The 57,671-nt window shown below is 40.0% G+C and carries 54 protein-coding genes (1 of these 54 cut by a window edge); 22 read left to right on the forward strand and 32 right to left on the reverse strand.

The window, feature by feature from the left end:
• The first annotated feature begins 69 nt into the window (after positions 1 to 69).
• The 3 genes from ACM0OW_RS00785 to ACM0OW_RS00795 all read left to right on the forward strand — a co-directional run bounded on the left by ACM0OW_RS00785 (position 70) and on the right by ACM0OW_RS00795 (position 2,932).
• The gene (locus ACM0OW_RS00785; protein WP_414548132.1) at positions 70 to 852 is read left to right on the forward strand and encodes a PspA/IM30 family protein; all 783 of its coding nucleotides are present in this window, start codon (positions 70 to 72) and stop codon (positions 850 to 852) included.
• A 428-nt stretch (positions 853 to 1,280) separates the two neighbouring features.
• Positions 1,281 to 1,616, forward strand: a complete 336-nt coding sequence (locus ACM0OW_RS00790) for a thioredoxin family protein (protein WP_414548133.1) — start codon at positions 1,281 to 1,283, stop codon at positions 1,614 to 1,616.
• Between the two features lie 143 nt (positions 1,617 to 1,759).
• Complete coding sequence (locus ACM0OW_RS00795) at positions 1,760 to 2,932, forward strand: LL-diaminopimelate aminotransferase (RefSeq protein ID WP_414548134.1); 1,173 nt, start codon at positions 1,760 to 1,762, stop codon at positions 2,930 to 2,932.
• A 10-nt stretch (positions 2,933 to 2,942) separates the two neighbouring features.
• Here the strand turns inward: ACM0OW_RS00795 and ACM0OW_RS00800 are convergent, their stop codons facing one another.
• The 3 genes from ACM0OW_RS00800 to ACM0OW_RS00810 all read right to left on the reverse strand — a co-directional run bounded on the left by ACM0OW_RS00800 (position 2,943) and on the right by ACM0OW_RS00810 (position 5,013).
• On the reverse strand, positions 2,943 to 3,632 hold the full coding sequence (locus ACM0OW_RS00800; protein ID WP_414548135.1) for an HpsJ family protein: 690 nt from the start codon (positions 3,630 to 3,632) through the stop codon (positions 2,943 to 2,945).
• A gap of 301 nt (positions 3,633 to 3,933) precedes the next feature.
• Positions 3,934 to 4,077: a hypothetical protein gene (locus tag ACM0OW_RS00805; RefSeq protein ID WP_414548136.1), complete on the reverse strand. Its 144-nt coding sequence runs from the start codon at positions 4,075 to 4,077 to the stop codon at positions 3,934 to 3,936.
• Positions 4,078 to 4,152: 75 nt separating this feature from the next.
• Positions 4,153 to 5,013, reverse strand: coding sequence for a PEP-CTERM sorting domain-containing protein (locus tag ACM0OW_RS00810; protein ID WP_414548137.1), 861 nt, complete (start codon positions 5,011 to 5,013; stop codon positions 4,153 to 4,155).
• A gap of 359 nt (positions 5,014 to 5,372) precedes the next feature.
• Between ACM0OW_RS00810 and ACM0OW_RS00815 the strand changes: the two genes are divergently transcribed.
• Both ACM0OW_RS00815 and uvrC read left to right on the forward strand, forming a co-directional pair.
• The gene (locus ACM0OW_RS00815) at positions 5,373 to 5,963 is read left to right on the forward strand and encodes a PEP-CTERM sorting domain-containing protein (RefSeq protein ID WP_414548138.1); all 591 of its coding nucleotides are present in this window, start codon (positions 5,373 to 5,375) and stop codon (positions 5,961 to 5,963) included.
• A 174-nt stretch (positions 5,964 to 6,137) separates the two neighbouring features.
• Complete coding sequence (uvrC, locus tag ACM0OW_RS00820) at positions 6,138 to 8,015, forward strand: excinuclease ABC subunit UvrC (RefSeq protein WP_414548139.1); 1,878 nt, start codon at positions 6,138 to 6,140, stop codon at positions 8,013 to 8,015.
• A gap of 12 nt (positions 8,016 to 8,027) precedes the next feature.
• Here uvrC and ACM0OW_RS00825 read toward each other — a convergent pair whose 3' ends face one another.
• Positions 8,028 to 10,211 carry a DNA cytosine methyltransferase gene (locus ACM0OW_RS00825; RefSeq protein ID WP_414548140.1) on the reverse strand — a complete coding sequence of 728 codons (2,184 nt, stop codon included), beginning with the start codon at positions 10,209 to 10,211 and terminating at the stop codon, positions 8,028 to 8,030.
• 594 nt (positions 10,212 to 10,805) lie between these two features.
• On the opposite strand from ACM0OW_RS00825, the gene ACM0OW_RS00830 reads away from it, so the two are divergent.
• The gene (locus ACM0OW_RS00830; RefSeq protein WP_414548141.1) at positions 10,806 to 11,003 is read left to right on the forward strand and encodes a replication restart DNA helicase PriA; all 198 of its coding nucleotides are present in this window, start codon (positions 10,806 to 10,808) and stop codon (positions 11,001 to 11,003) included.
• Positions 11,004 to 11,058: 55 nt separating this feature from the next.
• Here the strand turns inward: ACM0OW_RS00830 and rlmN are convergent, their stop codons facing one another.
• On the reverse strand, positions 11,059 to 12,117 hold the full coding sequence (gene rlmN, locus ACM0OW_RS00835; RefSeq protein WP_414548142.1) for a 23S rRNA (adenine(2503)-C(2))-methyltransferase RlmN: 1,059 nt from the start codon (positions 12,115 to 12,117) through the stop codon (positions 11,059 to 11,061).
• Positions 12,118 to 12,367: 250 nt separating this feature from the next.
• Positions 12,368 to 12,676 carry a TIGR03792 family protein gene (locus ACM0OW_RS00840; RefSeq protein WP_414548143.1) on the reverse strand — a complete coding sequence of 103 codons (309 nt, stop codon included), beginning with the start codon at positions 12,674 to 12,676 and terminating at the stop codon, positions 12,368 to 12,370.
• A 140-nt stretch (positions 12,677 to 12,816) separates the two neighbouring features.
• Here ACM0OW_RS00840 and ACM0OW_RS00845 point away from each other — a divergent pair, with 140 nt between their 5' ends.
• Together ACM0OW_RS00845 and ACM0OW_RS00850 are read left to right on the forward strand one after the other, a co-directional pair.
• Positions 12,817 to 13,140, forward strand: coding sequence for a phasin family protein (locus ACM0OW_RS00845; protein WP_414548144.1), 324 nt, complete (start codon positions 12,817 to 12,819; stop codon positions 13,138 to 13,140).
• Positions 13,141 to 13,223: 83 nt separating this feature from the next.
• The gene (locus ACM0OW_RS00850; RefSeq protein ID WP_414548145.1) at positions 13,224 to 13,745 is read left to right on the forward strand and encodes an FKBP-type peptidyl-prolyl cis-trans isomerase; all 522 of its coding nucleotides are present in this window, start codon (positions 13,224 to 13,226) and stop codon (positions 13,743 to 13,745) included.
• 289 nt (positions 13,746 to 14,034) lie between these two features.
• Here the strand turns inward: ACM0OW_RS00850 and dnaB are convergent, their stop codons facing one another.
• Complete coding sequence (gene dnaB / locus ACM0OW_RS00855) at positions 14,035 to 15,390, reverse strand: replicative DNA helicase (protein ID WP_414548146.1); 1,356 nt, start codon at positions 15,388 to 15,390, stop codon at positions 14,035 to 14,037.
• An 86-nt stretch (positions 15,391 to 15,476) separates the two neighbouring features.
• Complete coding sequence (gene rplI / locus ACM0OW_RS00860; RefSeq protein WP_414548423.1) at positions 15,477 to 15,935, reverse strand: 50S ribosomal protein L9; 459 nt, start codon at positions 15,933 to 15,935, stop codon at positions 15,477 to 15,479.
• A 386-nt stretch (positions 15,936 to 16,321) separates the two neighbouring features.
• Between rplI and ACM0OW_RS00865 the strand changes: the two genes are divergently transcribed.
• Positions 16,322 to 16,897, forward strand: a complete 576-nt coding sequence (locus tag ACM0OW_RS00865) for a dihydrofolate reductase family protein (RefSeq protein WP_414548147.1) — start codon at positions 16,322 to 16,324, stop codon at positions 16,895 to 16,897.
• Positions 16,898 to 17,174: 277 nt separating this feature from the next.
• Here the strand turns inward: ACM0OW_RS00865 and ACM0OW_RS00870 are convergent, their stop codons facing one another.
• The 8 genes from ACM0OW_RS00870 to ACM0OW_RS00905 all read right to left on the reverse strand — a co-directional run bounded on the left by ACM0OW_RS00870 (position 17,175) and on the right by ACM0OW_RS00905 (position 27,084).
• Positions 17,175 to 18,116, reverse strand: coding sequence for an Npun_R2821/Npun_R2822 family protein (locus tag ACM0OW_RS00870; RefSeq protein ID WP_414548148.1), 942 nt, complete (start codon positions 18,114 to 18,116; stop codon positions 17,175 to 17,177).
• A 1-nt stretch (position 18,117) separates the two neighbouring features.
• On the reverse strand, positions 18,118 to 19,131 hold the full coding sequence (locus tag ACM0OW_RS00875) for an Npun_R2821/Npun_R2822 family protein (protein ID WP_414548149.1): 1,014 nt from the start codon (positions 19,129 to 19,131) through the stop codon (positions 18,118 to 18,120).
• A gap of 4 nt (positions 19,132 to 19,135) precedes the next feature.
• The gene (locus ACM0OW_RS00880; RefSeq protein ID WP_414548150.1) at positions 19,136 to 20,095 is read right to left on the reverse strand and encodes a glycosyltransferase family 10 domain-containing protein; all 960 of its coding nucleotides are present in this window, start codon (positions 20,093 to 20,095) and stop codon (positions 19,136 to 19,138) included.
• A 14-nt stretch (positions 20,096 to 20,109) separates the two neighbouring features.
• Positions 20,110 to 21,327 (reverse strand): glycosyltransferase family 4 protein, encoded by a 1,218-nt coding sequence (locus ACM0OW_RS00885; RefSeq protein ID WP_414548151.1) that lies wholly within the window; start codon positions 21,325 to 21,327, stop codon positions 20,110 to 20,112.
• Between the two features lie 5 nt (positions 21,328 to 21,332).
• A complete protein-coding gene (locus ACM0OW_RS00890) occupies positions 21,333 to 22,217 on the reverse strand; it encodes a hypothetical protein (RefSeq protein WP_414548152.1) in 885 nt (294 codons plus the stop codon).
• Between the two features lie 71 nt (positions 22,218 to 22,288).
• On the reverse strand, positions 22,289 to 23,422 hold the full coding sequence (locus ACM0OW_RS00895; RefSeq protein ID WP_414548153.1) for a glycosyltransferase: 1,134 nt from the start codon (positions 23,420 to 23,422) through the stop codon (positions 22,289 to 22,291).
• A 114-nt stretch (positions 23,423 to 23,536) separates the two neighbouring features.
• Positions 23,537 to 25,780, reverse strand: coding sequence for an ATP-binding cassette domain-containing protein (locus ACM0OW_RS00900; protein ID WP_414548154.1), 2,244 nt, complete (start codon positions 25,778 to 25,780; stop codon positions 23,537 to 23,539).
• A 95-nt stretch (positions 25,781 to 25,875) separates the two neighbouring features.
• Complete coding sequence (locus ACM0OW_RS00905; RefSeq protein WP_414548155.1) at positions 25,876 to 27,084, reverse strand: glycosyltransferase family 4 protein; 1,209 nt, start codon at positions 27,082 to 27,084, stop codon at positions 25,876 to 25,878.
• A gap of 357 nt (positions 27,085 to 27,441) precedes the next feature.
• On the opposite strand from ACM0OW_RS00905, the gene gloB reads away from it, so the two are divergent.
• Positions 27,442 to 28,215 carry a hydroxyacylglutathione hydrolase gene (gloB, locus tag ACM0OW_RS00910; RefSeq protein ID WP_414548156.1) on the forward strand — a complete coding sequence of 258 codons (774 nt, stop codon included), beginning with the start codon at positions 27,442 to 27,444 and terminating at the stop codon, positions 28,213 to 28,215.
• Here the strand turns inward: gloB and ACM0OW_RS00915 are convergent, their stop codons facing one another.
• The gene (locus ACM0OW_RS00915) at positions 28,216 to 28,704 is read right to left on the reverse strand and encodes a hypothetical protein (protein WP_414548157.1); all 489 of its coding nucleotides are present in this window, start codon (positions 28,702 to 28,704) and stop codon (positions 28,216 to 28,218) included.
• 445 nt (positions 28,705 to 29,149) lie between these two features.
• Between ACM0OW_RS00915 and ACM0OW_RS00920 the strand changes: the two genes are divergently transcribed.
• From ACM0OW_RS00920 to ACM0OW_RS00930, 3 genes are all read left to right on the forward strand, one after another.
• Positions 29,150 to 30,697 carry an efflux RND transporter periplasmic adaptor subunit gene (locus tag ACM0OW_RS00920; RefSeq protein ID WP_414548158.1) on the forward strand — a complete coding sequence of 516 codons (1,548 nt, stop codon included), beginning with the start codon at positions 29,150 to 29,152 and terminating at the stop codon, positions 30,695 to 30,697.
• A gap of 222 nt (positions 30,698 to 30,919) precedes the next feature.
• Positions 30,920 to 34,090 (forward strand): efflux RND transporter permease subunit, encoded by a 3,171-nt coding sequence (locus tag ACM0OW_RS00925; protein ID WP_414548159.1) that lies wholly within the window; start codon positions 30,920 to 30,922, stop codon positions 34,088 to 34,090.
• 139 nt (positions 34,091 to 34,229) lie between these two features.
• Positions 34,230 to 34,505: a hypothetical protein gene (locus ACM0OW_RS00930; RefSeq protein WP_414548160.1), complete on the forward strand. Its 276-nt coding sequence runs from the start codon at positions 34,230 to 34,232 to the stop codon at positions 34,503 to 34,505.
• Between the two features lie 108 nt (positions 34,506 to 34,613).
• On the opposite strand, the gene ACM0OW_RS00935 is transcribed toward ACM0OW_RS00930, so the two are convergent.
• Together ACM0OW_RS00935 and ACM0OW_RS00940 are read right to left on the reverse strand one after the other, a co-directional pair.
• Positions 34,614 to 35,339 carry a class I SAM-dependent methyltransferase gene (locus ACM0OW_RS00935; protein ID WP_414548161.1) on the reverse strand — a complete coding sequence of 242 codons (726 nt, stop codon included), beginning with the start codon at positions 35,337 to 35,339 and terminating at the stop codon, positions 34,614 to 34,616.
• A 50-nt stretch (positions 35,340 to 35,389) separates the two neighbouring features.
• Positions 35,390 to 36,961: a metallophosphoesterase family protein gene (locus ACM0OW_RS00940; RefSeq protein ID WP_414548162.1), complete on the reverse strand. Its 1,572-nt coding sequence runs from the start codon at positions 36,959 to 36,961 to the stop codon at positions 35,390 to 35,392.
• A 122-nt stretch (positions 36,962 to 37,083) separates the two neighbouring features.
• Between ACM0OW_RS00940 and ACM0OW_RS00945 the strand changes: the two genes are divergently transcribed.
• From ACM0OW_RS00945 to ACM0OW_RS00960, 4 genes are all read left to right on the forward strand, one after another.
• Complete coding sequence (locus ACM0OW_RS00945) at positions 37,084 to 38,343, forward strand: FAD-dependent hydroxylase (protein WP_414548163.1); 1,260 nt, start codon at positions 37,084 to 37,086, stop codon at positions 38,341 to 38,343.
• Between the two features lie 500 nt (positions 38,344 to 38,843).
• Positions 38,844 to 41,039: a transglycosylase SLT domain-containing protein gene (locus ACM0OW_RS00950; RefSeq protein ID WP_414548164.1), complete on the forward strand. Its 2,196-nt coding sequence runs from the start codon at positions 38,844 to 38,846 to the stop codon at positions 41,037 to 41,039.
• Between the two features lie 114 nt (positions 41,040 to 41,153).
• A complete protein-coding gene (gene tatC, locus ACM0OW_RS00955; protein ID WP_414548165.1) occupies positions 41,154 to 41,939 on the forward strand; it encodes a twin-arginine translocase subunit TatC in 786 nt (261 codons plus the stop codon).
• Complete coding sequence (locus ACM0OW_RS00960; protein WP_414548166.1) at positions 41,936 to 42,271, forward strand: tRNA-binding protein; 336 nt, start codon at positions 41,936 to 41,938, stop codon at positions 42,269 to 42,271. The genes tatC and ACM0OW_RS00960 overlap by 4 nt, the downstream gene beginning before the upstream one ends.
• 229 nt (positions 42,272 to 42,500) lie before the next feature.
• On the opposite strand, the gene plsY is transcribed toward ACM0OW_RS00960, so the two are convergent.
• From plsY to ACM0OW_RS00980, 4 genes are all read right to left on the reverse strand, one after another.
• Positions 42,501 to 43,181 (reverse strand): glycerol-3-phosphate 1-O-acyltransferase PlsY, encoded by a 681-nt coding sequence (plsY, locus tag ACM0OW_RS00965; RefSeq protein WP_414548167.1) that lies wholly within the window; start codon positions 43,179 to 43,181, stop codon positions 42,501 to 42,503.
• A gap of 39 nt (positions 43,182 to 43,220) precedes the next feature.
• Positions 43,221 to 44,516: a DUF3086 domain-containing protein gene (locus ACM0OW_RS00970; RefSeq protein ID WP_414548168.1), complete on the reverse strand. Its 1,296-nt coding sequence runs from the start codon at positions 44,514 to 44,516 to the stop codon at positions 43,221 to 43,223.
• Between the two features lie 105 nt (positions 44,517 to 44,621).
• A complete protein-coding gene (locus ACM0OW_RS00975; RefSeq protein WP_414548169.1) occupies positions 44,622 to 45,035 on the reverse strand; it encodes a DUF3119 family protein in 414 nt (137 codons plus the stop codon).
• 132 nt (positions 45,036 to 45,167) lie between these two features.
• Positions 45,168 to 45,965 carry an MlaE family lipid ABC transporter permease subunit gene (locus ACM0OW_RS00980; RefSeq protein WP_414548170.1) on the reverse strand — a complete coding sequence of 266 codons (798 nt, stop codon included), beginning with the start codon at positions 45,963 to 45,965 and terminating at the stop codon, positions 45,168 to 45,170.
• Between the two features lie 427 nt (positions 45,966 to 46,392).
• Between ACM0OW_RS00980 and ACM0OW_RS00985 the strand changes: the two genes are divergently transcribed.
• The 4 genes from ACM0OW_RS00985 to ACM0OW_RS01000 all read left to right on the forward strand — a co-directional run bounded on the left by ACM0OW_RS00985 (position 46,393) and on the right by ACM0OW_RS01000 (position 48,674).
• Positions 46,393 to 46,689 carry a hypothetical protein gene (locus ACM0OW_RS00985; protein WP_414548171.1) on the forward strand — a complete coding sequence of 99 codons (297 nt, stop codon included), beginning with the start codon at positions 46,393 to 46,395 and terminating at the stop codon, positions 46,687 to 46,689.
• A 347-nt stretch (positions 46,690 to 47,036) separates the two neighbouring features.
• Entirely contained in the window at positions 47,037 to 47,858 is an 822-nt protein-coding gene (gene sppA / locus ACM0OW_RS00990; RefSeq protein WP_414548172.1) for a signal peptide peptidase SppA, read from the forward strand.
• 80 nt (positions 47,859 to 47,938) lie between these two features.
• Positions 47,939 to 48,352 carry a chorismate mutase gene (gene aroH, locus ACM0OW_RS00995; RefSeq protein ID WP_414548173.1) on the forward strand — a complete coding sequence of 138 codons (414 nt, stop codon included), beginning with the start codon at positions 47,939 to 47,941 and terminating at the stop codon, positions 48,350 to 48,352.
• A 37-nt stretch (positions 48,353 to 48,389) separates the two neighbouring features.
• Positions 48,390 to 48,674 carry a hypothetical protein gene (locus tag ACM0OW_RS01000; protein ID WP_414548174.1) on the forward strand — a complete coding sequence of 95 codons (285 nt, stop codon included), beginning with the start codon at positions 48,390 to 48,392 and terminating at the stop codon, positions 48,672 to 48,674.
• Positions 48,675 to 48,788: 114 nt separating this feature from the next.
• Here ACM0OW_RS01000 and ACM0OW_RS01005 read toward each other — a convergent pair whose 3' ends face one another.
• The 3 genes from ACM0OW_RS01005 to crtR form a co-directional block, all read right to left on the reverse strand.
• Entirely contained in the window at positions 48,789 to 49,154 is a 366-nt protein-coding gene (locus tag ACM0OW_RS01005) for a hypothetical protein (protein ID WP_414548175.1), read from the reverse strand.
• A 13-nt stretch (positions 49,155 to 49,167) separates the two neighbouring features.
• Positions 49,168 to 49,311: a papain fold toxin domain-containing protein gene (locus ACM0OW_RS01010; RefSeq protein WP_414548176.1), complete on the reverse strand. Its 144-nt coding sequence runs from the start codon at positions 49,309 to 49,311 to the stop codon at positions 49,168 to 49,170.
• A gap of 336 nt (positions 49,312 to 49,647) precedes the next feature.
• Positions 49,648 to 50,538, reverse strand: coding sequence for a beta-carotene hydroxylase (crtR, locus tag ACM0OW_RS01015; protein WP_414548177.1), 891 nt, complete (start codon positions 50,536 to 50,538; stop codon positions 49,648 to 49,650).
• Between the two features lie 431 nt (positions 50,539 to 50,969).
• Between crtR and pyk the strand changes: the two genes are divergently transcribed.
• Positions 50,970 to 52,739 carry a pyruvate kinase gene (pyk, locus tag ACM0OW_RS01020; protein WP_414548178.1) on the forward strand — a complete coding sequence of 590 codons (1,770 nt, stop codon included), beginning with the start codon at positions 50,970 to 50,972 and terminating at the stop codon, positions 52,737 to 52,739.
• Positions 52,740 to 52,976: 237 nt separating this feature from the next.
• Here pyk and ACM0OW_RS01025 read toward each other — a convergent pair whose 3' ends face one another.
• From ACM0OW_RS01025 to ACM0OW_RS01050, 6 genes are all read right to left on the reverse strand, one after another.
• The gene (locus tag ACM0OW_RS01025) at positions 52,977 to 54,080 is read right to left on the reverse strand and encodes a glycosyltransferase family 4 protein (RefSeq protein ID WP_414548179.1); all 1,104 of its coding nucleotides are present in this window, start codon (positions 54,078 to 54,080) and stop codon (positions 52,977 to 52,979) included.
• Complete coding sequence (locus tag ACM0OW_RS01030; RefSeq protein WP_414548180.1) at positions 54,080 to 55,258, reverse strand: glycosyltransferase family 4 protein; 1,179 nt, start codon at positions 55,256 to 55,258, stop codon at positions 54,080 to 54,082. Before ACM0OW_RS01030 ends, ACM0OW_RS01025 begins: the two co-directional genes overlap by 1 nt.
• Positions 55,259 to 55,266: 8 nt before the next feature.
• Entirely contained in the window at positions 55,267 to 56,241 is a 975-nt protein-coding gene (locus tag ACM0OW_RS01035) for a GDP-mannose 4,6-dehydratase (RefSeq protein ID WP_414548181.1), read from the reverse strand.
• Between the two features lie 77 nt (positions 56,242 to 56,318).
• Positions 56,319 to 56,492: an AbrB/MazE/SpoVT family DNA-binding domain-containing protein gene (locus tag ACM0OW_RS01040; RefSeq protein ID WP_414548182.1), complete on the reverse strand. Its 174-nt coding sequence runs from the start codon at positions 56,490 to 56,492 to the stop codon at positions 56,319 to 56,321.
• Between the two features lie 153 nt (positions 56,493 to 56,645).
• Entirely contained in the window at positions 56,646 to 57,014 is a 369-nt protein-coding gene (locus ACM0OW_RS01045) for an EamA family transporter (protein WP_414548183.1), read from the reverse strand.
• A 13-nt stretch (positions 57,015 to 57,027) separates the two neighbouring features.
• A protein-coding gene (locus ACM0OW_RS01050; protein WP_414548184.1) for a protein O-mannosyl-transferase family crosses the window boundary here: on the reverse strand, positions 57,028 to 57,671 show its 3' end. It continues 1,168 nt past the right edge of the window; the window shows 644 of its 1,812 coding nt (coding positions 1,169-1,812); its start codon lies beyond the right edge, outside the window; its stop codon occupies positions 57,028 to 57,030.

A 57,671-nucleotide genomic window follows, 5' to 3' on the forward strand; every position in this document is an offset into this window, starting at 1 on the left:
AAGCTATTAAATAGTAAAAAAGCGAACTGGACAACAAAGCGCGTAAACTCTACAAGGAAATACACAATTATGGGATTATTTGATCGCATTAGACGAGTAGTCAGTTCTAACCTCAACGATTTGGTTAATAAAGCTGAAGATCCAGAAAAAATGCTAGAGCAAGCCATCCTGGAAATGCAGGAAGACTTGGTACAGTTGCGTCAGGGTGTAGCTCAGGCGATCGCCGCTCAAAAACGGACTGAGAAACAGTACAATGATGCCCAAAATGAAATCAACAAGTGGCAACGCAACGCTCAGTTAGCACTACAGAAGGGCGATGAGAACTTAGCACGACAAGCCCTAGAACGCAAAAAAACTTTTACTGATACCGGACTGGCGCTGAAAACTAGCCTCGATCAGCAAACCACTCAATGTGAAACCCTCAAGCGCAACTTAATCCAGTTAGAAAGCAAGATTTCTGAAGCTAAGACCAAAAAAGAAATGCTCAAAGCTCGGATTACCTCTGCTAAAGCCCAAGAGCAACTGGAAGGTATGGTGCGGGGGATGAATAGCAGCAGCGCCATGTCCGCATTTGAGCGCATGGAAGAAAAAGTCATGATGCAAGAAGCTCGCGCTCAAGCAGGTGCAGAATTGACAGGTAATGATTTAGAAAGCCAATTTGCTCAGTTGGAAGGTAGCGATGTTGATGATGAATTGGCAGCGATGAAGGCAGGAATGCTACCACCTGCGGCTGCACCTAATCAAGCCCAACTACCACCAGAACAACAAAGCACCGCTCCTAAATCGAATCAAGGCAGTGAAGTTGTTGATTCCGACTTAGAAGCCCTAAAAAGGCAATTAGATCAATTGTAATTTTCTCTAACTACGCCATAGGCGCAAAATCCTATTTTTTTTACTCAGCCAGTCCCACAACCAACAGGTGTGGGATTTTACATTAGAGGGTGTTTTAAAAGTGTCCGGCTGTGATTTTAGGCACTTAATGATCCCCCCTAGCCCCCCGTTTAAAAGGGGGGAATTAGAATCAAAGTCCCCCTTTTTAACGGGGATTTAGGGGGATATAGAATGTTTTGCTACCGACAATAAGACTTTTAAAACATCCTCTTAGACATGGACGAATTTAAATCTACTGTTTCTCAAATCTTTGTAAGACTTTGTAAGAAACGTTTCTACATTCTTTGTGGGAGATTTAAATGCCCCTCTACATTAACAGCATCTAGCAGTTTTAAGATAAAGTATTGTATATGCGAACTTTGACCGATGCCACCTAATGGAGATATCTAATGAGTAAGGGTGTAATCACCATAACTGATAGTGACTTTGAAACCGAAGTATTGAAAGCCGAGCAGCCTGTATTGCTTTACTTTTGGGCTTCCTGGTGTGGCCCTTGTCAATTGATGTCGCCAATAATTAACCTAGCGGCTACCAAATACAGCGATCGCCTGAAAATTGTTAAAATTGAAGTCGATCCCAACCCGATGACTGTGAAACAGTACCAAGTAGAAGGCGTACCAGCCTTGAGACTAGTTCAGGGAGACAAAGTATTAGCATCCACAGAAGGAGCTATTGGCAAAGAAAAATTACTCAACTTCCTGGATACACACTTAAGTAGTAATTAGTCAATAGTATAGCTGATTGCTGAGTATAAAGCCATTTGCTTTAAGGCTTTGAGCCTCTGATGAAAACCGCTATAGCTGACTAAAAACTAATGACTAACGATTTACCCTGAGCGTAGCCGAAGGGCTAATGACTAACGACTAATATGCAGTTTGCTCAACGTTTACAACCCCTGCAATCCAATGTATTTGCTGATATGGACAAAGCGAAAGCTATGGCTTTATCAGCCCGAAGGCAGTTAATTGATTTATCTCTGGGGTCTTCTGATTTACCAGCCCAGCCCCACGTCATTGAGGCGATTTCTAAATCTCTCTATGATCCTAGTACCCACGGATACTTGTTGTTTCATGGTACACAAGCATTTCGCCAAGCCGCAGCTCACTGGTATGAACAAAAATTTGGCATCACAGTTGACCCAGAAACGGAAGTACTGCCCCTGATTGGTTCCCAGGAAGGTACAGCCCATTTACCCTTAGCACTGCTGAATCCAGGCGATTTTGCTCTGTTGCAAGATCCTGGCTACCCGTCCCACGCTGGGGGAGTTTATTTAGCTAGTGGTCAAATATACCCAATGCCGCTACTGGCAGAAAACAATTTTTTACCAGTATTTGCTGATATTCCGGCAGAGGTTTTGGTGCAATCGCGGATGATGGTATTGAGCTATCCTCATAATCCGACTGCGGCGATCGCCCCTTTATCTTTTTTCCAAGAAGCGGTGGCTTTTTGTCAACAGCATGATATCGCCTTAATTCATGATTTTCCCTATGTAGATTTGGTATTTGGCGAAACTGGGGATGTCGTTCCTTCTGTGCTGCAAGCTGACCCAGATAAAAGCGTCTCTATTGAATTTTTTACCCTTTCCAAATCCTACAATATGGGCGGTTTCCGCATCGGTTACGCCATTGGTAACGCCGAGTTAATTAAGGCTTTACGCCAAGTGAAAGCAGCCGTTGACTTTAATCAGTATAGGGGAATTTTGAATGGTGCGAGCGCTGCTTTAACAGGCCCTCAAGCCGGAGTCACAGAGGCGGTTACTACCTTCCGTAAACGTCGAGATGCTTTCATTAGCGCATTACACCGGATTGGTTGGCAAGTTCCCACTCCCAAAGGCACAATGTACATTTGGGCGAAATTACCCTCACCTTGGCATCAAAATTCAGTGGAATTCTGTACTCAATTAGTCAAACAAACTGGTGTCGCCGTTTCCCCCGGTGCTGGCTTTGGCAAATCTGGGGAAGGATATGTCCGCTTTGCTTTGGTGCATGAACCACCTTTGTTAGAAACTGCTGTAGAGAGAATTGCCGAATTTATGCGTTAACTGCTGATGCTCATAAATTTAGACGCACCCAATCTGTAGAAGACCAAATCCAAATAAAGGCGACTGCACAAACTAAAGCGCCCAAATTCCATTTAACAGAATTTCTAATCAGCTTTTGGCGATTATTTTTCTGCACAGCTTGAGTTTGATTTTTCACATTGTTTTCTAACTGTTGAATTTGAAATAATAGTTGACTTCTTACTTCTTGAGGATTTTCCAATTCTGGAATATTAGCATTAGGATTTAAAGATTGAAAAATCTGATTGATGTCCTGGTTAGTTTTAGAGTTAGTTAATAATTTCTTAACTTGTTGCACTTGAGCAAGTTGTTGAGATGACTGCTGATTGGTCTGTAAATTATTCTGATTATGAATACGCCAAGTGTTAGTAATACCCAAGGGTACGAGTAAGATTAATAAAATTCCCGCCAATAAACAACCCCATGATAAAAATTGTAAAACATAACCCTCTGCTTGATGACGATAATTTCTTCCTCCTATAAATATAAATACTAATCCGATTAAGGGTAGCGGTGAGTGTTGGACTAATGCCCCTATGGTCTGAAATTCCCAAGCAGGATTGAACAATTGAAGTGGGATCAAAATATCAATAAAGTCAATGAGGGATATGATTAATAGTAGGTATCCTACAAAGCGTAATTTATAGCTAGAGAGTTCATAAATTCTTTTTGCTTCGGTCATAAAAAATATTTGCTAGGCTTTTCATTGACTGGGAATGGTTGGTTTATTTGCGCCATCCTGTACTAGCGTCCTACCCTACAAAGTGCTGAGTGCAGAGTGCTGAGTGGGTAGGGTTGGGTTTAAGCAGTCAGTCTGTGGTTCGTCGAAATTCTTAGTAAAACCTCCCGTACAGAAGTGAGTGGTGAGTAGAAACAAAGTAGTGGACTGACAAGCCTAAAATAGTGCATTAAACGTAGGTTGGGTTAAGCGCAGCGCAACCCAACGCTGCCAATGATGTTGGGTTTCCTTACGTCAACCCAACCTACAATTTTTTGCAACATTTTAAACTTTCCACACCAGTAGGGGCGGTTATGCCTACGCCATGCGAGCTATGACAGATATGTTTAATTACCAATAATAATTTTAATAAACCCGCCGCTACATCAAGGCTTTCGGCAATCAACAATGTCTTACCCTCCCTGGTGGTTGCTATATTTAAATTATCCACTGATGAAGGTTTTAATTTTTAACTATTAATTTTTCATTTTTTTAACTTGTTCTTTCTCCGCCAATAGTTTAAGCCACCAGCCACAGCTAATACACCAATACTAATCGTTTCGGAAGTTTCAAAAGGTACTTCAGCAGTGTTGGTAGTTAGGGATACGTTAGCGAGGTCAATACTAGCTCTTGCAGAAGTAGTATTATCTCCCAGAAAAATGAAGTTAGAAGTTCCATAAACATCACTTCCAAATCCAGAAGCGCCTTGATAGTTACGTAGCAACCCGGTTAAAAGTATCTGCTCACCGCTCTTTAATGTATAAGAGTCACCAGCAACATTCAAATTATAAGTAGTCAAGTTTGACAGTAAGCTTCCCACATCATTTACTTGCTCACCAATTGTTTGAAAGGAGGAATTATTCTGAGAAAAAATATCAGTATTCCTAAAACCTATTTCTATCCCTTGTTTATCACTACTCAAAGCAAGAACACTAAACCCTGCACGAAAAGCACCATTAGTTCCGTCATTGGTTTGCGAGTTAATTTTCACTGTAAAAGTGAGTCGGTAGCCAGCATTTCGATCCAACGTGGGAAATAATGGGTTAACTAGAGTAGTGGGAGTAATAACGCTTAACGGATTAGTGGGAGGATTAGCAACATTATAGTTGCTGTAGCCAGCATATATACTGTTATTTAAATTTGTATCTAAAGTTGTTACACCTCCACTGGCACTCTGCGTACCACCATTCGGACTACCAAAAATGAACCAAGGTGATGGTGAATTAAATTGGTTGGGTGTAACACCTGATGAGCCATCATACAGAGTCAGTGGTGCAGCCATACCCTTGTTAGCTGTCAGCAGTAAAGTTAAACCAATTGCGATCGCAGCTATTTGAGTTTTCATTGTATTTTTTATAACATTGAGTTTTTTAGGTGACTTGAGGATTTGGACAAATCTATAATAAATTATACTTTAAACGGCAAAAATCTTGAGTGTTATCTGGTAATTTATGCAATATTGATTTTTGTAGCCTGAAACTTTCATGGGAAAGTTGCATTATGTTGCATTATATTTATACACTGATGGGTAAAGCCCCGCCTTTGGCGATCGCATAATATATATCTCTAAATAAATACCGAAGGTTGCGATCGCGTATTCGTCCCTATTTTCGGTACATTTATCTAATTAAATCTTGAAGTCTTGTATGATGTTCTTGGTGACTTAGCTACTAAACATACCTACTCAGCTTAGGTGAAACAACAATGAGAAATACTCTGGAAAAATTAGTGGTTACGAGTGCGGTGTTCTTTGCCGTTGCGCTGGGAGGAGTGTCCAAGTCTCTTGCTGTTATCTATAATGGCACTACAGCCGGAGGAAATACGTGGGATCGTGTTAATGATGGAAACCCACCTATTTCCTTAAGTGGTATTGGACAAAATGTTCCGTATTCTGCTCAAGAGTTTTTTGTAGATACAGATGGTGCTTACAATTTCCTTTCAACAACCATCGACTGGGATAACTTCACCGCCCTATACGAATCCTCTTTTGACCCTAATGCACCATTGACCAATGTTTTAATAGCTAACGATGACTTTGACGGGAGTATAAGGAAGTCGGGTTTTAATAATGTCAATCTAGCAGCCAACCTATCTTACTTTTTTGTTACCACAGGGGTAGAAGCCTTAGACGATTTTGGAGATTTTACCAATGAGATCACAGGACCAGGAAGCGTAACTCTAGGTAGTCCCACCTCTATACCAACATCAGTACCAGAACCTTCAGTAATTTTGGGTATACTGGGTGTTGCTGGTATGTTAGCCACACAACGCAAGTTAAAAAAAGTATCTGGTTAAAGCTATTGTTTATTTAAATTAATAACCAAGTAAAGGAGCTAAATGCTTCTTTTTTTTTGACAAATTTTCTATTCTGTTAGCTCGTAGGACTTTGAAAACCAATAAATTGGGTAATCAACACAAAAGATTTATTTTTCTTAAAATAAGAATAGATGAAATTACTTAAATTAGGTTGTGGCCATATCTGCTCAAATAGTACCACTGATTAAAGATCCAGAAAGACTGGAGAACCGTCTAGCTGAAATTCCCCCGGAACCGGGAGTTTATTTCATGCGGGATGGTGAAGATCGCATTATATATATAGGTAAATCCCGAAAATTGCGATCGCGTGTTCGTTCCTATTTTCGGGACGGATATAACAAAAGCGATCGTATAGCCACAATGGTTAAGCAGGTGACAGAGATTGAGTTTATTGTCACCGATACAGAAGCTGAAGCTTTGGCGCTGGAAGCTAACTTAATTAAGCAACATCAGCCCTATTTTAATGTTTTACTCAAAGATGATAAAAAGTATCCTTACGTCTGTATAACCTGGTCAGAAGACTATCCGCGAATTTTTATCACCCGTAAACGCCAACTAGGTAAAGTCAAGGATAAGTTTTACGGCCCTTATACAGACACAAGTTTATTACGCGAAATACTACGCATATCTAAACGCATTTTTGCATTACGACAACGACCTCAACCACTGTTCAAAGACCGTCCTTGCTTAAATTATGACTTAGGGCGCTGTCCGGGTGTTTGTCAGCAGTTAATTTCACCGGAAGAATATCGCAAAACAGTGTTGAAAGTGGCGATGGTGTTTCAAGGAAGAACTCAAGAATTAATTGATATTCTTACCGCACAAATGCAAACCGCAGCCGAAGCGTTAAACTTTGAATCGGCGGCGCGGATTCGTGATCAAATCACTGATTTAAAATCGCTGAATGCTGACCAAAAAGTTTCTCTACCAGATGATACCGTTTCACGGGATGCTTTAGCGCTGGCAACCGACAAAGAACGCGCCTGTATTCAATTATTTCAGATTCGCGCCGGACAATTGGTCGGACGTTTAGCATTTATTGCAGATAGTCATGCTGAACCTGGAGCTATTTTACAACGAGTTTTAGAATCACATTATCAAACTGCGGATGCGGTAGAGATTCCCATAGAGATTTTAGTCCAGCATGAGTTACCAGATGCAGAAATCTTGGCAGATGTTTTGACTCAACGTAAGGGAAGAAAAGTCACAATTTTAGCTCCCCAGCGTCAAACTAAGGCAGAATTAATAGAGATGGTAGAGCGAAATGCTGAGTATGAATTGCAAAGAATGCAAAAACTAAGCGATCGCAACCATGAAGCAATGCAAGATTTAACCAATATTCTCGATTTACCGGATTTACCCCACCGCATCGAAGGTTATGATATTTCTCACATTCAGGGTTCCAACGCTGTAGCTTCCCAAGTTGTGTTTATTGATGGCTTACCGGGTAAACAGCACTATCGCCACTATAAAATTAAAAATCCCACAGTCACAGCCGGACATTCAGATGATTTTGCTAGTTTAGCCGAAGTTATCCAGAGACGGTTTCGCAAGTATAGCGAAGATCCCAAATTAGCCAGAGTGGGAAATCCTGACTGGCCTGATTTAATTATGATTGATGGCGGTAAAGGTCAATTATCCTCGGTTGTGGCTGTTTTGCAAGAGATGAATTTATTAGAAGACTTGCGCGTTGTCAGTTTAGCGAAGCAGCGAGAAGAGATTTTTTTACCGGGAGAATCGCAACCTTTAGAAACAGACGCAGAACAGCCAGGGGTGCAGTTATTGCGGCGGTTAAGAGATGAAGCACACCGATTTGCTGTAAGTTTCCATCGTCAGCAACGTAGTGATAAATTAAAGCGATCGCGTTTAGATGAAATTCCTGGTTTAGGACACCATCGCCAAAAGCAGCTTTTAGGGCATTTTCGTTCAGTTGATTATATTAGACAAGCGACACCAGCGCAACTAGCTGAGGTTCCGGGAATTGGGACAAGGTTAGCCCAAGAAATTTACGATTATTTTCATCCGGCTTGAGGAATCTGAATTTTATTCCTCAATCATTAATCTACCTAGAATTTCATTCCATTTCTCTTTGTGAATTTTTTGTATTTCATTATCTGACTCTATTAATCCTGAATATAAATCAATAAAATCTGTAATAGACATGATTAATCTTAAATAATATTTAATTGTCGGCATAATTCCATTGAGAATTAATTGACATCCATGTTCTGATGCAATTTCTTTAATAACTTCATCAATCTTATCAGCTTCTAGTTGATTAACATCTTTTGAGGCGAAAATGTAGTATCTTTGGGGATTATGTTTGATAATTTTATTTTTTGCCCGATAAACCATTTGCAGAGTAATTTCTTGCCCATATTTTATTTCTATCGCTTCAATAAGATGATTATTTTGATCAAAAATTTCAATATCTCCAGCCGTGTTAGAAGTTCTGTCAGAAGCTGTATGACTTCCTAACTGTTTGAGGGTGCAGGAATTATATCTAGATATTTCTTTAACTAAAATTTCATAAATGGCATAAAAAGCAATAACCGGCAATTTTGAGCCACGATCAGTTTTATAGTTATAATTAAAATGCTCATCTAAAGCATTGACTAAACTTTTTAAGTCTAATTTTTCTGGATTACTTAATTTAATAATTTCCACCAAATTATTATCTTTGGCTGAATTTACCAATTTCAGAAGCAACTTTAAAACATTTTCTGCTTTGTCAGGATGTTTCTGCACGAAATCAATAATATTCAGAAAGGCCAATTTTAAAGATTTAGGACTGATATTTCCCTCATAATTTAAAGTATAAGGATAAGGTTGTTCTAAAGAACGCGTTAACCAACCACTTTCAGCCATTGCGGGTAAACCTAACTCTGTTAATGTAGGAGTAATATATTTCGTATCTATAGTTCTTCCTGAAAACCCGCCTGGTAAATCAACTTGATGGTATCTAATATCCTGAGATGGATATAACACCTTATGTACTAAAAGAGTCACAAGTACCGTATAAACTGCCTTCCTAGCAAAGCATTTTTTACTAATTTCCAAAACATAATCTTGATATTTTTGTGGTAATTCAATTTGATCAATGTTAAATTCAGATATATTTTCATGAATATGTATAAGTTTTTCTCGATGATTCATAATCGAATGTGATTCTAGTTGAATGGGTTTATTGCAATGACAATTTTTATTCAGACTGACTATTTCGATTTCCCTATCTTGATGTGAAAAAATTTGTTTTTGAATTTGATTCGCTAGTTCATACATTACTGGTACACACACAGAGTTACCTATTTGTTTATAGCACTCTGCTAAATTGCGATGAGTTTTAAAATCTTCAGGAAAACCCATAATTTTATAACACTCTCGTAGTGTTAATTTACGAACTGCATTTTCTTCTGGTATGTAAATAAAAAATCTTCCTGAAGTCTCTTGAGAAGGTATTGTTGGATGCACTCCTTCTATAGAATAAATTCTATTTGGTTGATGATGAACTCGTGATAAATGTTCTGTGTTTGGTCTAACACCCGTTTTCCAAATACTTTTATTGCGATATCCTACAAAAATTAAACCTGATACTTGCTGTTTAGGAGAATCTATCATGGTGTATTCTTCAGGGTTTAGGTATTCAAACTTTCCTGAAGTACACAAAAATTCTCTTAACGTGGGAACTGGATGAGATTTTTGAAGAGTTTCAAAATTAAATTTCTTATCTTTTGTCGCCACAAATACTACTCGTTCTCTATTCTGTGGTAGTCCGAAATCTATAGAATTAACTATTTCGTAGTTAACTCTATAACCCATATCTTCTAAAGAATACAGTATTACTTCTAATGTTCTACCTTGATCGTGATGTAATATATGCTTAACATTTTCCAAAACAACTACAGGAGGATGAATATGCTCAATAATTTCACAAATATGAAAAAATAAAGTTCCTCTAGTGTCATAAAAACCCTTTCTATGTCCACAAATACTGAAAGGTTGACAAGGAAAACCAGCTGTTAAAACATCAAAATAAGGTAGAGATTGTAAATCAATTTTTCTGATATCAGATTCTGGCTTGTCTCCAAAATTATTCAAGTAAACCTGTTGACACGCTTCATCAATTTCGCAAGAAAATACACACTCATACTCAGCTTTTTGAAAAGCTAATCTAAAACCTCCAATACCAGCAAATAAATCAGCAAACTTTAATTTGACTTCCCTCATAAAAATTAAGGAAACATTATTTGAACAGCCGACTATATATCATATCAAACTTTAAACATTTTTAAGATTCTTTATTTACAGATTTAGCTGTTTTTAAATTAAGTCAAAATACTCTTCTACAATATAAATTCTTTGAATCATTAAGACGCAAAGCTTGTGTAAAATATTATACAATTTATAGTATTTTGGTTTTACTTCACCAAACAAATATTAACTAAATCTTAAAAGAAAAATTTTGTTACCAAGGATACAGTATTTTCTAGCTGTTAATTTTTCAATACAAGAACGGCTTTTAACAATTGTTTGCCATAACCATCGAATGAAGCTATCTCAAAGCATTAGTGATGGGGATCACTAAAATTCTAAGAAGATGTGTAATTATAAAATTAATTTATATATCTAAGGTGGGATGGTAAATTCAGCCAAGAATGAAGATAATGTATAAAACTTAAACAAATGCAAATCTAAAATTTTCTTTAAAAAATTCAGCCAGATCAGGGCTATTTGTTCACTTGAAATAAACGCAAAGTATCTATCTACTGATTTAAGTTGCAGTTTTGTCAAATAAGAAATATTACAACCAGGGGTTTTAAAATGAATACAGTCCAAAAAGTTCACTGCCCAAACTGTGGCAGTGATGCGGAGCGTCACTATATTTCTGATAGTCAATTAACTCGGACACAATGCCCAAGTTGCGATTACTTGATGATTACTTGTACTGTTACTGGCAAGGTAATTGAAGCTTACGCTCCAGGGATTAGTGTGAAAAAGCAATTGAGTTCTCAGGTTTAATTAAGAGAATAAAGACGAAGAAGACGCGATTTATCGCGTCTCTACAAGGAGAATTTTATTTACTGGCGCGCAGTTGTCCACAAGCTGCATCGGCTTCTAGACCACGAGAATAACGGACACTCACAGCAGTATTTTGTTGTTTGAGAATGTTAACAAATGCTTGAATGCGATCGCTACTAGGGCGTTTATAGTCAACTTCGCTGATGGGATTGTAAGGAATCAAATTGACGTGGCTTTGGAATCCCCGCAGACATTTTGCCAGTTGCATGGCGTGTTCTGGTAAGTCGTTGAACCCAGCCAAAAGCACATATTCAAAAGATATGCGTCTTCTGGTGATTTCCACATATTCCCGACATTCATGTAGCAAATCTTCTAGAGGATAGGGGCGGGCGCTGGGAATGAGTTCTTCTCTGAGTGCTTGGTTAGGTGCGTGCAGACTCACAGCCAGAGTAACTTGTAGATTGTGTTTGGCAAACTCACGAATGCGACCCCGAATACCCACTGTAGAAACGGTAAGCGATCGCTGTCCAATACCGACATCTTGATTCAAAGATTTCAAGGATGCTAACACATTCTCAGTATTCAATAACGGTTCACCCATGCCCATATACACTACATGGCTAACACGTTGCTGAAAATCTTCTTGCACAGTCAAAACTTGATCGACAATTTCATGTCTTTCTAAATTGCGTGTAAACCCACCCTTACCAGTAGCGCAGAAATCACACGCCATTGGACAACCTACCTGGGTAGAAACACAAACTGTCAGGCGTTTTGCAGTGGGAATGCCAACAGTTTCAATGATTTGACCGTCTGCCAGTCTTAAGAGATATTTTATTGTGCCATCGGGTGCAACCGCACGATGATGTATAGTTGAACGTCCAATGGGGACTTCTGCAACTTCTGCACGCCATTGTTTAGAAAAGACAGAAATATCAGCTAGCGATCGCACACCCTTATGATAAATCCAATCGTGCAGTTGCTTACCTCTATAGGCGGGTTGTCCCTGTTGCTGTACCCAAAGGCTTAACTCGGCCACTGAAGCACCTAGTAGGGGCGGAATTATTTCTGATTTTACTGAATCAACCTGAGAAACAAGCGGTGTAGCAGACATAAAATAAATATTTAAAATTTAATGCTAGATTTCTATGCTACAACTTTGGCTTGAACCTCGCATGACTAATTAACCCGACTTACATCCGTTTTTATGTATTTGAACCACATCTGTCGTTAGGGCGCAAGGCTTTGCGCCTCTACCACATGGTTTTATGAGAACGTTCGCGTAGCGTGCGCGTAGCGCATACCGCAAAGTATGCTAAGTACAGAAAGAAAGAAAGAAAGAAAGAAAGAACGAGTATTATTACTTACGAATGAGGGAACTTTCGGACTTGATATTCGGCTGATTCGATAATTGGATAGGATTTTCCCATTGTTTGGGTGATTTTGTCTTCAATTATCTGTAAATCTTCTAAGGGTATAGCTTTCCACTCCTCTCTTGTTGCCCAACGAATGATTAAAATCAGTTCTGTGGGGTCATTGGGGTTAATCCAAACTTCTTTTCCCAAAAATCCTGGATACTTGGCCAGCCCTGTTGTCCAAATTTCTGCATCCTTCTGGATATAATTTTCTCGCTCTTCTGGAGCAACCCGAAACTTCAGTAGTTCTATAACCACACCGTTGAATTCCTTCTGTTGTGTTTACGAATTTGCCAAAATAGAGATGTAGGCTAAAAAACCACTTTTCCAGCATAGCTTGATTGCATACACTCAATCACAAGAGTCAGCTAGTGGGAAATCATGAAGAGGAAGGGAGTATGGATAATAATAACTGGTTACAACAGTTAATGATGCTCGGTATTGGTACAACGTCTTTGGTAGCCGAAAAAATGCGGCAAGTTAGCGACGATTTGGTTAAGGACGGTAAACTCGATCCTGAGCAAGCTAAGGCGGTAATGGATGACGTTGTGGAGCAATTAAAGTCTGAGCAGGGAAACTGGGAAGACCAAATGCAACGACAAATGCGGAATATGATGCAGGATTTAGGCGTTGCTCGTCAGTCTGAGGTAGATGAATTACGGGGGAGAATTGACCGTTTAGAACGTCAAGTGCGTGATTTAGAAAATAAGCTTTGGCGATAAAATGCCCTTTCTGTTTTACACTTGATCGTGTCCTGTTGGTAATCTTAGAAATGTCCAGATTACCTAATTAAGGAGGACTTATTTTGAAATCAATTTTACTCAGCGTGGGTTTCATGCTGGTCTGTGTTGTAGTTTTGGTATTTGCACAAGTTGGGAATAAAGTCAACTCTGCTACTGCTGCTAATTTAACCACAACTACACCAGCACCCACTAGTGTCACACAAAACCAAACCTTGATTGCGAGCAATACTATGTCTGATGCCAATGTCGTAACCACCCCATCTGGATTGAAATATATTGAATTAGAAGAGGGAACTGGGGCGACTCCTGAACCTGGACAAACGGTTGTAGTTCACTACACCGGTACTTTAGAAAATGGGACTAAGTTTGATAGTTCACGCGATCGCAATAGTCCTTTCGAGTTTAAAATCGGTATCGGACAGGTAATAAAAGGTTGGGACGAAGGACTTAGCACTATGAAAGTAGGCGGTCGTCGTCAGCTAATCATTCCTTCCGAATTAGGTTATGGCTCCCGTGGTGCCGGTGGCGTAATTCCACCCAATGCCACTTTGCTATTTGACGTTGAATTGCTAGGCGTTAAGTAGAGTGCTGAGTGCTGAGTGCTAAGTATAAACTCAGTTGCTTTAAGGGACTCACATTATCAATACGTCTGATATCAAGTCCGGTTAATTAGTTGCCATTGAACCCCACCCCCAACCCCTCCCCGCAAGCGAGGGGGGAGATAAAGTACAGGTTTGGCGGGTTTTCTTCCGGGTTTAGTAAGTATTCAACCGGACTTGATTTAATCATCTTGGCGATCGCTATTTCTTCTTCCCCAATTACGAACTACGAATTACGTTAGCGAAGCTCCTCCGAAGGAGGCACTATGAATTATTAATAATTACCTTGTTTGGCTAAATTTTTAAACTTTGTAAACTGCGGATCAAATAAAAGTTTAACCGTACCTGTGGGACCGTTGCGGTGTTTAGCTATGTTGACTTCTGCAATCCCCCGATCAGGACTGTCAGGATTATAATAATCATCGCGGTATAACATCATAACTAAATCCGCGTCTTGCTCAATACTGCCACTTTCCCTCAAATCTGATAACATGGGGCGCTTATTAGTACGTGCTTCCACTCCACGACTCAACTGTGAGAGGGCAATCACTGGTACAGATAATTCACGGGCTAAACCTTTGAGTGAACGGGTAATTTTTGATAATTCTTGGACGCGGTTATCACCACCACCTTCCATTAATTGCAAATAATCTATAACAACTAATCCTAATTCAGTTCCTTGTTCTGCTTGCAGTCGCCTGGCCTGACTACGCATTTGGGTGATGGTAATATTGGATGTGTCATCAATAAAAATGGGCATCTCTGAAAGCATACCAATAGCACGGCTTAAAGGTTCCCATTGTGTTTGACTAATGCGCCCACTCCGCAAATAACCAGTTTCAATTCCCGCTTCACTAGCTAATAGTCTCTGTACTAGCTGTTCTTTAGACATTTCTAAGCTGAAAAAGGCTATCGGTAATTTATAACCAGCTGCGATATTGTGAGCAAGATTCAAACAAAATGCTGTTTTCCCCATTGATGGTCTACCGGCGATAATAATTAAATCAGAACGCTGGAAACCACTGGTTAGGGAGTCTAAATCATAAAAGCCGCAAGGAATACCGGGGAGAGCAATACCTTGATGGCGAGTTTCAATATCTTGAAAGGTATTAATCAGGGTATCAGAAATGTGAGTTAGACCTGATTGGGGACGTTCTTGAGTAACACCAAAAACTTTCTGTTCTGCTTCATCTAAAACTATCGGTAATTCTTTCTCTGTCTCATAACCAAGATGAACAATTTCGTTACCAGATTTAATTAACTGCCGCCGCAGGTATTTTTCCATTACTAACCCGGCTAAGGCATCAATGTTAACAGCTGATACTGTACGGTCTACGAGAGTGGCTAATTTATTTCTTCCCCCAATACGGGCGAGGATATCGTTATCGGCTAGCCAACTGGTAACTGAAAGTAAATCTGTGGGTTTACCTTGAGCGTGAAGGCGCAGCGCTGCTTGATAGATATCTTTGTGCGCGCTGATGTAAAATGCTATTGGTAAGAGGCGATCGCTCACTCTCCCAATGGCTTCTGGATCAAGTAAAATTCCGCCCAAAATCGCTTCTTCTGCTTCAATATTTTGGGGTGGTAGGCGATCGCTACCATCGCCTTGAAAACTAAGTTCTTCAGACATAAGCGATTTCAAATTGGATGGGATTCACTCAGCACTTATCTTGTAGAGACGCGATTAATCGCGTCTCTACTCAGCACTACTAAAAGTTAGCTGGCTACAACTTCAATATTAACTTGAGCCGTTACGTCAGAATGTAGCTTGACTTCGGCTTGGTAAGTCCCCAGATGGTTAATATCAGGAATGGTAATACCACGGCGATCAATTTCTTGACTGGTAGCGGCTTGAATTGCTTCTGCGACATCTTGAGTTGTGACTGTACCGAAAATTGCTTCGTTTTCACCAAGGGGTTTAGCAATTTGCAAGCTGCCAATTTTTTCTAAAGCTGCTTTTTGCTCTAAAGCTTGTTGACGAAGTTCTAATTGGCGTTGACGCTCTTTCTCGCGACGGCGTTCTACTTGTTTGAGAATTCCGGGAGTAGCATGGGTTGCTAAATTCTGGGGAATTAGATAATTACGAGCATAGCCGGGAGCTACGTCTACTAAATCGCCTAATTTTCCCAGCTTGCTAATATCTTGATTTAAAACTAACTGTACACGTTTCGCCATCGGTTTCGTTTTTTCCTGTAAAATCTGATTAACTTGGGTTTTAGCAGCATAGCTCACAATCACCAGCAGCTTTGCTCATAACCTAAAGCTTACAGATCCTAGCGAATCGTAGGGTGCGATCGCAACTATTTAGTATTAAATAATTGGGCTTTCCACCAAACCAAGTATGAATTTAGGTGTAGAGACGTTTTCTGGAACCCCATCCAGGCGAGACTAAGCTGTGTAGTCACCTGCTAACAACAGATGACCCTAAAACATTACACTTTAACTTGCTCCAGGGTATTGTATTTCATTCCACCATCTGATTGCTTAGTGTCTTAGACATATATACTTCTTATTACTTGGTTTAGTATTATTGCTAGCAATTTTTCAACAAGGATGTCAATATGCGAGAACTGACGTATTATGCTGCTTGCAGCGTTGATGGATATATTGCTAATATCGACGGTTCACATGATGGCTTTTCCCAAGATGGTAAATATTTAGCACATTTATTTGCCTCCTTTCCTGAGACCCTTCCATCTCACCTTCGTGATGCAATGGGTATCCATGCTGATAATAAGTGGTTTGATGCCGTTCTCATGGGGCGAAAGACCTACGAGGTAGGATTGAAGGATGGTGTAACAAATCCTTACTCACACATGAAACAGTATGTCTTTTCACGCACTATGACAAAAAACCCAGATGAGAATGTTGAGCTTGTTTCAGAAAATGCTGTTGAGTTAGTCACAGATATGAAGAACGAAACAGGTAAGGGTATTTGGCTCTGTGGTGGGGCGGATTTAGCTACAACGCTTTTTGCTCACAAATTAATTGATCGGCTAATCCTGAAGATCAACCCATTTTTGATGGGTTCAGGCATTCCACTGTTTTCGGGAGTGATTCAGCAAACTGCTTTAGAACTTACCAACAGCAATATCTATGAAAACGGAGTCTTGCTACTTCACTACAGGGTGAGGTGATTAAGGTATTCGTCCGAGATGCGCGACGTGAAAGTTGGGCGTTCAAAGAGCAACAAAGAGGCTAAAGTGTTTGCTATATAAGCACCATAGCCTATAAAATTTCCGCTTCACCAAATTAGCGTAAACCAGTATATTTAGCCTGCAATACCAAAAATTCCGATGCGACCGCTTCTATCGCCGTTCGCGGAGCGTTCCGTAGGAAAGGCAGGGTGTTGGCGTTCGTGTAGCGTGTCGCAGACAAGCCTCTTGCAGAGAAGCCCATCGCAGTTGGCTGAAATTAATCGGTGAAAACACCTTTTTTCAGTTTACGAAGCTGATTTTTCACTTGATCGAGGGTTCCTTGCAACTGACTTTTTTCTACAGGTGCGGGTATATTTGCCGCAGGTAACGCTGGATTTAGGTTGCGGTAATGTTCCCAAGTCTCCCAGTAAGGACAGCCAGGTTGAATCCGAATCCCCGCCCAGTGCAGATATTGTAGCGGTTGATTGACTGTAGGATCAAAGAGAATATTGCCTTCAGACTGAAAGTGTGGAGTTCCTGCCCAATTTCCCGGTGCTTTACCCTCTCTCCGAACTACATTAAAGCGACGTGGAATCCGCTTCAGCAACATATAGTTAATAATTGGTTGATCCGAAGTTTTTTCGGAAAAGTCAAAGTATTCTGGATGGGCTGCACACTCAGCAAAAGTTTCATATAAATCATTTTCCGAGACTAAGTTTTTCTTAGAACCCCAAAATCCACCGTTAAAAATCTCTTTAACTTCTGCTTCCGTAAAAATTTTATCTTCTAATACCTGGGAACTAAAAACATTTTTAATTCCACCTAAATGTTGATAATCACAACAAATAAAATCTGATTCAGCCAAGTAATTCAGATTATCAATAATCTTTTCAAAAACGACAATATCGGTATCGATGTACAAAAACTCATCAAAAGGACCAAACCAACAAGCCTGCTTCCGAAATTGATTGGGACGAGCAAAAAATTTGCCCCCGAAAGTTTCATGTAGTTTTCCCGCTAGACGGTCAATGAAATCTAAGTCTTCGTAGACTTTTACTCCATAATGTTGGTTAAGTGTCTGGGCTATTTGGTGATAATTATCATCATAAGGAATTATGATAATTGGTGTGTCTGCGTCATGCAATCTGATACTATTTAAGAGTGCGATCGCCTGATCCAAAACCTTGTCATTAGCAATAATATAAATTCCGCGACTCATCTTATTTACCTCCACCTGTTAATCCTAACTTTTTTAAAACTTTTGTAGCTAAACTGGGAGGGGCGTTATAAGCCTTGGCTTTAGTTGTAAAGTTTGGGCGCTTTTCTGGTTCATGCAGATAGCGATAATGTAAGAAAACATCCCGATAAGGAAAATCAATATTTTCTCCCTCACAAACTTTGTTAAATAGTTTGGAAGATAAACCAATATAATGTAGATAAGTCAGCCTATTGCCCTTATCATAAATAATATTATTGATATTTTCAAAATGCGGAGAAGTTACAGAACAACCAGTCAGTTTATCATCTGCTAAGTTTCGAGAAAAATTATAAAAAGATACATTTGCTGTCATCCTAATATAATTAAGCACAGATTGATTGGGAGCTGCCATATATAAAACGTCTGAATCTCCATTTCTTAATTGAGATAGCAACCAATCTCTTTGTTCAGGAGGAAATATTCCTCTTTTGGAAGCATAAAAACCTGAGCAAAAAATTTCGGACTCGATTCGCTCCTTACTAAATACTTCTAGGAGACGAGCAGATGATAAATTAAATATATGAGATGGGTCTTTATACTGAAAATCATACACAACAAAATCATGATGATCTAACTGCTCAAACACGAAGTCTAGAGGCTGCATGACTAAAGTATCAGCATCCAGATAAATAAATTTATCAAATTGACTTCTGGGATCAAATGCACAGTAACGGCGATTTTCTCCAACCCGATAAAATTTCTTAATACCTTTTTCTTGCCAAAGTTGAATAGCCGTTTTATGTGATTGCCATACCTGATAAGAAAACTCTTCCCAATCAGCAAAAATTTCGGGATTTTCTAAGAGTGTGACATTTTTTCTAGATGCTACCTCTGACCTAACCCTATCCAATTGGTCGTTGTAAGCAATAACACATACTGGCACATCCTGACCAGCATTAGCTTCTATACTATTAAGCAACGCCACAAGTTGATTATAAACATAATCATTCGCCAGTGTATAGATTCCATTTGTCATAATTTTACCTGTGATTTTCTACAAAATTTGATAGCCAATTCAGTAAATTTAATTTGTGCAGAATCACCTGACGAGCTTCAGCTATAGCGCTTTTAGCAGCATACCAGGCATCTGGAGTAGAAGTAACTTCTTGGATGTAGGCAATACCCTTTTCATCTAGACTTGGCAACCTTAAAAAACTACCAGGGGGTAATAGTTTGTCAGCAGCAGTCCCACCATAGTAAATTGGCAAACACCATGCTAATAAAGCATCCCAAAGTTTCTCACTCACATACCAACTGTTATCAGCATAGTTTTCAATTGAAAGATTATAATAGTATGGTGCCATGCCATGCCATTTATTACCCAATTCACCCGATTTATTCGCCCATGTTGGTAAATCGCGTCCATACAAATCAAACTTAATCTCGCTCGACTGTAAAGACTGTAAAAAGTTTAATCTTTGACGATGGTTAGCTGTGCGACTAATTCCAGAGGTAATCCAACTGCAAGGAGAAACTTTCTCCGGTGGTGGCATTTCATTTAATTCCCGAAATGAGTTGCCATGATACCAAATAGCAGGCATATAGTCGGGATGAGGCGCAAAATCATCAGGACCAGAAACATAGCCGCAGTAGTTCTGAGCTTGCTGGTATGCTCTACGATGTTTTTCTATAACTTCATCTAATGGTGGTTCCCGCAACAAATAAATTATCCTTTCCTTGCTGACTCCGCGTAGCAAAGAATTAAGATTTGATTCAGTTTTTTGTTGTTTTTTGCGAAAATTATCCAACCAAGATTTTGGCTGGGGAGGTTTGGGGAAGTTAAACTGATACATCAACAAAAAATCTGGTTTTGATGCCAGCGCCTGCATTTGTATATTACCCCAAATACCGAATTGATCGGGGGTTTGTTGCCACAGCCAATCGCCTCTTTTTTCAAGATTGCTATAGCTGCTAATCATCCCAACAGTTTTTTTTATCATTACTTTTATAATCTTTAGTTCTCGATTTGTGGACGAAAAGATTCATCTACGTAGCTCAAAATTTTTGCTGCTCTCTTTTCCCAAGAAAACTGATGTGCAAAATCTCTACTAGCTGCATAGCCTTCTATCTTTCTGGGGTATTTGTTTAAAACATCCTGTATACATTCAGCTAATTTAAGTGGATTATCTGCTTCACACCAACCAGCAACTAAAGGCGAATCTTTAAACACCATTAAAGGAGGAATTTCAGTAACCACAAGAGGAGTTCCCGAAGCCATATACTGAAAGAATTTCACTGGATTAGTGAAGTTTGCTGCTTTGCCAGAACGGTGAGGATGAGCTAAAACATCAGCTGCCTGAAATAAACTGACTAATCGTTGACGTGGTAGTATCCAACCTAATAATTTGACATTTGCTATATTTTTGGCTCTACATAGTTGTTGATAAGCTTGTATTTGTTCTTCTGTGCCTCCTGTAATAGCAAACTGAATATGTGGAAGTTCTTTAGCCGCATCAATTAAAACATCGACTCCTTTAAAAGGGTATAAAGCGCCAGAATAAACAACTAAATGCTTCCGGTCATTTATTAATAATTCTTGCCGCCATTCTTCAGCATTTTCTGCTTCTCTATTGAGAAATGATTGCTCAAAACCGTTATTTAGCCACACAACTTTTTCTGGAGGCATTCCATATTCAATTAAACTTTGTCTAATTAATTCCGATTGGGTAATGGCAATTTGAAAAAAGGGACTATTAACAATATCCGTCTCGAATGATTTCTCTTGAAAATAGTGCCGTTCATAGATAACGGGAATACGATTTTTGATTGCTGCTTTAACAAAATTCCAATCTCTGGTATGGATAAGTTTAGTATGATGCTGGATATGAATTGGTAAATAATACTTTGTAATGACTGTACTAGAATTAGTAAATTTTCCACCTATTCTATCAATTGGCCAAGACATTGGTAGTGGAGCTACCTTTAATTTTTTTTGTACATCGTAAAATTCTATAAAATTCTGGTCTGGTTCTTTGGGATTAAAAGGATTGAGCAACCCTAAAGGATGGAAATTATTTTGTTTTTTATCTGGATAGACTAAAATAGAAGAGTAACCTATATTAGCTACTGCATTAGCACAAAGTACATCATGAATTTCGTGAGCCGTGCCTGATTTCAGTGATATATCTCTACTAAAGTAAATGTATTTATTTTTTAACAATTTATTTTTCATATTATTTAAGATTGTGTAGTTGATTCATCTAAAAGATTTAAAATTTCAGAGTAGTAGCGATGATTATTTTCTCGATTTTCTGGAAGACTTTCAGGATAAGCATGACAATTTTTTAAATAATCTTGCCAATTATCAGTTTTACATGAAAATTTATTTTTATAAGAGAACTCCCACAAGGTTTTGTTAAATAATGAAAACTGAATTTTTTGCTGTAACCACTTGGAAATGGGAAATATTCCAGGTGGATGCTTGAGTGTGTAAAACTTACTACTAAATGGAAAAGATAAAACTTTTCTCCCCAGTAATGTACCCCAGTATGCTCCATGATAAGAACTGGTTAATATGGTTTCACCCGAACCCAAAAAATCCAATATTTCCTCAATATCTTGATTATTATTGGTCATGTTGGGGAAATTACTCATTTTTATCTGAAACTTTTTATGTGAAAAAACTACAAAATCATGTTTTATTTCTCGCTTCTTATCAAATGCGGGATGCATACAACTAGGGCAGGATACCCAATTATATTTATAATGAAAATCTCTAATACCAACTAAGTCAAAATTCATTAAATATTGAGAATAGTCAAAATTCTGAAGTTTTTCAATATCAAAACCATTTCCGTATATTTGTTGCCCAATTCCCCAAGCAATTAATTTGGTATGTGCCTTTTGGGCAATAAGTTTGGCAAAAGAAGGTAAAAACGGAGAGTATAAAAGTCCGCCTCCACCTACAATAATGTGTTTACCTCTTATTTCCTCAATATTTATTGTACGAATATCAGCTTGTTCAACAGTGTACCCAGGAAAACTAAAATATTTTGTAGGTGCAGAAAATAAATCTCCGATATTTGTGCTATCAATAACATGGTAATTAATAATTGATTTCATGATGGCAAGGATTTTTAACCAAAAATTGTGTCAACTTTTACTATAATTTCGACTATTGGAGTCATGCTAAATTAACCAGTAGGAATTTCTACTTTTGTATGGAAGTAGGAAGCAACAACATCATTTATCTCTGACATGAATCTCTGAGTAGAAAATAAATGTTTTTGAGTAGTAAGTGATTGAAGTAATTTGTTTTGTTGATCAGAATTGCTTAGAGTATGAATAATTTTTTCCACAGCTTCTTCCTCATTATTAAAAAATAATTCTTGATTATGCTGACCTACTATTTCAACTTGTCCACCTTCACTTTTCACGAAAGGAATAGCACCAGCTTTCACCATTTCCGCTATAGAGATCCCAAAAGGTTCTTGTTTCCAATGAATACCGTACTTACATTTAGCTAGCACTTGAATGTATTCTTCATAGGGAAGATTTTCATGTAATGTAATCCAAGATGAGTTTTCTCTTACCATCTTTTTGACTAAGTTACTATATTTCCATTCATAAAAACCTCCTCCTCCTCCTGTTATGTGTAGCTTAATATCAAAGCCTCTCTCACGAACTAGTTTAAGAATTTGTATAACTTTATGAGGCTGTTTAGGTTCTACTATTCTGCCGCTACAGATGAATGCATCTTCTTTATCAATCCAGGCTATATCAGGTGTGTCTATCACAACAGGGGGATACACCACAACATTAGGATTAATTCCATAGTGCTTATTGAAATTATCTGCAACACAGTAAGAATTAGCAATGGAGATGTTATCGAGTAGCTGTTGCTGAGAGAAATTAGATATTTTTCTATGAAAAGGTTTACCCTCAAGAACTTTGATCCAATGTACATACTGGATTCCTTTTTGACCCATATCCATTGCATTATATGCAGACATAACTAGGTCATATTTATGGCTATTTTGCTTAAATATACGAATCAAAATATGAAAAAGCAACATTCGGAAATTACTATTTTTCACCATAATCAAATAACAACTAATTTCTAAAAGTTTTGGGAGTATACTCTTAATCTCTATGTCTTCATTTAAAATACTTGTTCCATACATGGAATTAAGTTGTTCAAGTTTAATATTTCCGAGAGTAAATAATGTTATTTCATACTTATCTTTTAATGCTTGGATAATCCATAACCCAACTGCTTCCGCACCACCACCCATAAAATATGGATAATAAATAGCTATTTTTTTCATAATTAATCTCTCTGCGCTCCTGTGGTCTTTTATCTGAGATACTAGCAACTGTAATTTTAGCGATATCTTTAGATAATAAACTTTATTTCGGACAAAATGGATAGTATTTATAGTTTATTTTTTTATTTTTTCTAGTGTTTCTAAACTGTCCAGCAAGTAAATAGCTAAATCATACGAATCAGCAATTAATTGATTTTCTTTCTGGACATTATCTACTAAGTCATCGGCAAGTAAAACTAAGTAATTTATCATATTTTTGAGTTTTATCTGAACTTCTTCAAACATTTGCCTTACCTTTTGCTCCTGATCGTAAATTATCTGGTTTTTGCTCATGACTGCTGATGATTTCCAGCTATTTTGTAATTGAATACTTTCCTGAAAAATTTCAATGTTTGTAATAATTCTCAATGTTGATTTGTAAGATTCGTTCAGCAATTCTTCCCTTTCTTTGGCATTATCAACCATGCCATCAGCTAATAATCTCAAGCAACCAATAATGGAGTTCAACCGTGTGCGGATTTCGTAAGAAATCCGCATAAAAACTTGATTAGATTTGCTAGAATCTTCTACTTGTTCGCCAAATTGCATTTTATAGAGGCGCGAATAGTAATCACCTTTTTGTAAAAGTTCGTTATGGGTTCCTATTTCCACTACGCGTCCTTGGTCGAATACTGCAATTTGATGAGCTTTTTGGACTGTAGAAAGACGGTGGGCAATTACTAAGGTGGTGCGATCGCGGCTTAAATCATCTATTGCTTCTTGGACTAAACGTTCTGAAACAGTATCTAATGCTGAGGTAGCTTCATCTAAAATCAAAATTTCTGGATCTTGCAGCAAAGCCCTCGCTATTGCTAGGCGCTGGCGCTGTCCGCCAGATAGCATGACACCTCGATCTCCAATGATTGTGTCAAAACCTTGAGATAATTTGCTAATAAATTCATAGGCATTTGCCCGTTTGCTGGCTGTGATAATTTCTGCTTCGCTAGCACCAGGTTTTCCGTACGCGATGTTATGTTTTACTGATTCGTTGAACAGAAAAGTATCTTGACTCACGATACCCATTGCCTTACGCAGAGTTTTGATATTAAATTGACGTATATCAATCCCATCAATAGCAATATAGCCAGATACTGGGTCATAAAACCTTGGTAATAGGTCAGCTAGGGTTGATTTACCAGCACCAGAACTGCCTACTAAAGCTAGCGTAGTCCCTCGTGGTAAGTATAAATTTACATCCTTCAGAACTAACTGATCATATCCAGGATATGCGAAAGATATGTGATTAAAATGTACTCCTTCCTGTAATTTTGTGTAAGATAAATTACCGTTAGCCATTAATGGCTTATTATCCCGTTGTAGAAAATCAGCCACCATATCCACACTAGCTGAGTTATTGGCAAAGCTACTGCGAAGAGTATTTAACTGTGACACAAAAGGTAGCAGCCGCAGTAGGACTAATAAATATGTCAGAAGAACGGCTGAAAGCGAAGCAACTTGCTCCGCAAATAACATTCTTCCTACAAACACAATCAAAATTAAAGATATCAGTCCCGCAACTTCACTAATTGGTGCAATCATATTAGAATTCACCTGGGACTTAAATTCGGCTGTTTCACGGGCTTGAATTAATTCATTAATCTTTTGATATGTTAAGTCTTCATTAGCAGTTGCTTTAACTAAGCGAATTCCACTCAAAGTTTCTATCAAATTATTGGTGAGCGTTTTAGACATTTCGGTTAACAATTTACCAAAATATTTAGAACGACTAATGGCAAATTGATTGGCTAAAGTAACACCAGTTAGTAAAAATGTGGAAACAATCGTCAACTCCCAGGAAATTGATAATAAAATAGATATAAAAACTAAGATTGTAATTACAAGTATTACTAATTTAATTAGATTATTTAAAGAACTAGAAGCACGTGGGATTTCTCCATTCAGGCGATTCATTAAATCACCCAGTTTCATCCTTGTATAATAATTAATATCCATTTCTAGTAATAACTGTACACCTGCTTTACGCATATCAGAGGTAAGCGTTCGAGATACAGAACTAGATGCCAAACTACTGACGTAGCTAGAAGCATTTTTCAAAAATATGATCACTATAATTGATGTTGCCATCAATCCCAATTGATAACTTTCAGGAAAATTATCAAATGGCGACATAATAGCTCTAATAATGGGTGGAGCATTTGTTAAATCTATTTCTTGTCCTACTATTTTTAGGACTATTGGCACAATCATGGCTGTGCTGATGCCATTAAATAAAGCTCCAGAAAACCCCAGGATTATCGTTAAAATAATTCTGCCTGGATAAGGCTTAATGAATTTTACTAGCTGATTAAGAGTAGACATAAATAGTTTATAGATAACCTTAGAAATTTGACCCGTACTTAAGATTTATTTTTCTATTTTCAGATGCCTGAAAAATTATATAATTTTGTTGAACTTTATTTCTCTAATTGAGAAATAACTTTAGATAACGTCTCTGCCATCGTATCAACACTATAACATTTAACACATCTTTCCCTAGCCATTTGACCTTTTGTTTGAGCTTCATCGAAATGTTGAAATATCCATTGAATCTTTTCTGCTATTTGTTCTGGACAACTAGAATCAACTAAATATCCTGTTTCGCCGAGAATTTCGGGAATATCTCCTACCCTTGTTGCTAAAACAGGTTTCGCCATAGCCATACCATCAGTTAATTTCAGAGGGAATTGAGCTAAAGCGGCTGGAGTATTTCGCTGTGGAACCACTATAACGTGTGCTGCGGCTACAATTTTAGGCATTTCTGTAGATGAATGTTTGGGTAACTTAATGATCCAATGCCCCCATTTTTCCATAAGTTGAGCATCATAATCATCATAGGGACTACCACCGACAATTACTAATCTTAAATCAGGCTCATTGAGCTGTTCTAAAGCTATTAAGACATCTTCAACTCCTTTGTATGGTCTTGGCGCACCGGGAAACATTAAAATTCGATATCCAGACAGCCCATAACGCGCTCTACTTTCTTCAGCATTATAAAGATTAGGATTAAACAAACCAGTATCTTTGCCGTTGGGCAAATATACACCACCAAATCGCTCTTTTAAAAATTGGGTATGAATTGTGATGGCATCAGCATTTTGTGTCATGCCTTCCACCCACTTTAAATAAAGTGGATGATCAGGATATCTCAAAGCACCATTTGTTCTAAAAAAAATATCTCGGAATAATTGTTTGGGACTGGGGTTATACTGCCATTTATCGCCACCATACCAACTCAGTTCCCAGTCATCTATATCTAAAATAATCGGTCGATGGGTTTTTAACCTTTTCAGCAGAGAAATGCCCAAGGTAGTAGGCTTTGGTCTCATAGCATAAATAATATCACCATCGAGTTTTTTGAGAACTTGAGAGGCTGATTTGAGGAATTTTGGATAGTTATAGCCTGTAACATGACTAACTGCAATTTCAGATTGAGGCATTACTGCTGCTTGATTACCAAAAACAAACCCTACAATTTCTACTTCATATTTAAGCTTTTGCAGGGCTTGAGCCAACAAAAATGAACGTACACCGCCACCGCCCCATCGCCCAGCCCCGGTACTTGACAAATCGCTGACTAGTATTGAAATTTTTAATTGAGTTTTTCTTTGCTGTAAACTCACAATAATTTTGCTTTAGTTAATATTTACAAGAAGATATTCAGTAACTTGGCTATAAACTCAGATGATCTGCAAAAACGTTCAGCGTTTTCCATAATTGTTTTTTAATGTTTTAGCCAACAATAAATTTACCTTGGAATTTAGACTGTTTCCCAGAGAAATATTACTGAGTCATAAAGATTAGCTTTGATGAAGTCCAGTATTACTTAAGTATAACTACGGTTATATGTTATCATGGTTTGTTAAATATAACAGCCATAATAAACAAAATATAGACAGTTTAGTAAATTTAAGCAAGTAGCTCAACAACTTATTGGAGTTATAGGATAGATAAAATACATGATGAGGGAGAAAGAGCCAATGCAGGTAATCCGGATTGAAGCACTTTCAGATAACTACATATTCTTACTGCATGATATCGTAAAAAATATTGCTGCTGTTATTGATCCGGCAGAGGCTGAACCAGTATTGCAGAAACTGACTGAACTCAAAGCCGAGTTGGTAGCTATTTTCAATACTCACCACCATAACGACCATGTGGGTGGAAACAAGCAATTAATCGAACATTTCCCCGACTTGACAGTATATGCGGGAGCCGAGGATAGAGGCAGAATTCCGGGACAACAGGTATTTTTGCAAGCAGGCGATCGCGTCCAGTTTGGCGATCGCACTGCTAAAGTTTTCTTCATTCCTGGTCATACTCGCGCTCATATTGCTTACTACTTCCCTCCTGTAACATCTAGTGAAACTGGAGAACTATTCTGTGGTGATACCCTGTTTGCTGGCGGTTGTGGACGCTTATTTGAAGGCACACCGACGCAGATGGTGGAATCATTGAGTAAAATACGCTCTCTCCCAGATAATACCCGTGTTTGGTGCGCCCATGAATACACCTTAAAAAATTTGCAATTTGCTCTGACTGTGGATAGTGATAATACTGAATTACAAAGGCGCTACGAGGAAGTAAAGAACTGCCGGATTCGCCAAGAAGCTACTGTTCCCTCATTTTTGGGTGTGGAGAAGCTGACCAATCCGTTTTTACGTTGGGAACAACCCTCATTACAATTAGTAACCAAAAGTAGTGATCCAGTACAGACTTTTGCTCGTTTACGGGGAATGAAAGATAGATTTTAGTTAATTTGCTGATTTTCCCCAGCTATTTTGACGCTGACGCAACTTCACCAAAACTTTAACTCGCCGCTTGAAATCTTCAAATTCCTCTGGACTCAGCGCCGTTTTTTGCCATGCGGGACGCTGCATTAAGTTTTCCGACCAATCATGTAGTTTGGGGTAATGGTCGAGAGAAATACCCAAATTTGGTAATCCAGGCACAATACAGCACTTCCGGCAGCTATGAGGTACATCCCAAAAGCTGAAAGTTATGATAGGAGAGGGACAAGGAGAAAAACTGTATTGCCTAATAGCCGGAAGGGCTGTAGATCCAGCCACAATCTCTGCTAAGGATAACTGTTCGCCACCAAAAAAACTGCGATCGCCTAAAGTTTCTGTGAAAAATTTGAGGATTTTATCTATATGCTGTTTTGCCTGTGTAAATTTTAGTGAGGTTTTATTTTCGTAAATCAGGGAAATAACTTTGGGAAATAATTCGTTAGTCGTCACCATTTGTAATAAATATAGAACTTCTCATTTAATATTAGATATTCTAAACACATCCATTGCCAGCTAGACTACCCTATGTAGATTGGAACAATAGATTTTTTATCCATTTTCACCTCTCGCTACATTTTTAAATTAAATAATTAAAACTTATATTTCGCCCCTAAATTTCTTTGGCTGAAATTTGGATGCACATTCTTTAGCGATCGCGATCAAATTCTGCTAATTTCTACAAATTTTCTCACCTTATGTATATAATGCAAGCAAGTGCTTACATTTGCCCAATACACATTGCTTAATTCTTGATTTATGGCTGGAAATAAACCACAGTTTTTACAAAATTAAAATATACCAACAAACTTTCTCAAACAACCTTACATATCAGATCAGGTTTGCCAAGCAAGCTGAGATGACAACTTCCCAGTCGATTTATAAGATAAGAAAATTAAAGATGCTCAACTCTGAACCCCCTGAGTCTCCAGTTTCTGCTGAAATTGAACAGCAAGAGCAAACATTGAAACCAAGTCCAAAGCGACGTTGGCTGTTAATTTTGGGTATCGTCTTGTTAATTGCTGGTAGTGGCGGCGTTGGTTGGCGCTGGTGGCAAAATAGCTTTGCAGGTAATGGACCACCAGGCGATAGAGCTGCTGCGGGTCAAGCGATGGGAATTCCTGTGAAGTTAGCGACTGTAGAAACTAAAACTATACAAGACAGTTCAATAATTGGGGGTTTTTTAGACGCTCCCGGCTCAGTAACACTCAGGCCGGAAATTGATGGGCGAATCAGTGAAATTTTATTTAAAGAAGGCGATCGCGTCCAAAAAGGGCAAGTTATAATTCGGATGCAAAGTGCCGACACCCAAGCCCGCCTACGACAAGCAAAAGCAACATTAGACCGTACCCAAGCCCGACTAGCAGAACTCAAAGCAGGTACACGTCCCGAAGAAATTGCCCAAGCCCAAGCCAGATTAGCCCAAGCTGAAACTCGCCTCAAAAATGCCCAAGGGGGAGCGCGCCCCGAAGAAATTGCTCAGGCGGAAGCTCAAATTGAGGTCGCTAAATCTGATCTAGAATTAGCACAGTCAAGAGGTCAAAGATACCAACAATTAAGAACAGAAGGTGCTGTTTCTCAAGACATATTAGAAGGATTTCTCGGAGAACAAAGAAGCGCTGAAGCTAGGCTAAAAGAAGCCCAAAGACGGCTCGACCAACTCCGCAAAAGCAGAAGCTCAGATATTAATGAATTAGCTGCGGCTGTAGAACTAGAAAAACAAAATGTCAGACAACTAGAGAATGGTTCCCGCCCCGAAGAAATTGCCCAAGCCCGTTCTCAAGTAATGGAAGCCGCAGCCCAAGTTCAGGTAGCGGAAGTCCAAAAGCAATACACAAACGTTGTCGCTCCTCTAACTGGTATTCTCGGTGATATCCCGGCAAAAATAGGAGATTTTGTCAGCGAAGGAGATGAACTCACCACACTAAATCAAAATAGGACTTTGGAACTGAATTTATCTATCCCTTTCAATGAAGCCGAAAGGTTACGTGTGGGATTACCTGTACAAGTTTTAGATGCTGAAGGCAAACCTGCCGTTACGGGTCAAGTAAGTTTCATCTCGCCTAACATCAGTGTGAATACGCAGAATATTTTAGCTAAAGCCACCTTTGCTAATACCAGAAACCAAATACTCAATCGCCTGAGCGTCCAAGCCAGAGTCATTTGGGATGAGCGTCCAGGAATATTAATTCCCACTGAAGCCATATCTCGCATGGGTGGACAGACTTTTGTGTTTGTGGCTGAAGCACCAGCAGAATCGCAACCAGGAATGCCCAATCTCGTAGCTATACAAAAACCCGTGAAATTAGGAGCTATTGAAGGAAACAATTATCAAGTTCTGGAAGGACTGGAAGTTGGAGACAAAATAGTTGTTGCGGGTATTCTCAATCTAACGAATAATGCGCCGATTATGCTTGCACCTGAAGAAATGGGGAATAGTAATTCGTAATTCGTAATTCGTAATTCGTAATTCGTAATTGAATATTTTTTGGATTCAGAATTTGAGATTTTAACCATTACAGCAGTTTGCCAGTCATTGAAGTACATATCTAATTATTATCAATCTTGTGGGCTGGTCTTCTTGTCTTTGTGTAAGTCGCTTAGATGAAATGCGCTGTCAATGAAATCCCAAATTGGTTGACTAATTGCTAACTACTAATTTCTCAAATCTATGTTTGTTGATTTTTTTATTAAACGGCCAGTTTTTGCGACAGTTTGTGCATTGATTGTGCTGCTATTGGGATTGATTTGTCTTCCTACACTACCCATTGCTCGTTTCCCAGATATCGCTCCCACTCAAATCAACGTCACGGCTAACTTTAGCGGAGCCAGTGCCGAGGATGTAGAAAGCGGTGTCACAAACATTTTAGAAAGGCAAATCAACGGTATTGAAGGTATCCGCTACATTACTTCTAGTAGTAGTAATGATGGTTCTACTAATATTACAGCTACCTTTGATTCATCCCGAAATCCAGATATTGCGGCTGTGGATGTGCAGAACCGGGTTTCTGTTGCCCAACCGCAACTACCAGAAGCAGTACAACGCACTGGGGTTAGGGTTTCAAAGCAATCTAACAATATACTGTTAGCAATTGGTCTATTTGCTGAGAATGATGAGTACGACAATATATTTTTAAGCAACTATGCCGACCTTTACTTAGGAGATGCTTTAAAAAGAGTTAAAGGTGTGGGTAATGTCACCATCTTTGGCGAACGTCGTTATGCTATGCGTCTCTGGTTAGATCCTAGTCGCCTTGCAGGTCGGGGACTAACGACTGCGGATGTAGCCAATGCCTTATCGGAACAAAACTTACAGGTCGGTGCGGGGCGAATTGGTCAAGAACCTGCTCCTGAAGGGCAAAGTTATCAAATAGATGTGCGTGCTGTCAGTAGGCTGACCGAACCATCGGAATTTGAAGAAATTGTCCTGAAAACTAACGATGATGGCACATTAATTAAGCTGAAAGATGTGGGGAGAGCCGAACTAGGAGCCGAAAATTACAACTCATTTTTGCGATATCGCGCTAAAGATGCGGTAGGTTTGGGTATTTATCAGCTTCCTGGAAGTAATGCCTTAGATGTGGCGCGGGGAGTTAGGGAAGAAATGGCGCGACTAGCTCCCAATTTTCCGCCGGGATTGCGGTATGAGGTAGCTTTTGACACTACACGCTTTGTGGAAGAGTCGATGTCAGAGGTCGTCAAGACTCTGATTGCAGCAGTTATACTGGTTGTAATTGTAATTTTTGTCTTTTTGCAGGACTGGCGCACTACTTTAATTCCCGCCCTGACGGTTCCTTTGTCTCTGATTGGGACATTTATTTTTGCTAGACTTTTTGGCTTTTCTATTAATAGTTTGACTTTATTTGGTCTAACTTTAGCATCTGGGATGGTGGTAGACGACGCGATTGTGGTCGTTGAGCAAATCAGCCGTTTTATTAAAGATAAAGGCATGAGTCCTCGCCGAGCCGCCAGTGAGTCAATGGCGGAACTATTTGGTGCAGTGATTGCTACTTCCTTGGTGCTGATGGCGGTATTTATCCCAGTGGCGTTTTTTCCGGGAACCACAGGCGCACTTTATCGGCAATTTGCCCTGACCATCGCCTTTTCCATTGTGATTTCTACTTTTTTGGCTTTGACTCTGACACCTTCTTTATGTGCCTTACTGCTACGTCCTGGACAGCAAACTACAGGCTGGCTGGGTCGGGTTTTTGATCGAGTTAATCAGGTACTTGATTCGGTACAAAGAAGCTATGAGCGATCGCTTAATTTCCTAGTCCGCTTTAAAAATATTATTATAGGATTATTCATTGTCTCCTTGGGAATGACAGTTTGGCTGTATATTACAGTACCTACAGCTTTTCTCCCAGAAGAAGACGAAGGCTTTTTTATTACAATACTCCAAGGACCACAAGGAGTTTCCCTACAATACACCAGTGATGTCATTGCCCAGGTAGAAAAAGAAATTCTCCAAATTCCTGAAGTGGTGGGAACCTTTGCTGTCGGCGGCTTTAGCTTCAGTGGTAATACTGCTAACACTGGTATTATATTTACCACATTAAAACCTTGGGCAGAACGCTCACGACCAGACCAAACAGTACAAGCGATTATCGGTAACTTACGCGGAAAATTATTCGCCATCCCAGAAGCCAGAATCTTTCCCGTAAACCCACCACCTATTCAAGGCGTAGGTAACTTTGGTGGCTTCAATTTTCAACTCCAAGACCGTAGAGGGAGTAGTGGCTTAGACAGTTTAGTTCAATCAATGGGGCAAATGCTGGGTCGCGCCAACCAAACACCAGGATTACAAGCTGTATTTAGTACTTTTGCCGCAGAAACACCACAATTGCTGGTAGAAGTAGACCGCAACCGAGCCAAAGCACTGCAAGTTTCCATAGATGATATTTTCCGGACTCTGCAAACTGCATTGGGTTCTCAATATGTTAACGATTTCAACCTCCAGCAGCGTAATTATCGAGTTTATATCCAAGCAGACCAACAGTTTCGCTCTAACCCCAAAGACATAGGCAAACTATATGTTCGTTCTCAAACCAATCAAATGATTCCTTTAAAGAACTTAATTACAACTACTTCTGTTGTAGGGGCGCAAACCATTAATCACTACAATCTATTTCGCTCAATTGAAATCAATGGTTCTGCTGCTCCAGGTTCTAGTTCGGGAAACGCAATTCAGGCTATGGAACAATTAGCGGCGGAAATTTTACCCCCCGGTTTTGGTTATGAGTGGTCAGGAACCGCATTAGAAGAAATAGAATCTGGCGGTTTAGCACCCATTATCTTTGGTTTAGGAATCGTCTTTGTCTTTTTAGTCCTAGCAGCTCAGTATGAAAACTACATAGACCCCTTAATTATCCTTTTAGCAGTACCTTTAGCAATTTTTGGCGCACTTATAGCCCAATCAATGCGAGGATTTGCCAATGATGTGTACTGTCAAATCGGTCTAGTCATGTTGATTGGTTTAGCCAGTAAGAACGCCATTTTAATTGTAGAATTTGCTAACCAACTACGAAATGAAGGGTTTTCCATTGCTAAAGCGGCTGTTGAAGCTGCACAAGAGCGTTTACGCCCGATTTTGATGACGGCATTTTCTACACTTCTGGGTATTTTCCCCTTGACAATAGCCACAGGCGCAGGTGCGGGAAGTCGCCAGTCCTTGGGAACAACCGTATTTGGTGGGATGTTAATCGCTACCTTTTTGAGTTTGTTTGTAGTGCCAATTTTGTATATTGTAATTAAAACAACTACAGAAAGTTTGTTTAAATCAAATCGCCATCAAATGGAACTGGATAGAGAAACTACATATTCGTCAAAACATGATGAATAAAACCCCACCCCTAGCCCCTCCCCGCAAGCGAGGAGGGGAACTAGAGGTTTTTTCATAATAATCTAACTCTCTCTTCCTCTCCTCCTCTGCGCCTCTGCGCCTCTGCGTGCAATCAATCTCAACTTTCAACGAGAAACTAATGGAGATATTTCAAGTCATAAAAGACACTATCACCAACCCACCAATTCCCCACGAACCACATAAGCAATCATTAAAAGCTTGGGCGATGTATTGTTTGCGGGACAAAGGTTTTAAAGTAGTGTATGCCCAAAATGCCGACTTTGCTATTGAACCCAAGGGACAGGAAAAGGTATATTTTAAAGTTACTAATAATGCAGAAGATGTAGATAATTCTACTAACTGGATACTTTGGGACAGTGCAACCAAAAACGTTAGCCTGATTCGACCTGAATAAAAGTTCGTAGTGTAAAGCCCTGCGGGCATGGCTGCGCTTACCGCGTAGCGTCTCGTTCGCGTAGCGTCTCCGAAAGGAGATAGAGAGGACTAAAGTCCTCTCCATCCACTAGACTTGCTTTTCAAATATCATTAAGTGCTGCTGAGGTAACAAATTTTTGGTTTCTCGCCAAACTAAACCCACAGCTTGCATTTCTTTACGAACTTGCTTTTGAGTCATTTTGTGCAAACGTTTAATCATAATCAAGGGATTTTCGCCCCGATATTCCACCAGCACTACTTTACCTCCTGGTTTCAGGGCTTTAACAATTCCTGTCATCACTTCTTGGGGATATTCTAACTCGTGATAAGCATCCACCATTAGCGCTAAATCCACACTTGCATCTGGAAGGTTGGGGTTGGTGAGAGTTGCTAAAATTGGCTCAACGTTGGTAATATTTTTTTCTTGTTTGAAAAAGTCAATTATCTCTAGCATTTCTGGTTGAATATCTACAGCTAACACCTTTCCATCTGTTAATAATGGTGCAATGCGAAAGCTGAGATATCCTGTACCTGCGCCAATATCCGCCACTACATTATTGGGTTGTAAATTCAGCGCACTGACTATTTTACTAGGTTGTTCTTCTACCTCGCGTCTAGGTCTTTCTAACCAACCTGCGCCTGTGTGTCCCATGACTTTGGCTATTTCTCGCCCCATGTAGTATTTTCCGATACCGTCTGAACTAGGATGAGTTCGCTGTTCATAAATATTATCGAAGAGAGTAGCGGCGTTTGCTGTGGTGATGGGGATAAATAGGAAGTTTAACAGGAGGAGGAGGATGGTGATGAGTTTCATGTTTTAAACGCAGAGGGACGCTGAGGTTAACGCAAAGGTGCGCGGAGGTTTTAAATTACGAATGGTTGAATTTGAGGGGTTTGCCATTCTTCGCCTATGCGATCGGCTACTAGGGGTGTGACAATGAATTTGGGTGGAGTACCAGCTTGAACGTCAATTTTTACGCAGGAGTAAGGTAGATGCTTGTGGGTTTTTTTTCCGTTGCGACCGAAAAAGAGTAAGGACTCGGCTACTTTGCGTGGGGGACGACCAGGAAGTTCTGTGAAAATTTCTATTAAGTCATTGCCTTCTCGACGTTGACGGCGGGGATAATGACCACTGCCACCGGAGATGATACAGTTAATATGAGAATCGGCGTATCCTGTGTCACCTGTGCGAATATGTTCTAAGCAGTGGGCGTGTCCGTTGAAGATTAAATCAACTATGGGACGGTCTTTGATTTGGGAACCCAGGGTTTCTGCTACCTGTTCAAATACAAAGCGGAGGCGATGGCGCACTGCTAAGGTTTGGGCTTGATTCCATTTTGTGGCTTCTGTGACGTAGGGTGGATGGTGAAAGAAGATAATTCTTCCCCGCACTTCTGAAGTGTGCCACGATTCTATAAGTCTGTTTTTTAACCAATTCAGTTGTTCAAAATCTATAATGTCTGTGGCGTTGGATGCTAGTTGTTTTTCAATGTCAATTTTAATTTCGTTGATTTGCTCTAATTTGGCATTGAGATAATCAAGTTGTTCTGCTTCGGTGGGTTTTTCGGGGTTAAGTTGGTCGCAGGTTGCTAAAATTTGCTCTTCTTCTTGGTCTATGACTTGGCGACGCTGCTGCAATTCCCGGCGGTTCATTTCCCCTTCTGGGGTTTCTGGTAAGGGAGATGGTGTATTAAATGTGTTGGAATCTAAGGCGAAAAAGTCAATACCGCCGTAACGAAAGGTGTAATAGCGGTTGGGTAAACGGGTGAATTTTCCGGGTTGATAACGCAAACACCGCCCCGCGTCAATTATACCAGTGTAATGTTGATCTAAATGATTTTGTAATTCTTTTGGGGAAGCGATCGCCCCTATATAGTCAAGAAATGCTCTGGCATAAGCATCACCTTTATTTGATCCATGCCAACCAATTTCAATGTCTTTGTACCGCAGGAATCGACGTAACGGCCGGGTGCTTCCTGTAAATAAACGATACATCAATGGCACATCATAGTAATCGTGATTACCGGGTACTGCTAAAAATGGCAGATTGAATAACATCCGATCATAGGCAATATTTTCGGGTTGGTCTCCGCCTACGAGGAATTCTCGATAAGGTTGAATAAAGTTTTTAGCATAATACTCATGGGAACCCACTGCATAAATGACATCGCCAGTATGTAAGACAAAACGGCAATCGTCTTTATGGGGAAGCATTAATTCGGCAACTTTCCGTTGAGGATGGTATCCGTAAAGAGATGTTGTACCAGTGTCACCAATTACCATAAAGGAAAATTCCGGATTGTCCTCTTTACCATCATCAATTACCATGCTGGTTTGGTCGATTCCCTGAGAGACTATCTGGGGATGATGCCACCGCACTCTTTGCTTCATTTTGTGGATTTTCTCGGAAATTGATGGTTCAGAAATTAATTTCATCTGTAATTTTCCTGAATTTTAAGTTTTTTTGATGACAGCAACCTGCGATTTAGCGGATAAGTTGCGCGGATTTGTGAGTTTGCGTAAAAATAAGAGTTAGGATGCCTTAATTTATCTTAACAATGGCGCTCACACAGCTACATCAAAATTTTCCCCTTGCACAAACACCGCCAGATCATCGGGGATATGATTATGATTTGGTCATTGTCGGCGGTGGAATTATTGGTTTAACTTTAGCTTCGGCTTTGAAGGATTCTGGCTTAAGTGTTTTACTAATTGAGGCTAGAGTCGCGTCAGCCGCAGTTGCTAAGGGACAAGCCTATGCAATTCATATGCTTTCGGCTCTCATTTACCAAGGAATTGGGATTTGGGAGGAAATATCGCCTCAAATTGCTAAATATTGCCAAGTTCGTCTTTCGGATGCCGATTATCCTGATGTTGTAGAATTTGCTACGGATGATATAGGTAAGCCAGAGTTGGGTTATGTGGCAGAACATCAAGCGCTGTTACAGCCTTTGCAGGAGTTTGTCCAAAATTGTCCGAATGTGACTTATCTCTGTCCGGCTGAGGTGGTAAAGACAGAATATCAGCAAGATATTGTGGCTATAGATATTAAAATTGCTGATCAAATTCAGACAGTCCGCAGTAAATTAGTTGTAGCAGCTGATGGTTCGCGATCGCGCATTCGTGAAGCTGCGGGAATTAAAACCAATGGCTGGAAATATTGGCAATCTTGTATTGTAGCATTTGTTAAGCCAGAAAAACCACACAACAATACTGCTTACGAACGATTTTGGACTAGCGGACCCTTTGCGATTTTACCTCTGCCGGGAAACCGTTGCCGCATCGTTTGGACAGCCCCTCATGCAGAAGCCAAGGCTTTGTGTGCTTTAGATGACGAGCAATTTTTGGCAGAACTCAGCCGCCGCTATGGTGATCAAATGGGTAAATTAGAATTACTAGGCGATCGCTTTATTTTTCCAGTCCAACTTATGCAAAGCGATCGCTATGTTCTCCCCAGATTAGCCTTAATTGGCGATGCCGCCCACAATTGTCATCCCGTCGGCGGACAAGGTTTAAATTTGGGGATTCGAGATGCAGCCGCTTTAGCGCAAGTTATACAAAAAGCCTTCGCCGCAGGTGAAGATATTGGGAATGTCAAAATCCTCAAACGCTATGAACGTTGGCGCAAGCTAGAAAACCTGACAATTTTAGGTTTCACCGATTTGTTAGATCGAGTATTTTCTAATAACTTTTTACCACTGGTAATAGTTCGTCGCTTGGGTTTAGGGATGATGCGGCGCATACCGATGTTAAAAGTGTTTGCGCTGAAATTGATGATTGGGTTGAAAGGACGTACCCCAGAATTAGCCAGAAGGTAAGAGGCAGGGAGGGGTGCAGGGTGCAGGGTGCAGGGTGCAGGGTGCAGGGAGGGGGGAATAAATTGGAATGATGGGAAAATCCTTCTTCCTTCTTCGTTTGTGTACTTTGCGTCCTTTGCGGTATGCGCTTCGCGCACGCTACGCGTTAGCGGAGCTTTCGCTTTAGCGATACGTTCCTCATAATATATTTAGACGCGATGAATCGCGTCTCTACAAAAGTGGAAAATTTTGGAATTATATTCTTGCTAGCAAATTGGTAAAATATTTAATGCACTCATACTGGGTACAATGTATATGACTTTCAGCTAAAATAGCTAAAAAATTTCATATCATCTACTAAAGATAGATGTTACATGATTAAGGGTGTGCAGTAGAATTCATTACTGGCAACAGTTTTTATTCTCCAAGTAATTGAACATCAAAACAGAAAAAGTGATTACACCCACCACCAGGAATCCTAGAGTTTCCAGAAATTTAACGGCACTTCTCAGCGAATATTCATGCTGAAGAAACTACAAAAAAAACACATTTCTTTCATTGCTTTTGCAGCACTGTTTGCCTTTTCAGCAGGCGCAATGGTATCAGCACCTGAAATTGGTAAATTCTTAGGACAAGGTTTTAGTCTGTCTAGAAATCAGCCTGAGCAAATTTCTCCAGCTAATCAAGCCAACTCAGCTGTATTTCCATTAGTATCTCAGTCTAGAACAGAACGGGCCGAAAAACTAGAAGCGATCGCCAACGGTTCCAATTCACCAGACAGGGAACGCGCCCGTTATTTATTAGCTAGTGATTTAATTGACACTAGGGACGCGGAACAAGCTTTAAATCTTCTCCAAGGACTAGAAAAAAGTTATCCCAGTCTTGGCCCCTATATTTTGCTGAAACAGGCACAGGCACAAGATATACTGGGTGAAGGCGGTAAAGCTTCCGACCTCAGACAAAGAGTGCTGAGAGAGTATCCCGAAGCAGCAGGAAAAGCTAAAGCTCTATATATGATCGCCCTACCAGAGCATCATGATACAGCGATCGCGCAATTTCCTTCTAATCCCCTCACCTGGGACATTATTCAGAAGCGGTTACAAGAAAATCCCAATCAGCCACAGTTGCGGTTAATTCTGGCGCAGTACGCCTATAATCAACCTGGAATCGTTGGCGTTTTAGATCAACTAATCAAAGAGCCGAATCTCAAACCCGAAGAATGGGAAATTGTTGGTACAGCTTATTGGGAAAACAATCAATTTGCCAAAGCCGGTGATGCCTATTTTAAAGCACCCCCAACCTCCCGCAACCTTTACCGCGCTGCCAGAGGAATACAGATAGGAGGTAAAGAACAGCCAAAAGCTATTGCTACTTATAATCAACTAGTACAAAAATTTCCTGAAGCTAGCGAAACGGGACTAGGTTTATTACGTTTGGCAGAATTGGCTAAAACTCGTAAAGATGCTTTACCCTATCTTGACAGAATAATTGTGAAGTTTCCTCAAGAAGCCAGTAGAGCAATAGTAGAAAAAGCCAAAATTTACCAGGGACTTAACGATCAAAAATCGGCTCAACAAACTTGGGAATTACTTTTAAGCAAATACGGTAGTTCTAATCAAGCCGCAGAGTATCGCTGGGAGAAAGCCAACCAGCAAGCCAAGGCGCAAAATTACGCAGGGGCTTGGCAATGGGCGCAACCAATTGCTACCGATAATCCTAATAGTATTTTAGCTCCCAGAGCAGGCTTTTGGGTAGGTAAATGGGCGATAAGATTAGGAAAGCAGCAAGAAGCGAAAGCCGCTTATGAGTATGTATTGAGTCAATATCCTTACTCTTACTATGCTTGGCGATCGGCTGCTAACTTGGGGCTGAATGTCGGCAACTTTGACAACGTGCGGCAATTGCAACCAGAAATAGTTCCTAATACACGTCCAGTACCTCCCGCAGGTTCAGACACCTTTAAAGAACTGTATTTGTTAGGCGAAGACAATGATGCTTGGTTGCAATGGGAAACAGAATTTCTGAATAAACTCCAGCCCACGGTAGCCGAACAATTTACCGAAGGATTAATGCGGCTAGTTAAGGGAAACAATCTCTCAGCAATTAGCCTGATTTCTCGGTTGGAAGACAGAGAAACACCAGAGGAACAAGCCGAGTATCAGGCTTTGAGCCAACAGATAAAATATTGGCAAGCTCGTTATCCTTTTCTCTATCGCCAGGAAATTAAAAAATGGTCTACTGAACGGCAGTTAAATCCTCTGCTAGTTACAGGCTTGATGCGTCAAGAGTCCATGTTTCAGCCAAAAATTAAGTCCGTGGTTGGTGCGACTGGTTTAATGCAGGTCATGCCCGCTACAGGTGAATGGATTGCGCCGCAAATAAATTTGGATAGCAAAACCATTAATTTAGAAGATCCCAATGAAAATATTAATTTGGGGACATGGTATTTAGACTATACCCATCGGCAGTATAACAATAACTCCATGTTAGCGATCGCCAGCTACAATGCCGGCCCCGGTAACGTCGCCAAATGGCTGCGAACGATTCCTAACAATGATCCAGACGATTTTGTGGAAGACATTCCTTTTAATGAAACGAAAAATTACGTGCGACAAGTATTTGGTAACTACTGGAATTATCTGCGACTTTACAATCCTGAGATTTCGGCTAAGGTAGCAAGATACTCAGAAACACATCCAAAATTGCCCCAAAGGTAATTCTCTGAGGATGTCTGAAAAACAGTCCCAAAATTTTCACGCTGCCAAAAATATAGTTTGGTCGCTGCTTACCCGGATACAATAGTTAACAAATGTTGCCTATTGAGCTGACTAATGACACCCTCACAAGATGTAACTACTCCTGATCTCGACCAAGAGGAATATGGCAACTCAGAAATTGATCCTCTCAATGAGTTACCAGATGAAGTCGAAATGTCCCTTTTCGACCACCTCGAAGAGTTACGACAAAGGATTTTCTATTCTCTGATTGCTGTCGTCTTTGGTGTAATTGGCTGTTTCATCGCCGTTAAGCCAATTGTCAAGTTACTAGAAGTCCCAGCCCAAGGAGTAAAATTTCTCCAACTTGCGCCCGGAGAATATTTCTTTGTCTCCATTAAAGTCGCAGGTTACAGTGGTTTAGTACTTTCTAGCCCCTTCATTCTCTATCAAATTATCCAATTCCTGCTTCCAGGGCTAACACGCCGGGAACGCCGCTTACTGGGGCCAGTCGTTTTGGGTTCCAGTGTGCTGTTTGCAGCTGGTTTGGTATTTGCCTACTTGCTACTAATTCCCGCAGCTTTGAATTTCTTCATTAGCTACGGTGAAGATGTCGTAGACCAACTGTGGTCGATTGACAAATACTTTGAATTTGTGCTGCTACTGTTATTTAGTACTGGTTTAGCATTTCAAATTCCGATTATCCAATTATTACTAGGGAATTTGGGAATTGTTTCCTCTCAAAGGATGATTGCTGGCTGGCGTTTTGTGATTATGGGAGCAGTAGTTTTAGGTGCTGTCCTCACCCCTTCCACTGACCCCCTCACCCAAAGTCTGTTAGCAGGTGCAGTCTTAGGACTGTATTTTGGTGGTATTGGTCTAGTGAAACTCACAGGTAAATGACACAAATTAACTATGACGACTTTGAACAAGTAGAAATTTGTGTGGGTAGAATTATCGAAGTTAGAGATTTTCCCCAAGCCCGAAAACCAGCTTATAAATTGTGGATAGACTTTGGTGAATTGGGCGTTAAAAAATCCAGCGCCCAAATTACTAAACTGTATAATTCCGAAGATTTAAAAAACAAATTAATCTTAGCCGTTACCAACTTCCCGCCCCGACAAATAGCCGATTTCATGTCAGAAGTGTTAGTCTTAGGCGTAGTTGGGGAAAATGGCGAAGTTGTGTTAATTCAACCAGATAGAGATGTACCATTAGGCCAAAGAATTTCATAAAGAACCTCACCCCCAGCCCCTCTCCTTACTAAGGAGAGGGGAGAATTGGAGAGAACTTCTGAGACTGGGTAAACTAAACTTGCACTGAATCAATATTCCTCTCTTCCCTTGGCGTTCTTCTCCCAAGGGGAGACGCTGCGCGGTAAGCGTTCGCGTTAGCGTGCCGGAGGCTCTAGCTATGCCGAAGGCTTTAGGCTTCTTGGCGGTTAATTCCTCAATATTCAAAAAATCAGCCATCAGCAGCTTCTTCCGTGGCTAACTTCTGCCCAATCTTCGGTTCCATACCAGCAAGCAGCCGCTCAATATTAGTGCGATGGCGTAAAATCACATACAACCCCCCAGCAACACCAAACAGAATAGAAGGTAAAGGTTGCCGTAAAACTGCCATCAAAATAGGAACAGCGATCGCACCTGCAATAGAACTCAATGATACAATCCTGAATATAGCGATAAACACAGCAAAAATGCCTGCTGTAGCCAAACCCACTTGCCAATTCATCGCCAATAAAATGCCTAAACTGGTAGCCACAGACTTCCCACCAGAAAAGCCCAAAAAGATAGATTTACTGTGTCCCAAAATAGCGCATAAACCAGATAAAGTAATCATCCAAGGTTGCCAAATTGGGATATCTACCGTTGAGGGGATAAGACTTTGACCAGAAGCAAAAGAGAATAACCAGTAAATAAGTGCGATCGCTAAAACACCCTTCAAGCAATCAATCACTAAAACAAAAGCTCCCGGACCTTTTCCCAAAGTCCTTAATACATTAGTTGCGCCCGTTGAACCCGAACCAACTTCCCGAATATCAATACCCTGTAACCACTTACCCGCAATGTAGCCAGTGGGAAAAGAACCCAACAGATAAGCTACAACCAAAGCCACACCACACAAACTGAGCCAGACAACCATAATTAAATCAGTTAACAGTTAACAGTTAACATTGAGGAATTAAAAATCATCATTATAATTTCTCACAGTTTTAGGGTCAGGAGCAAAAGCCAACCACAAAGGAAATTGCAACATTGCTAAACTAATTTGCTCAAACGAATCATCAATAATAATCAAAGGTAATTGATTAGCCTTAACCAATCTGTCTGCCTTTTGAGCTAAAGCTTCCGGCGTTTCAAACAAAGCCACACCTCTATCTGGGCCAAAATCAGGACGACCAATTCCTAAGCAGTCCTGCAAACCGCGCCGCCATTCACCTAAACGTTCTGGTGAATTAGCTAAAACTAGAGTGCGGATGCGATTCCCATATAAGCGGTGTAATATCGAAGCCACAGCCGCAGCAATGAGAATATTCTGTAAGCGGCTACCCATACTCCGCAAAGCACCCCGTCCCCCTTGACTGAAGAACCAATCAGAAACTCGTTCAGCGTGAACAGGTTCAAAAGTCCGGCGCAGTTGCCAAGGCGGCCCATAATAATCAGGTTTGCTGCGATATTGGTCAATCAGGCGGCGAATTTTGCTTGTAGTCTCTTGAAACTGTTGTTGGGCAAATTGCGGTGTTCCTGGTTGTTCTTGGGGTACTTTAACCTCTTGAGCGACTGGTTTGGCTCGTTCTACCACAACTGGTGGTGCTAGTTGCAATTGCTCTGCTGACATAGCCAAATCCTGTAAACTACCAGTGAGATAGTCTTTAAAGCCCTGTACCCGAATAGCTAAATCTTGGGATGTTCCCGCAAAAGTAGTTCGCATTTCGTTACGAATACGTTCTTGGCGGCGTTCTAGCTGTTCTACAGAAATTTGCAGTGCTTGTTTCCGTTGTTCTAGTTGCGCTAGCGATTCTTGTACAATTCGTCCCAAAGAGGTTTGAGTTTCGCTTAGTTGTTCCTGAAGGGTTTTGTAAGTTACTTCTAAATTGGTTATTTCCGCCTTCAGCGCTGCTTCTGTGCGTTGCAACTCGGCAATTCTGTCCTCAGCTTCGGCGTATAGTGAATTATCTTGGGACTCTGATTTTACGTCTGACAATAGTACAGGAGTTTCTATTTCTAACGGGACTCCCAATTCCACAGTTGACTCTTCTGTAGACTCAGATGCAGAATCTACGACTTCTGGATGAGAGATAATTGGCTCAAGTTTAACGTTATTTGGTTGTATATCAGATGATGAAGTTGGCGCTTCTAGTTCCAGGACTGACTCTACAGATGAGCTTTCTGGCTTTTCTGGCTTTGGGTTTTCTGCTTCTATTTGTTCCAACCACTCATCCATCTGTTCTGGGGTTTGAGATTCCTCTGGATTCATAAACAATAATGCAATTCCTATGATGCAAATAAATAACTTTCACAAAATATAGTCTAAATTCAAAACCACTCAGCACGAGCTACGCTAACAGAACTTAGAAAGCACTTAGATACGTGGACAACGTTCTTCGAGGCAAGATTTTAGGGTTTTGGGGTCAAACAAAATTGGTAAAAAGTGAATGCTGTTGACTTCTTTAAAATAGAACAAGATGGGAATTCCATTCCAGAATATCCGCCAATTTTGCCATTCCTGGTAGGGAAAGCGCCGCAGTAATTTTTCGCCTCGGTAAATATCTAAGTCTGTAGCGGTAAAGTGTAACCGTATTTTCCGAGTTTGAATTAAAAGAAATAAACCCAACAATCCGATGACTACTCCTACCCAAAGCTGCACTATCAGTAATGGCACAGCAGCAACTAGTAACACAATAGGGATATTGTAGCTAGGCTTGAGTTCCACAGTTGATGTTGAAGGCGCAAATGAACTTGTCACAGTTTGCAATCCTGTTTTTGTACTAGACATCTATCCTATTTTAAGAGTTACGGGTTCTAACTTTTCACTAAGCACTCCTTTACGGGCGGGTTTACTAAGGATTTCGATCAACCACAGACTGACTGCTTAAACCCACCTCTACTCACTCAGCACTCAGCACTTCTAAAACCCTTGCAGCAATGCACCACCCGTTCCCTGAAACATTAACCATGAAAGAAAGAAGTTGCTGGTAAATATAATCAGCAAAGAAGTAACAACAGCCGTTGTGGTTGATTGTCCCACGCCTTTAGCTCCTCCCTTCGTAGTTAATCCCCAACTGCAACCAATGATGGCGATTAACAAGCCAAAGCAACAGGCTTTAATTAAAGCGCTGATAATGTCCCAAATGCCGACCAAGTTACGAGCTGAATCTAGAAATACAGTATCAGCAATACCATATATATTCGTCGCAATCACTAATCCCCCTAAAATCCCGGTTATCAAAGACAGAAGGGTTAAAATCGGCAGCATTAAGCAACAAGCAAGCAGGCGAGGGATAACGAGGTAATCAATAGGGTCAGTTTTTAAGATAAATAAAGCATCAATTTGCTCAGTTACTCGCATAGTACCTATTTCGGCTGCAAAGGCAGAACCAACTCTTCCCGCCAAAACCACTGCGGTTAGTACGGGTGATAGTTCTCGTGTCAATGCTACCGCCAGCACTCCACCAACGAGATTTGCCGCGCCAAAGTTAATAAACTCCCGCGCTACCTGAATTGTAAATACTGCACCCACAAACACAGCCGTTAACAGGGCAATAAACAGGGAATCTGGGCCAACAGCTGCCATTTGTTCTAGAGTGTTGCGCCAATTAATTTTTCCTCTCAAAAGGTGAACTATTACTTGTCCACCCAGGAAAATCGCCGCCAGCAGTCGCTGACTCCATGCTCCTAAACTGGATTTGGATTTAGTCTCACTCAATGTTTTGTAACTAACACAGTAACTGCATTAAGAATAGCGGATGTCGGTTGCTTTTAGTAATTAGTTATTAGTCATTGGGGAAGTTACCGTCTTCTCCCCGCTCCCTGCCCCCCTGCCTCTTCCTACTCCGCCGGGTGAAACATTAACTTAATTTAAAGCTCATCTCAGAAAGTAAAGTTGCGTAACTGCTGTTTTTATTGCATTATTACGAAATATTATTGAGCTAAAGCTTTGTTATATAAGGGTTGTAGCTAATTTTAGCCTTTTTAAAGTTCAAATTATCTGATTTAACAGGGTGCTGTTTCTTTTAATGGAAACTTAAGATTTTTGACATATCGTCTGATGAAGAGCGATCGCCCGTATTCTGGAAGATGACATATAGCTTTTTTTTGGCGATTATTCACTTTATCAACGGAGCTTGCTGTAAATGTCTGTATTCACCAACTTTCTCCGCTCCCTACTACTAACTATATTTTTTAGTTTTATCGCTCCCATGTCCTTAGTGGGTGGCGTATTAATCTTTTTGCCCCTTATCGGTCACTTTCCCGCTTTACAAGGAGCAACTGAAGCCAGCGCGACTCGGATCATGCATTTTCTGGCTGTCTTTGGCAGTGGTCAACCCCTTGAGGGACTTGTAATCATTAGTTTGACTTGTAGTTTCGTCGGGGCGCTATTTGACACTTATGCCTATTGTCGCTACCAAATCTTACGCATTGACTCTTAAATGATCACAACACTTTTTTGGGTGTTCACTGACAAGTTAAGAGTATGCCATCTGCAACCTAGATAGGTAAGACTATTGCTAGGCTTATATAACTAACTTTATTTAATAAATATTAATTAAATAAACAATAGTTACTCAATGTCCACACTGTATGTTAGACAGAGAATTGCTTACTATTATTAATAAGTTTATCCTGATACTTCCATAAATCTACGTAGTGAATCTAAAAATTTAATTAAGATTTTAGAGAGAATCACGAGTGCTGATTTTTTTGCCCAGAGCAAAGTACGACGTTTAAGCGCTGGGCAATTTATATTGAGTGTATTACAGAGGTTTTTTAACTGCTCATGGTCTGGCCTTTCAAGTCCAAATTTCGGAAACAAATTGCCCGGATTGAAATTACTGGTGCGATTGGTGGTTCTACTCGCAAGCGCGTGTTAGAAGCCCTAAAAACCGTAGAAGAGAAAAAGTTTCCCGCTTTACTCCTACGCATCGATAGTCCTGGGGGTACAGTGGGAGATTCACAAGAAATCTACAGCGCCCTCAAGAGGTTACGTAAAAAAATCAAAATTGTCGCCAGTTTTGGCAATATTTCGGCTTCTGGTGGTGTCTACATTGGTATGGGAGCCGAACACATAATGGCTAACCCAGGTACAATCACCGGGAGTATTGGCGTAATTTTGCGCGGTAACAACTTGGAACGCTTGCTAGAAAAAGTCGGTGTTTCCTTCAAAGTCATTAAATCTGGCCCTTACAAAGACATTTTGTCTTTTGACCGCCAACTGACTGTACCAGAAGAAGGCATCCTGCAAGAGTTGATTGACGTTAGCTATCACCAGTTTGTTTACACAATCGCCGAGGCGCGTTCTTTGGAAGTAGAAACTGTTAAAACTTTCGCTGATGGGCGCATTTTTACCGGAGAACAAGCTGTAGAATTAGGCGTTGTAGACCGTCTGGGAACTGAAGAAGATGCACGTTGCTGGACAGCAGAAATGGTAGGACTTGATCCTGACAAAGCTCCCTGTTATACCCTAGAAGAACGAAAACCTTTATTGAGTCGCGTTCTACCTGGAAGCCGTCAGGTTTCATCAGGGCTTGGGGCGGGAATTGATTGGTTGGAGTTTGAAATGTCTACCAGTGGTCTACCACTGTGGTTATATCGACCATAAAAAATTAACAGTCATTGGTCATTAATACAAGACTATTGACCAATGACTCATGACTCATGACTAATTAAGGAGGATTTGGCGTGGAGTGGCAAATGCGGGCGATTCGCGGAGCAACAACCGTTTCCGAAAACACCATTGCAGCGATTGCAGAAGCGGTGACGGAACTTATAGATGAATTAGAACAACGGAATCAACTCCAGCCAGAGGAGATGATTAGTGTGACTTTCTCAGTGACAAAGGATTTGGATGCTATTTTTCCGGCCGCGATCGCGCGATCGCGTTCTGGATGGGATAATGTAGCGATGTTGGATGTACAGCAAATGCACGTTGAAGGTAGCTTACAGCGTTGCATCCGGTTTCTCATTCACGCTTACCTTCCAGCCTCTACACCAATTAATCATATTTATTTGCGCCAAGCTGCTAAATTACGTCCAGATTGGAGTTTATCTCAGCCGTTACAACCATCACAGCACATAGCTAAGTCAAAAGTTTAAAATACGGCTGTAAATTATATGTAAAAATTAGTACGAAATGAGCTATTACAGTGGTGATGCTGCTCAACATACTGCCATTGGCGGGAGAATGTTTACTGAGAGGGGAACTGGTGTTTGCGTGAAGTTAGAGGATTTTTTGAGCATTCTCTCCAAAATGGAGCAGCCACTGGTAATTATTACGAGTGAAGGCTATTTCACCAAAATCTACAAGTATGTCACAGCATACAAAGGTTTTGTATTTTTTGCCGAATCTTTAGACAAATTAGATTTTGCTAGCAATATTGAGGTGATTTACGCTCAAAATCTTTGCACTGATATTTGAAATAAATCAAAGTGCATCAACCTCAAGTCTATTTGGCTGTGATAAAGTACGAAATACCAGCTATACAACAGTCAGGTAGTGGCACAATTCATTATCTGGCTGTCGCTATCTTTTTCACTCTTGAGTCCCTGAAGCTACTTTTAGGTTATTCGTTTGATTCGATTTAAGTTCATCGATATTTTCTGTTTGGATGAATTCGTCAAACAGGTTAAAAAACGTCTGTAAAGCAGTTTGTTGATCCTGCGAGAAAGATAAAATAATTTGATCCCAGGTTTGATTGGAAGTTTGATTAATTTTCTTCTGAATCCAGGATTGAAACTGTGAAAATTTCTGTTCTTGTGGCGTTTGAGGCATTCCCATCTGGCGACGCGCAAAGCAGTAACCAGCTAAAAAAGTGCGGAGGTTAGAGATGGAAACTTGTCCCAAATACATGGCAGGACGTTTCCGAATCTTGCTGATTAGTTCATACAAATCAAACATCTTTCTCTCTTGCTTAAAATTCGGTTTCGGTGATTTGGAAATTGCCGCCTAAATCTTGGACAGGGCAGTAAAGGTTGTTTATCCAGTCTACTCTGGAAATTCCTTTGGGGTGGATGTTGTCAAAGATGAGTTCCTGTCCATAAATGAAAGTGTTCATTCCTCACCGACCAACATTGCTGATTTCGCTATGCTCAATTTCGCTCGTTGGTCAATTCTAGGACTTACGCACTGTACAAATTAATCATGGTATGCAGTTACCAAAATAGCCAATTTCCGGCTTTGAAAAATGATTATGTTGATAGTAAATATACCCGTGTTGTAGGGGTTTAGCATTGCTAAACCCCTACGAAATATGTGCTTTTTAGTGTTACACATATTTGGTATTTACTGTCAATGCGTAAGCCCTAAATTCGTCACTCACTCACAATTCATCCCACGCTCCTAAGAGTGAGACGTGGGGATTCTTGCTGCTTTAGCTAACGCCACTCTGGAACTATTCGTGATGACGATGAAATCTGATTCCGACAAAGATGTCATAAACAAATTCAAAAAAGTCTTTTTTCTGCAATAACCCAGATGTTTGAGGACTACCCTTTTCATCCAATAACGGCTTCATGGCGTAATAAGCAGGCTGGTAGTTATACCAGGGAATCGAAGGCCATAAATGATGTATGAGGTGGTAATTCTGTCCTAAAATCAGGATATTCAGCAGTTTACCAGGATAGACACGGGCATTTTTCCAGCGATCGCGTTCTACAAACGGACGATGTGGTAAATAATCAAAAAATAATCCTAATGCTATCCCCACCAAAAACGCCGGGATAAACCAAAAATTGAGAATGTAACCTAAAAAGTGATACTGAATCGAAATATAAAAAATTGACGCAACAATTAAACGGCTGACGAACCATTCTAATAATTCATACTTGCGCCACAGTCGCCTTTGAAAGAAAAACACTTCATGGTACAAAAAACGCACCGCAATCAACCATAACGGTCCCCCTGTAGAGACGTAATGATCTGGGTCGTTTTTGGGGTCATTCACATGGGAGTGGTGCTGTAAATGCACCCGTGTAAATACTGGATAGGCAAAAGCTAATATCAAAGCGCTACCATGCCCTAACATGGCATTAATCACTCTGTTGCGATGGGCAGATTGGTGACAAGCATCGTGAATCACAGTGCCAGCACAATGTAAAGCCAGAGTATTAATGCTAAAACACAACCAGTCTGGCCATTGCCATAGCCAGTAACCGAAGTTAGATAACACCAACATTGTGACTGTGGATAGAAACAGCAACAGTGTCGGATTAAAATCACCAGGAGGCGCTAAAAATTCCTTGGGCGGGATTTTCAGTGACTTCTGTGCCTCCAATGTGAGCATTTTTAACTCCTTCCTTGATCAAACATTACAAATATACGATAAAGATGAGCCGAACATAAACTTTTGTAAGCTTTTGTTTAGCAATATTTAACTTTATCTTTGCTGAAGAGTAGATGAATAGCGCTATGATTCCAGACGAGAGATAAGTTTTTGCTGATCAGTAGGATGTGCTAGGCAATCACCAAAGAGTTGATAAAAAAATCTCTCTTACGCAGGATGTAACCAAGTTTGGTGTACGATATCTACTCTATCTCACAACTCTTGGGAAATGTTAAGCAGGGGAAAATAAATAATTGCTGCTCAAAGTGACTCTCACACCCCCATTCATCCTCTGCCTCTGTTGGTTATGGATATAGCAGTGACTGAAAACGAAACGCCCCTTAACTTACTATGAATCTCTAGATAGAGATAGCCCCCTAGAATCAGCCCCTATGCAATTAAGAGACTCTCTACGCCGGACAAAAATTGTTGCAACAATTGGGCCTGCCACTAGCAGCCCAGAAATGCTGAAGGCGATTATCGAAGCGGGTGCAACGACACTGCGGCTCAACTTCTCCCACGGTACTCATGCCGACCATCAGCGTAGTATTCGCTTAATTCGGCAAACAGCCTTTGAATTAAATCAGCCAGTGGCAATTCTCCAAGACTTGCAAGGGCCAAAAATTCGCTTAGGTAAGTTTGAAAATGGGTCGATAATTTTAGCAAAAGGCGATCGCTTCACCTTGACAAATCGCCCAGTTATCGGTTCACAAGAAATTAGCTGTATTACCTACGATCATCTAGCAGAAGAAGTGCCTGTAGGTGCAAAAATCCTCCTTGATGATGGACGAGTAGAAATGCTCGTAGAAGAAATTAATCGTGACAAAGGCGATTTACACTGTTCTGTCACTGTCCCTGGTAAGTTGTCCAACAACAAAGGTGTCAACTTTCCCGGTGTTTACCTGTCCATCAAGGCCATGACCGACAAGGATCGCGAGGATCTCATGTTTGGTCTGGATCAAGGTGTAGACTGGGTAGCACTTTCCTTTGTCCGTAACCCCCAGGACATGATCGAAATTAAAGAGCTAATTTCTAGCACCGGCAAGCAAGTACCAGTAATTGCCAAAATTGAAAAACATGAAGCTATTGAACAAATGGAAGAAGTTCTAGCTTTATGTGATGGCGTGATGGTTGCTAGAGGTGACTTAGGTGTAGAACTCCCGGCTGAGGATGTCCCTGTACTGCAAAAGCGGCTAATTGCTGCCGCCAATCGCTTAGGGATTCCCATCATCACCGCTACCCAAATGTTAGACAGCATGGTGAGCAACCCCCGTCCCACTCGTGCGGAAGTGTCAGACGTAGCCAATGCCATTTTAGATGGCACAGATGCCGTGATGCTGTCGAATGAAACTGCTGTGGGTGACTTTCCCGTGGAAGCAGTAGCAACAATGGCAAGGATTGCCGAACGCATGGAACAGGAAGAGGTTCTGCATTCAGTAGTCCCTCCACAGCGTGATAATCGGCGTTCTATTCCCAATGCTATTAGTCAAGCCGTGGGACAAATTGCTGAACAGTTAGGAGCTGCGGCAATTATGACTCTGACGCAAACAGGAGCTACAGCTCGTAATGTCTCCAAATTTCGTCCCCATACGCCTATTTTGGCTGTGACACCCCATGTAAACGTGGCGCGACAGTTACAAATGGTTTGGGGAGTTAAACCCTTATTAGTGCTGGGGCTACCTTCCACAGGGCAGACATTTCAAGCTGCTATCAATGTGGCGCAAGAGCATAAGTACTTATCTGAAGGTGATTTGGTGGTAATGACTGCTGGTACACTCCAAGGAGTTTCCGGCTCAACGGATTTGGTGAAGGTGGAAGTTGTCACAGCCGTACTAGGTCAGGGTATTGGTTTGGGACAAGGTTCAGTCAGTGGTCGTGCTAGAGTAGCTCACAGTGGTATGGACGTGAGTAATTTTAATCCTGGAGATATCTTGGTTGCACCCCGCACCGATGCCGATTTTGTCGAGGCAATTCGGAAATCTGCTGGTATTATTACTGAGGATGATAGTCTTACTAGTCACGCCGCAGTCATTGCTTTACGTCTTGGTGTACCTGTGATTGTGGGTGTGAAGACAGCAACAAAAGTAATTCATGATGGCGCAATTGTGACTTTGGATCTGCAACGGGGTTTGGTTTACTCTGGGGCGGTGGGAACTCCGTAATTCGTAGTTCGTAATTCGTAATGCTCCCTTTGGGAGAGCTACGCTAACGTAATTAAGAATTGCTGGAACCATCTACTCTGATTCAAATTTTACTCTCTCGTAAATCTGGCGATGGGGAATTTGGCAATTTACGGAAGCTAAAGTTAAAACTCCGTCTTCATTGTCAGATTCTCTTAACAGCCAGTTAGCTTCTGGATTTCTTGGTAAGGTTTGAGCCAGATTACTTTAGCCTAACATTCATAAATAGCGTGATAAAACTTCGGCGGTAGCCAGTCCGGTTTTTTCCCAACTGAATTGATTGGCTCTTTTTATACCTTGGGTGGACAGATGCGATCGCACTTCCATATCCTCAGCTATAATCCGCATGGACTCGGTAATTTCTGCTGTGTTGTAAGGATTAATTAAAATCGCTGCTTCCCCTGCTACTTCTGGAAGTGAAGAAAGGTTAGAGGTAATGACTGGAGTTCCACAAGCCATTGCTTCGAGAACCGGGAAACCAAAGCCTTCCCACAGACTCGGAAAAACTAGAGCGATCGCACCATTAATAATTTTTGGTAATTCGTTATAAGATACATAGTTGAGGAACTTTACTTGCTCAGTGATTCCTAGTTCTGTAACCTGTGTTTGTAAAACAGGAGTGTAACGAGAATCGACGGGGCCTGCTAACCATATTTCATATTCGCCCCTACTTGGTAGGGCTGCAAAAGCCGCTATCAGGCGATGTAAATTCTTATAAGGATCATGTCGTCCCAGGTAGAGAAAATAACGCCGATGTTCTGGACATTTTTCTTGAATTTGCCGAAAATGTTGGCGATTATAAGCTAGAGGAATTGGTGTAATTTTGCTAGCGGGAATTTGGTAAAAATCGATGATATCCTGCGCTGTAGCTTGAGAATTGCAGATTATGTGTTGTGCTTGTTTGAGAACTTGGGGAATGTAGTAACGATGGTAAGGCGTTAGCGGCGAGAAGCGTTTGGGAAAGCGCAACGGTATTAAGTCATGAGACATGACGACAAAACGACCGTTACTATAAAGAGGTGCTTCTGGTAAGGGGGAAAATAACAGCCGGGATTTGAGGTTTTTATAGATTTGCGGTAGTTGAAATTGTGTCCACAATAAGCGGCGCAAATGCCCTTTTGTACCTTGAGCCGGAGTTAGAGTGTTTGGGACTTGATAGCATTTAAATTCAGAGTAATTTTGTGCTGTTAATAAAATGGGTTCAAGAGATTTTAAATAAGGAAATATATTTTGAGCGTAGTTACTAATACCTGTTGGTTGAGGTAAAAGAATGGATAAATTTATAATTAATTGATTAGAGATATAATTATCGGATATTCTCATTAACTAATAGTTCTATAAGCCTTTAATGTTTCTTTCGCCGTTCTTTCCCAAGAAAATAATTTTGCTCTTTCTCTCCCTTTATTAATTAATTCTTGACGTAACTGAGAATTACTAATGACTTGCAGAATAGCTTCAGCTAATTGCATCGGATCATTGGGGTCAATTAATATAGCCGCATCTCCTGTAACTTCTGGAATTGATGAAGTATTAGCTGTAACAACTGGTGCGCCTAAAGTCATTGCTTCCAGTACAGGTAAACCAAATCCTTCATAGTGAGATGGATAAACAAAAACATCAGCTTTTGAGTAAAATAATGCTACTAATTCATTAGACAAGTAGTCTAAATGATAAATTTCCTTTCTCCAAGGTGAATTATCAATAATTGCGAATATTGGCTCGTAGTTCCAGCCTTTTCTCCCTAACAAAACTAATTGATGTTCAATTTTATATTTTTCTTTTAAGAAATTAAATGCTGCAATTATAGTATAAATATTTTTTCTTGGTTCTATCGTACTTACAAAGAGTAAATACGGTTTAGAAAAATCATATTTAACTTGATTTACCAAATTCTGAATATTTTGGTTAGCTAGGTATTCCGAATAATAGCGACTAGCTAAAGGAGTCACATGAATTTTTTCTGGTGCTACTGCTAAATACTCAATAATGTCCTTTTTAGAGCTTTCAGAAATTGTTAAAACTAAATCTGTCCACTGTAGACAGCGCTTGACTTTTTCCGTATATGTTTTAACAACTGAGTCTGTATAATTAGGGAATTTGATAAAAGTTAGATCATATATGTTCATCACCTTCAAGCTATTTTTACAGGGATAAACTGAATAATTAGTGCCGTGTAATATATCTGGGAAATCAAAATATTTCTCGAAATAGTTCTGAAATGAATATAGCAATAAGTTAGGAAATTGCGTTGACGAAAATAGTAGATTTGAAATTCTGACAGGTATTGGCAGAATATGAATATTTTCATATCCATTTAAATAATTAGGTAAATCTTTTTTGCCTAAAAGCCAATTTTTAAATCCTGGTTGATAGGCGATCTCTAGTTGAAAATTTTCAACTGTTTGTAGTCCATTGAGCGCATATATTAAATTAGCCACGTAAAAACCAACCCCACTTGGTTTTGCATCTATAGGGGTGGCATCAACTACAATTTTTAGCATGAGAAATTCTAAGTTTCGCGGTTACTCAATTTTTTCAAGTCATAATCAACCATTAACTCGACCATTTGCTCAAAAGTATGTTGAGGTTGCCAACCTAATTGAGTTTTAATTTTATCAACAGAACCGACTAACTGCACTGGTTCATCAGGACGGTAAAATGCGGGGTCAACTGAGACATAATCTTGCCACTTGAGACCAACACAATTGAAAGCACACTCAACGAGTTCTTTAACAGAGTGAGTTTCACCACTGGCGATGATGTAGTCATCGGGCTGTTCTTGCTGCAACATTAGCCACATAGCATGAACAGCATCTTTGGCATAACACCAATCTCGACGAGCATCTAAGTTACCTAATTTTAGTTCATTTGCCAAACCGAGTTTAATTTGGGCTGCTGCATGGGTAATCTTACGAAATACAAATTCTGTCCCGCGTCGCGGGGATTCGTGAGTGTAAGTAATACCACAGCAGCCGTAGAGGTTATATTTTTGCCGATAGTTAACAGTCATCCAGTGGGCGTAAGCTTTAGCAACACCATAGGGGTTACGGGGGCGAAAAGCTGTGCGTTCGGTTTGAGGTGATTCGTCAGGTTGACCAAAAACCTCACTACTAGAAGCTTGATAAAATCTTGCATCTGGTTTGCAGCGACGGATTGATTCTAAAAGGCGGGAAACACCAAGGGCGGTGTATTCGGCGGTGAGGGCTGGTTGTGTCCAAGATAAAGGAACGTAGCTTTGAGAGGCGAGGTTATAAATTTCATCCGGTTGTGAGTCTGCAATGACATCCATCAAGGAACATTGATCTAGCAGATCGCCAGGTACAATTCTAATGTCGCCGGAAAGATGGCTAATCCGTTCGAGGTTACTGGTACTGGAACGACGAACTAAGCCAAATACTTGATAACCTTTGCTTAACAGAAGTTCAGCCAGATAAGAACCGTCTTGTCCGGTGAGTCCGGTGATTAATGCTTTTTTTTGTGTCATCAGCTATTCCATATTTCTTTCATTAATCTTGTCTAGTTAATGCCATAATTTCATCAGTAGTCATTTTTACCGTAGCTTTACCCCGCATCTTTATATACTAGATTTTGAGCAGAAGTAAAGTAACCTTTAGTTTTTTTCAAGTAAACAGCGTCTCCAATAACTTCAAATTCTACTTCTGTATTAGGTAAAAGTCCTAATTTTTCCCGTATTTTTACTGGTATAGCTACTTTTCCTTTAGATGTAATTTTCATAATTTAGTTGCAAGTAAGAATTTTCTTGCTTTGAGTATTACATTTTAAGCATTAGAGGACAAAGTAGATTATAGTATGTGCGATCGCAGTCTCAATACCAAGAAAAAATTTTATATTATGTTCAATATGCCTAATTTCTCACATTTGATAAATTTATTTTTGCCAGACTACTAATATTACCCCAGCCATAATAAAACTTAAACCTATTAAACGAGCCAAGGGAATAGTTTCTTTAAAGATAAAATAACCAAGTAACACTGAAAAAACATAAACCAGTGATACCGCCGGGCCTGCAATACTCAAGTTAACTCTAGTTAATAAAAGTATATAAGCCACAGCGCCTAGAGCATAGCAGGTCAATCCTAATAAAAGTTCCGGGATTGTAATAATGCTAAGGATATGGCTAATAGTATTATCTATATTTACTTTGCCTAATTTAAGTGCGCCTGCTTTTAAGAAAAATTGTCCTGCTACACTAGCAATGACTGACATTAACAGTAAAGTAAATTCTTGTAGTGTCAAAGAAAACTCCTTTTTAAGTTTGGTTTACAACATTGACATTTAGCACATAAGGCAACATATTGTTAGTCACGGGAAATTCACCCATACCTTCAGCTATTAAATCAAAATTAAGTTGGTATTTTCCTGTTTCTTGAGGAAAGTGAATAGCGCCAATCGCATTAGCTAACTCATTTTTTTGAGGATTTCCAGCTATATAAAGTCTCACTTCACTTATTAAATTATTTTCTTCATCAAAAAAACGTCCTCTTACCCTAGTTTCTCCTCTACGTATGGCTGAATTATAACCGAACCATTTTGATAAACCTGTATTTTCAATATTAGCTTTAAAAATTTTTATAGAACCAGGTAGGACTGAAATTATTGAATTAATCTGCTGATCATTTTTATCTGTAATTTCTTTAATTATTCCATCTAAGTTTTTAATATACTCTTGATTATCAATAGGTAGTTTAATCATTGTATTCAATACGGCTTTATAATTCCTCTCTATTTGGTTATCTTCGATTGTCCAAAGTCTGTAATGATATCTATCAATATCTAATGGGATAGCGTTCCATAACTTACCAGCATTAGAACCAAAAGCTCCCACAAATTGAACTAATATGGAAAATACAAGAAAAGTTACAAAAATTAATAATCTAAGACTAATGAGTTTTT

Source organism: Anabaena sp. CCY 0017, from assembly GCF_963920885.1.
In the GTDB taxonomy this organism is placed as follows: domain Bacteria; phylum Cyanobacteriota; class Cyanobacteriia; order Cyanobacteriales; family Nostocaceae; genus Nodularia.

Coding starts and splice junctions, on each gene's coding strand:
- ACM0OW_RS00920 (WP_414548158.1), top strand. CDS start 29,150: ATGCTCAACTCTGAACCCCCTGAGTCTCCAGTTTCTGCTGAAATTGAA.
- ACM0OW_RS00895 (WP_414548153.1), bottom strand. CDS start 23,422: ATGAAAAAAATAGCTATTTATTATCCATATTTTATGGGTGGTGGTGCG.
- ACM0OW_RS01025 (WP_414548179.1), bottom strand. CDS start 54,080: ATGAGAATATCCGATAATTATATCTCTAATCAATTAATTATAAATTTA.
- ACM0OW_RS00825 (WP_414548140.1), bottom strand. CDS start 10,211: ATGAGGGAAGTCAAATTAAAGTTTGCTGATTTATTTGCTGGTATTGGA.
- plsY (WP_414548167.1), bottom strand. CDS start 43,181: ATGGTTGTCTGGCTCAGTTTGTGTGGTGTGGCTTTGGTTGTAGCTTAT.
- ACM0OW_RS00950 (WP_414548164.1), top strand. CDS start 38,844: ATGCTGAAGAAACTACAAAAAAAACACATTTCTTTCATTGCTTTTGCA.
- ACM0OW_RS00885 (WP_414548151.1), bottom strand. CDS start 21,327: ATGAAAAATAAATTGTTAAAAAATAAATACATTTACTTTAGTAGAGAT.
- ACM0OW_RS00800 (WP_414548135.1), bottom strand. CDS start 3,632: ATGACCGAAGCAAAAAGAATTTATGAACTCTCTAGCTATAAATTACGC.
- ACM0OW_RS00890 (WP_414548152.1), bottom strand. CDS start 22,217: ATGAAATCAATTATTAATTACCATGTTATTGATAGCACAAATATCGGA.
- ACM0OW_RS00845 (WP_414548144.1), top strand. CDS start 12,817: ATGGATAATAATAACTGGTTACAACAGTTAATGATGCTCGGTATTGGT.
- ACM0OW_RS00925 (WP_414548159.1), top strand. CDS start 30,920: ATGTTTGTTGATTTTTTTATTAAACGGCCAGTTTTTGCGACAGTTTGT.
- tatC (WP_414548165.1), top strand. CDS start 41,154: ATGACACCCTCACAAGATGTAACTACTCCTGATCTCGACCAAGAGGAA.
- ACM0OW_RS01030 (WP_414548180.1), bottom strand. CDS start 55,258: ATGCTAAAAATTGTAGTTGATGCCACCCCTATAGATGCAAAACCAAGT.
- pyk (WP_414548178.1), top strand. CDS start 50,970: ATGCAATTAAGAGACTCTCTACGCCGGACAAAAATTGTTGCAACAATT.
- ACM0OW_RS01000 (WP_414548174.1), top strand. CDS start 48,390: ATGAGCTATTACAGTGGTGATGCTGCTCAACATACTGCCATTGGCGGG.
- ACM0OW_RS00935 (WP_414548161.1), bottom strand. CDS start 35,339: ATGAAACTCATCACCATCCTCCTCCTCCTGTTAAACTTCCTATTTATC.
- ACM0OW_RS01010 (WP_414548176.1), bottom strand. CDS start 49,311: ATGAACACTTTCATTTATGGACAGGAACTCATCTTTGACAACATCCAC.
- ACM0OW_RS00865 (WP_414548147.1), top strand. CDS start 16,322: ATGCGAGAACTGACGTATTATGCTGCTTGCAGCGTTGATGGATATATT.
- gloB (WP_414548156.1), top strand. CDS start 27,442: ATGCAGGTAATCCGGATTGAAGCACTTTCAGATAACTACATATTCTTA.
- ACM0OW_RS00975 (WP_414548169.1), bottom strand. CDS start 45,035: ATGTCTAGTACAAAAACAGGATTGCAAACTGTGACAAGTTCATTTGCG.
- ACM0OW_RS01035 (WP_414548181.1), bottom strand. CDS start 56,241: ATGACACAAAAAAAAGCATTAATCACCGGACTCACCGGACAAGACGGT.
- ACM0OW_RS00900 (WP_414548154.1), bottom strand. CDS start 25,780: ATGTCTACTCTTAATCAGCTAGTAAAATTCATTAAGCCTTATCCAGGC.
- crtR (WP_414548177.1), bottom strand. CDS start 50,538: ATGCTCACATTGGAGGCACAGAAGTCACTGAAAATCCCGCCCAAGGAA.
- sppA (WP_414548172.1), top strand. CDS start 47,037: ATGGTCTGGCCTTTCAAGTCCAAATTTCGGAAACAAATTGCCCGGATT.
- ACM0OW_RS00810 (WP_414548137.1), bottom strand. CDS start 5,013: ATGAAAACTCAAATAGCTGCGATCGCAATTGGTTTAACTTTACTGCTG.
- ACM0OW_RS00880 (WP_414548150.1), bottom strand. CDS start 20,095: ATGATAAAAAAAACTGTTGGGATGATTAGCAGCTATAGCAATCTTGAA.
- ACM0OW_RS01040 (WP_414548182.1), bottom strand. CDS start 56,492: ATGAAAATTACATCTAAAGGAAAAGTAGCTATACCAGTAAAAATACGG.
- ACM0OW_RS00790 (WP_414548133.1), top strand. CDS start 1,281: ATGAGTAAGGGTGTAATCACCATAACTGATAGTGACTTTGAAACCGAA.
- ACM0OW_RS00930 (WP_414548160.1), top strand. CDS start 34,230: ATGGAGATATTTCAAGTCATAAAAGACACTATCACCAACCCACCAATT.
- ACM0OW_RS00985 (WP_414548171.1), top strand. CDS start 46,393: ATGTCTGTATTCACCAACTTTCTCCGCTCCCTACTACTAACTATATTT.
- ACM0OW_RS00815 (WP_414548138.1), top strand. CDS start 5,373: ATGAGAAATACTCTGGAAAAATTAGTGGTTACGAGTGCGGTGTTCTTT.
- dnaB (WP_414548146.1), bottom strand. CDS start 15,390: ATGTCTGAAGAACTTAGTTTTCAAGGCGATGGTAGCGATCGCCTACCA.
- ACM0OW_RS00915 (WP_414548157.1), bottom strand. CDS start 28,704: ATGGTGACGACTAACGAATTATTTCCCAAAGTTATTTCCCTGATTTAC.
- ACM0OW_RS01005 (WP_414548175.1), bottom strand. CDS start 49,154: ATGTTTGATTTGTATGAACTAATCAGCAAGATTCGGAAACGTCCTGCC.
- ACM0OW_RS00785 (WP_414548132.1), top strand. CDS start 70: ATGGGATTATTTGATCGCATTAGACGAGTAGTCAGTTCTAACCTCAAC.
- ACM0OW_RS00960 (WP_414548166.1), top strand. CDS start 41,936: ATGACACAAATTAACTATGACGACTTTGAACAAGTAGAAATTTGTGTG.
- ACM0OW_RS00940 (WP_414548162.1), bottom strand. CDS start 36,961: ATGAAATTAATTTCTGAACCATCAATTTCCGAGAAAATCCACAAAATG.
- ACM0OW_RS00795 (WP_414548134.1), top strand. CDS start 1,760: ATGCAGTTTGCTCAACGTTTACAACCCCTGCAATCCAATGTATTTGCT.
- ACM0OW_RS00875 (WP_414548149.1), bottom strand. CDS start 19,131: ATGACAAATGGAATCTATACACTGGCGAATGATTATGTTTATAATCAA.
- rplI (WP_414548423.1), bottom strand. CDS start 15,935: ATGGCGAAACGTGTACAGTTAGTTTTAAATCAAGATATTAGCAAGCTG.
- ACM0OW_RS00945 (WP_414548163.1), top strand. CDS start 37,084: ATGGCGCTCACACAGCTACATCAAAATTTTCCCCTTGCACAAACACCG.
- ACM0OW_RS00830 (WP_414548141.1), top strand. CDS start 10,806: ATGAATACAGTCCAAAAAGTTCACTGCCCAAACTGTGGCAGTGATGCG.
- rlmN (WP_414548142.1), bottom strand. CDS start 12,117: ATGTCTGCTACACCGCTTGTTTCTCAGGTTGATTCAGTAAAATCAGAA.
- ACM0OW_RS00970 (WP_414548168.1), bottom strand. CDS start 44,516: ATGAATCCAGAGGAATCTCAAACCCCAGAACAGATGGATGAGTGGTTG.
- ACM0OW_RS00870 (WP_414548148.1), bottom strand. CDS start 18,116: ATGAGTCGCGGAATTTATATTATTGCTAATGACAAGGTTTTGGATCAG.